A 57671-nucleotide genomic window follows, 5' to 3' on the forward strand; every position below is an offset into this window, starting at 1 on the left:
AAGATTATGTTTCAGTTTGAACTTCTCATAATCGTTAAGATTAAGATTCTGTATTTCTTTCTTATACTGTTCGCGTCTGGCTTCCGCCAATCCTTGCCATTTGCGCCATGCGTCGCCCACTAATTTGATTACGCTCTGCACACCCGATTGCTTAGCATAGTAGTATGCGTCTTCGTGTATCGCGTAAGACTTCTTTAGAGGGCTTGCTCCTTTATCCAAAAGGTACTTGCAAACCTCATAGCGGCCTTGTTCCGCCGCAGCTTGCAAAGGAGTCTGCATTGAATCTCTGTTTACTTCGTCAAGGTAAAAACCCTTGTCAAGAAAGAACTTAAGCCCTTCAAGCCGCCCGCACAGTGCCGCAGAGGCTGTTACGTATCCGCCTGCATCCGTATAGTCTTTATCTATCACATAACCGCGGGAGATCGAATCTTCATAGCAGAATTCTATAAACTCCATATCGCCGCCGTAAGGACTGCAAAAAACGCTGTCCCAGCTATAATATCTTGTCCTGCTATCATAATCGCAAAGGCTGCCCGTCCCCCTTTTGCTGTGCGGTACCCCCACCTGCGCCATTACATCGGCCGAAAAGCCCGCCATTATGCCCAACAATAAAGCCGCCGTTATTATCTTAAACCTCATATTTACTGCTCCTTTAAAAATATTCCTATAACTTAATGCTATTATAAATACACCTTGTTTTCAAGGGAATTTGGACCTATTTTTTAAGGACTTTTGGTCCTATCCATAAAAAAGCCCGCCGAAATAGGCGGGCTTTTAAATTTTGTCTTTTTACAAAGTATTAAGAAAAGAACATCTCCGCTTTAAAATTGCCAAGATTATGTTTCAGTTTGAACTTCTCATAATCGTTAAGATTAAGATTCTGTATTTCTTTCTTATACTGTTCGCGTCTGGCTTCCGCCAATCCTTGCCATTTGCGCCATGCGTCGCCCACTAATTTGATTACGCTCTGCACACCCGATTGCTTAGCATAGTAGTATGCGTCTTCGTGTATCGCGTAAGACTTCTTTAGAGGGCTTGCTCCTTTATCCAAAAGGTACTTGCAAACCTCATAGCGGCCTTGTTCCGCCGCAGCTTGCAAAGGAGTCTGCATTGAATCTCTGTTTACTTCGTCAAGGTAAAAACCCTTGTCAAGAAAGAACTTAAGCCCTTCAAGCCGCCCGCACAGTGCCGCAGAGGCTGTTACGTATCCGCCTGCATCCGTATAGTCTTTATCTATCACATAACCGCGGGAGATCGAATCTTCATAGCAGAATTCTATAAACTCCATATCGCCGCCGTAAGGACTGCAAAAAACGCTGTCCCAGCTATAATATCTTGTCCTGCTATCATAATCGCAAAGGCTGCCCGTCCCCCTTTTGCTGTGCGGTACCCCCACCTGCGCCATTACATCGGCCGAAAAGCCCGCCATTATGCCCAACAATAAAGCCGCCGTTATTATCTTAAACCTCATATTTACTGCTCCTTTAAAAATATTCCTATAACTTAATGCTATTATAAATACACCTTGTTTTCAAGGGAATTTGGACCTATTTTTTAAGGACTTTTGGTCCTATATTCCCCTAATGCCTACTTTAGCTTCCGCGATATCCTTGGTTTTGGCAAGGACTTCCTGACGGTTCGCAATACCTTCCTGTTTTAAACGAGCCATATTAGCAACTTCCTTTAAGGTGCTTGTATAGAAATTGCTCATATCGGAGGGGGTTATCGCATAATTGTTAAACAAAACGGCATTATAGCCCGCCTTTTTTAAATTATTAAGCGTATCCGGGTCGGAGACGACCAATAAAGTATCTGATTTATCGGCGGGTTTTATATCTACATACGGGCCGAATTTATCCTCCCCTTCTATCAGACTTGATATTATTTTATAGTGGAAGGTATCCTTGGAGACCGCTTTTATTTTGCCGTCTTCCTCAAGCCCGTCAACCACGGCAAGCTTAATATTAAGGTTATTCTTATTCTTTAAATCCTTTAAGTCATTTATCGCGGACTGATACAGCGTATCGCTTTGAATAAAATTGTCTTTGATATATTCCTTGCCCTCAAAAACATTTGCATTGCTGTCAAAGAACTTTTTACCAGGAGCATCCTTTGCCCCCAATACTTCCGGATATACCCAAGGGTTTTTTAGTTCTTCGCCGTTTTCGTCTTCCTTAGAGAAATTGGCTACGCCCATAGCTTTTGCCATATAGATATTTACGCTTTCGTCTTTTAGCTTTATGGTTTTATCCAATTCGGATTCTTTATTGCGTTCCCTAAAAGACCTCTGGGAATTTGAAGCCGCCTTTACCCCCACTTTTTCGTCGCCGATAATTACGCCGTTTTCTATAAGAGAAGCAAAAGTATTATTATTTTGCGTGTCGGCATTATCCGCGTCTTGAGCTTTTTTGCCTTCCACATATTTCACGCGCATACCGCCGCTAATACCGCTTTTTTTAGAGGAGATTTTTTCTTTATTGTCAACAATGCTCTTTATAAGTTTGCGCTCGTCGTAGATATCATCTTCCTCTCCGCCGCGGCCGCCAGCGCGCAGGCCGAACAGCCTGCTGCCTTCTTTGCCGTCCCTGTCATAATAACCGGGGGTATCGTCCCTGTAAAAGACATTATTGCCGCCGCTCGCCAAATAAGCCGGAAGGCCGCCGGGGCTTCTTAGAGCCTCAAAAATTTCCCAATCTTCAAGGTCAGGCGCTTGAGCACGCGCGGCGTCAAACTCCTCCTGAGATACGGTATCGGACATCAATTTTTCGTAAGGGACAAAACCGTCGGGCATAGCCACAAACTTGCGGCCCGCCGGATCGGTAACTACTTCGTAAGTTTCCCCGTCCATACGGACATATTCTTTAACCTGCGGCAGTCGCCCCGCAGGCACCGCACCGCCGCCGCTTACGCTAACGCCGGAAGAAGAACCGTCGGAAGAAGAACCGTCGGAAGAAAAAATATCGCCGCCCGCGGCAGGCAAACCCGCACCTTCTATCCGCCCTTCGGAAGATAGCTCCGCGGGACGCTTAAGCGAAGCCAGCACCTCTCCGTTATCGGAAGGCGCAGCCCCGCTTTTGTTAAACGAAGCGCGGGCGGGCCGTTTCTTAAATCCGTAAAAAGATCCTATTCTGTCTATTATCTTGGAAAGAGGGTTGGACGTCGTTTCCAACGGGATTGATACGTCGCTTCTTCTGCCTTCGCCCGAACTTTCAACAAATATAAACGGTATAGCCATAAATATTATAAAGCAAGCTATAACTATTCTGGTTGTGTTACTCTTAAAAACACGCATCTCACAGCCCTCCTCTGTTAGGTTCTTCTTTAAAAGACATTATTATCTTTTTTTAATGATATTGCAACTGTTTTTTTGCCCTTTTCCGGATAATTTCCGCTATATGCGCCCCGAGGCTTGCGCCTCCTCTTTAAACATACGCATATTATCCAAATAGGCGGAGTTGAATTCCGCCGTCTCAAACGGGACGCGGTAACTCCAATTCTCCTCGCCGACTGTACCGGGCGTGTTTATACGCTCCTTTTCCCCTATTATATCCTGTAAAGGGAAAATCACAAAGCAAGAACCGGCACCCATTACCCGCTTGAATATCGCGCGGTGCACCTCCGCCGTGAAAGGGACTCTGCCGTCCGTCTTTTGCGCCGAAATCATTTCCCATACATTAGCGCGCTGCCAATCGGGCATAATATCCCACCACTCTCTTAATGTTTCCGTATCGTGCGTAGCCGTAGTCGCAAGCGAAGCCAAAGGATACTCCCGCGGCTCGCGGAACACTTCGTTGTCTTTCTCCCACCTGATTACCTTATAGCCGGGAAGGGAAACCTCCTTCATATAAGCGCGTACATAATCGGGTATAACGCCCAAATCTTCCCCTATGGGCAATTTGCCGCCCGCCGATTGGCAGACAGCCTCCATAAAAGCCGCGCCGCGCGCTTTTTGTTTATCCTCCCCCTCCAAATCAAACTTGCCGATGTCGTCGCCGGGGCCGAATATCCACGTCCTGAAAAATCCTACAAAATGATCCAAGCGGAACATATCGTATATCTCGCAGGCGCGCGCTATCTTGCCGCGCCATAAATTGAAATCGCTTTGTTCTATCGCAGGCCAGTTATACGCGGGCAAACCCCACTTCTGCCCCCCTTCCGAAAATTGATCCTTGGGCGCACCGATTTCATAGCCGTCCAAATATTTGCTCTGATTGCTCCACACGTCGGCGCTGTCTAAATTGACGCCAAAAGGAATATCCCCAAACAAAAGCACTCCCCGCGAAGCGGCTATACGCCTGACTTCCGCCAGCTGAAGCTGAAGCTGCCACTGCAAATAACTAAAAAACATCATCTGCTTATAGTTGGATACGGAATACTCCCGCAAATAGTTTAAATCCAACTCTTTTAAACGCTTCTCCCAATGTTTCCAACTGGTCCAGCCCAAATTGTCCTTGGCGCTCCTGAATATGCAGTACGGCACAAGCCAAGACGCGTGCTTTTGATGAAATTCCAAAAATTGTTCGTAACGGGCGGTATTGGCAGATTTCTCGTTATTCCAAAAGTGCTCGTACGCCGCCCACAATACCTTATACTTGGCCGATTTGATAAACCTGTAAAAGACCTTCTTCTCGCTACGCCAGAATTTTATTTCCTCCCCGTATTGCTTAATCAAATCCTGCGCCTGCTGAGAAGCCGCCACATCGGAAACGTCATTTATACTTATATATATTGGATCTATCGCATACGCGCTTAACGCCGAATAAGGGCAGTTCTGCCCCGGTTCAGTTTCGTGTATCGGCAAAATCTGAAGTATACTAACCCCGTAACCGCTTAAATATTCTATCCATTCCTTTAAAGAACCCATATCGCCGCAGCCCCAGTCGCCAGCACTGCGCATGGAAAATAAAGGCAATAATACACCCGCCCTTTTCTGCTTAAAAAATTCGCTTTCCTTTAAATCTAAAGACATTTCCCTCTTCCCTCACTTATCGTAAAAAGGCGCGGATTGGATACCGCGCCTTAAATCTTTCAGCCCTACTTTCTGGCTATCGCCTCTATCTCTACCAAGGCCCCCTTCGGAAGAGCCGCAACCTGCACCGTACTGCGTGCAGGAGGATTATCCTTAAAGAACTCGGCATAAACTTCGTTCATATCCGCAAAACAAGATAGATCAGTCATAAAAACCGTAGTCTTCAATACATGTTTAAAATCCATCTTGCACGCTTTTAGTATCTCGCCCAAATTCTCCAATACGCGCTCGGTTTGCGCGCGTACGTCACCGCCCGCAAGCTCACCTGTTATGGGGTCAACCGGCAAACAACCCGATATAAATGCCCAGCTTCCGTTCCTGACCGCTTGTGAATAAGGCCCTATCGCCTTGGGCGCCGCATCGGACGATACTATCTTCTTTCCCATACAAATCTCCTTATATATTAAAGCTGTGTGTAGATTCCTTAAAGTTCTCTAAAATCTTATTATATAATAATATCCGCAGACTTGCCCAGAAACCATATGACGATTAAAAAATACTACCTTAATCCTTAAAGCCAATTTTTTGATATAATATATATAATGTTGGAACCAAGTTTAACAAACTGCGGTAAATTGAATAAAGTTGATTTTTTCAATTTTTGTAGACAAGCCGTTTTAATTTTGTTAAAATATATGTGTTGGGGTTAAACCCCATTATTTTTTGTTCTTTCAAACAGATTTTTAAGCGCTCGTAGCTCAGTGGTAGAGCATCCGCCTTTTAAGCGGGGGGTCGTGAGTTCGAGCCTCACCGAGCGCAAAATGGTATGTTCGCGGCAAGCGAACTTTACGCCCCCTTCGTCTATCGGTTAGGACACCAGATTTTCAATCTGGTGAGAGGAGTTCGATTCTCCTAGGGGGCGTTTTTATTTGTACTAAAATATCCTTTTCGCCACTAAAATTTGACGTAAATTTACACAAAAAAAATATAAGAAGGCCTTTCCTTTTTATTTTCCCAATTTGTCATAAAACGAAAATAAGAGACCCCGCCACAAACTGGGATTTAGTTTATGAGAGTTTTCCTTTTTTTTGTAATTAAAATTTGATTTTTCCCGAGCTCTGCTTTAGCTGGCCCTAAATAAACTGCTATGCCCTGGCAATAAAATCGTTTGCCAAGCACCGTCCAAAAAAATAAAATTTCTTAATGGCAAGCAAAAATATCAATAGTACGGCTTCAAAACTCATTTGGGCTGTTAGCATAGTTTTCTTTTTATGCTTTTGCGCCGCTTTATGCCTGCTTTATCCGCTCGGCGCGGACGAATATTCCTATTATCCTCTGCATGCCGAGGACATTTTACAGGGTTTCTTGCTCTCTTATCTTACCAACAGCCCTAGGATAGGCATTATCCCGGCAAGAATACTGCTATATCTGCCAGACGGTGCTTTCGCCCTAATAAACCCGCTTCTGCAGTTTGCCGTAAGCGGCCTCTGTTTTTATGCGGTATTCTTAAAATGGCCAGATTTTAAAAGTTTAAAAGATTACCCCGCTTTTCTGCTCATATTGATTCTAAATGTATTTGCCGTAGCCCAGCCCGACAATAATCTCTTTTGGATAGGCGGAGCCTCGAACTATGTATGGCCCTTTTTGCTGTTCCTGCCGCTTCTGATAATGATTAGGATATACTTTATGAGCGGGAAAGAAATTTTCCCGCGCTTTAAATACGCGCCTTTGTGCCTTTTTTTACTTGCTTTCATGCTCGGAATGTCGGGCGAAACCTTGGGGCCGGTTTCCCTTATCCTTGTTTTGTTAAGCGCGGCTTACGCCAAAATAACCGGGAAAGACATACCCTCTTTTATTAAAATAGCGGCCGCAGGCATAGCGGCGGGCTTGGCGGTATTTTTCAGCGCGCCGGGCCTATATTTCCGCTTGGATATGGAACAATATGACTATTTCAAACAATTGCCAATCGCGTCAAAATTTTTAAACCATATCCCCCACGCGCTTAAGGCATGCGCGGCCAATTTCTTTCTTTTCCCGATAACATTGGCGATATTGATCTGCCATTACCTTAAGCAGAAAGATTTCAAACCTTTATTATTCCCCGCCGTAATGCTTTTTTTGGCCCTGGCCGCGGCCTGCGCCTTGGCCCTTGCGCCAATTAAAAATCTGAGGCCCTTTTACCCCGCTACTTTGATGACAATAATCGCTTTCGCTTACACCCTGACTTTAACAAAAATACCCCTTAGATTCATAACTTATGTTTTTTTGATATTCGCCATTATTATAACCCCTCTTTTCGCAGCCCCGTTCGTCGCTTTGCACAAACAAGAAACTCTGCGCCAAGCAATAATTGGACAAGCCCTTAAAAGCAAGCGAAGCGAAGTATTCCTAAATTATTTTATGGTACCTAAAGGGCCTTACGATAATCTATCCATATATTTCTACGACGAACCCGTATCCGTACGCAATAAATACGGCATAACTACCCAGCCCGCAGACAAAATGCCCCGGGGGCAATCCCATATAAGGCAGTTTTAATTTTAGCTGCACTTTAGGATCAAAAATTTGACTGTTTTCTTCCATACTGATAAACTATATCTATAAAATATATTTATATTATTACCTTAAAGGGGAAAGTATTATGAATAAGAAAGGTTTTACTCTTTTGGAATTGCTGGTGGTAGTGCTGTTGGTGGGCATACTCGGCGCGATAGCTTTGCCGCAATATTTCAACGTGCTGGAAAGACAGCGCGCGATGGAAGCTATGGGAATACTCGCCGCGGTGGAAAAGGCGCAGGTGCGATACTACGCGGTCAACGACGCATACGCTACGGATTTTTCGAATCTGGATTTCGACTTGAGGACGAACAAAGATTCCTCGTCCGAAAATATTACGGGAGCCAGTTTCCAGACCGACTATTTCACATATAAGTTGGAAAGCACGAAGATTACCGCCACCAGAAGCATAGGCAACTTCACCTTGACGACAACCTACGCTTCGGGCGACGACGGCACCACGGAAACCTGTTGCACCGCTTCAGGCGACGATGAGGATATCTGTGAAGTCATCAACATAGAGGAATGCTCTTCGGGCTCCTAATATTGACACACCCCTCTTTTATAGGGCCGCAACAACGCTTGCTTTTGAATTTTGGATATTGAAGGTGTTTTATGGAATTTATATTTTCTGCCGTAGTAACGCTTATCCTGATTATGGATCCTTTCGGCAATATACCGCTGTTTATAACTTCTCTCAAAAAAGTTTCGCCGGAAAGACGGCGTTTTGTGTTGCTAAGGGAATTGGCGATAGCCACCATAATTATGGTAACTTTCCTTTTTGCGGGCGGCAAAGCGCTAGACCTGCTGGGAATAAAACAATACTCCATGGGTATATCGGGCGGTATAATACTGTTCATAATGTCGCTGAAACTCGTTTTCAACTCGCTTGAAGACGAAACGACAAAAACCAATCCCAAAGACGAAGAGCCTTTTATCGTTCCTTTGGCCATACCGCTTATAGCCGGGCCTGCCACTTTGAGTATGCTGCTCATCTTTTCGGCCACGCCGGGCGGCAACTTGTGGAAGATTCTTATCGCTCTGCTGATAGCCTCGATGATAAACTCCGCGATATTATTGCTCTCCTTTCCGATAAGCAATATGTTGGGCAAACGCGGTCTTATCGCGGTGGAAAGGCTGACTGGTATGTTATTGGTGCTGATGTCGGTCAATATGGTAATGAACGGCATAGCGGAGTTTATGAAGTCCTATAATCTATAATGAAGACCGAATTTATTTTAAGGCGAAGGATTGCCTTTTTTAATATCTTAAAATGGTTCCTGGCCTCGGTTTTTATAGGCGCGGTGGTGGGAGTATTCAACGCGATGTTCTTAAAACTGCTTTCCGCCGCGGTTGATTACACGACTTCCTTCAAATACTATTTCTTTGCGCTGCCGCTTGGTTTGCTTTTGGTAAACCACTTGGCAAAAAAAGTATATCCCAAAGATAAAGGATACAGCACCAACGACGCGATAGCCGCGATAAACGACAAACGCCCCATATCTTTAATATCGGCGGCGAAAGCGTTTTTCCTTCCCATAATAACCATCTCCGCTGGCGGATCGGCGGGCAAGGAATCGCCGTGCGCGGACGTAGGCGCGGGTGTGGCTTCTTTTTGTTCGGATTTATTTTCTTTTAATAAACAAGAGCGCCGCAAACTTATGATATGCGGCGTAAGCGCGGGCTTTGCGGGCGTATTTGGCGTACCTATATCCGGCGCACTGTTCGGGCTTGAAGTGTTAAGCGTAGGTACGGTGTTTTACGAGGTTATGTTCCCAGCTTTCATTTCGGGCATAACGGCGTTTCAGGTTACGCACCTGTTCGGGGTAGAATACATCTATCACCCGATGAACCTGCAAACTTTAAATATAGACAGCTCGCTGCTGCAAGTGTTTTTTGCCGGATTGTTCTTTGGCGTGGTGGGGCTGATATTTATCGAAGCTCTTAAAGTAACGCAGATAATATTCCGTTTTATTGCGGTCAAATTTTCCAACTTTTGGCGATGTTTTATAGCTGCTGCGCTGATAATATTGATAGCCCTGCTGACCTCGCCCGCCTACCTGGGCCTCAGCATGGAACGGGTGGAGGCGATACTTGCGGGCGATCAGGCCTTAACCTTCGGGTTTATGTATAAAATTATCACGACTTCTCTTACTTTCGCAGGCGGAGGAGTAGGCGGTTTAATTACCCCCGTACTTTTTATAGGCGCCAATGCAGGATACTTCTTTGCGCATATTTTGGGGATTGATACCGTCACTTTCGCATCGCTGGGAATGGTAAGCGTGTTGGCTGGCGTGGCCAATACGCCTTTGGCGGCGAGCGTAATGGCGATAGAGCTTTTTGGCGCGACGGTGGCACCTTACGCGGCGGTATCGTGCATAGTCAGTTTCCTGATAACGGGCAGGCGCAGCATATTTTCCAAGCAACATTTTACCTTTGACAAAAATATGGCCGAAGACGAAGAAGAACCAGCGCCCAGACAAAGCGTCAAACAGCTGGAAAAAACTTTAAAAAAGAAGAATTTTATTCTTGCCAGCGTACGACACCTTATACCGGATATGAAGAATTTTGATGTTTTGAAACAAAATGAGAAGAAACCCCGCAAGAAAAAGAAAACCGCGGAAATATCACAAAGCGATACTCCCGCCAAGAGCACCGCAGAGGAAAAGCCCCAAGAGCAGAAAACAGAGTTTAAGAAGAAATTTTCCCTTCTAAACCATTTAATGCTTTTCCCGGAAGAAGAACTTGCGGGGAAAGACGGGAACAAATCTGAAAATGACAACAACAAATAATATCGCTCGGCTATGGTTTTCTTTGCCGCGCCCAATAAGATTTATAGCGACGGGCGGATACAATACCGCGGCTTCCTATGTTATTTTTGCAGTGATTTTATTTTTATTGGGCAAAGAGCGGTATCAAGCGGCATTGTTTATATCTTATATATTATCTTCTTTCAATTCGTATTTGGCGCAGAAATTTTTGGTATTTAGAACTAAGGGCGGATACGTAAAAGAATATCTAAAAGCCATGAGCGTATGGCTTTGCGGATATTTGATAAACGCTTTGCTGCTGTATCTATTGACGGAACGTTTAAGCGTGAATATCTATTTCGCACAGCTGATAAGTTTGGCCTTGGTTACGATAATGACGTATTTTCTTTTCAAACATTATTCTTTCAGGAGGGCGGAGAGATGAAAGATTTAACTATTTTGGTTCCAATTTTCAATGAAGAAAAATCTATAGACCTTTTTTTACGTTCCACCGGGCCCGTATTGGAAGGGCTTAATTTAACTTACAAATATCTTTTCGTAGACGATGGCTCTACCGACGGCACTCTGCAAATACTCAAAACCCGCGCCAAGGATAACCCAGCCATAAACTATATAAGCCTTTCAAGGAATTTCGGCAAAGAGTCCGCACTCCTCTGCGGCATAAAAAAATCCGACACCAAAGCCATAATACCAATGGATATAGACTTACAGGATCCGCCCGATCTTATCCCCGCCTTCGTAGAGAAATGGAAAGAGGGCTACAATATGGTGCTTGGCGTAAGGATTAACCGCGACAGCGACAGCGCGGCCAAGAAATTTTTATCTTCTTGGTTTTACAAGGTGCATAATTTTTTTGCGCGCCGCCCGATACCGGAAAATACCGGCGACTTCCGCCTGCTGGATCACAATGTCGCCCAAGCCATAAAGCAGATAAACGAAAGTACTCTTTTTATGAAGGGGCTTTTCAATTGGGCGGGTTTTAAGACGGCCTCGGTTGGATATGTGCGCCCGGAGAGGGCGGCCGGCGAAACCAAATGGTCTTATTGGAAGCTCTGGAATTTCGCGCTGGACGGAATTTTTAACGCAAGCACTATGCCTTTGCGGCTGTGGACCTATTTCGGCGCGCTGGTAGCGGGGCTTTCGTTCTTATATGCGGCGTTTATAATACTTAAGGTTTTAATCTTCGGCAAAGATGTACCGGGCTATGCCTCATTGGCGGTGCTGATATTGTTCTTTGGCGGGGTGCAGCTTATGTCGATAGGAATTTTGGGCGAATATGTAGGCAGAATATTTTCGGAAGTAAAACATCGCCCCGCTTATATAATCAAAGAGGAAAAATTGAATGACTGAAACCATAAAAAATTTTAAGGCCAAACCCTTGGCAATATGGGGTTTGTTCTTTTTTACTTATGTCCTGTTTATTTTTATTCTTTCTTATCTCTACCCCTACGGCGCAGACGAATATATTTTAAGGCGCCAAACTCTTTGGGGAGCATTGGAGCAATACTTTTTTTCCTACGGGGTGGAGAACGCCCGAATAGGGCTTATAGCCAATAATATAATATTGTATTTGGGGAAATGGAGTTTTTTGATATTAAATCCGATTGTCCAAACGATATGGATACTCTCGTTTTTCGCTTTGGTGCATTTACGTTTGCCCGACTTTAAAAAATTATCCGATTTCCCCGCCGTGCTGCTTATAGCTTTGCTCTCCGTATTTGCAGTCGCCCAGCCCGATAACACTTTATTTTGGATAGGCGGCGCGTGCAATTACAGCTGGAGCGCCCTGCCGTTTTTGTGGATTTTAACTTGGCTTCGTCTGGAATATAAAGCGAAAGGCAATCTTAATTTAAGCAAAAAAGCGATTGCGGGCCTGTTTTTTATCGCGCTGGCTTTAGGTATGAGCAGCGAAAACAGCGGCCCGCTGACAATGGGGCTTATAGTATGTTTCGCGGCTGGATTCTATATGGCGGGCCTTAAACTTAAAAAACATTTTTGGCTTACAGCCTTGGGCTTGGCGCTCGGCATAGGCTTGCTTTTCGGCGCGCCTGCTATGTGGAATAGGCTGAACACGGATATTTTTGATTATTTCAATAATTCATCTTTGCGGGATAAACTGCTTTGGCATATCTCCCACATACATTTTTATATTAAAGCTATGTTCCTTATACCCGTAATTACTTTTATCGCACTGCTCATTTGCGCTTTGGATAAAGACAAGCCAGCGCGTTTCAAAAACGAAAATTATATTTTGGCCGTAATATTCTTTATATGTTCTTGGATATTGGCTTGCGTACTCTTCGCGGTGCCGTTCATAACGGGGCGATGCTTTTATACGGCGTCCGTCGCGGCTTTGATTTCTTTCGTATTCACTTTAATATACTTGCAGGAAGCCTACAAATTTCAAGCGGTAAAGTATTGCTCAATGCTGGCTTTGGCCTGCGCCATAGCTTTTACACCCGCCTTCGTTTACCCGTATATAAACTTGCACCGCCAGGATAAAGCCAGGCAAAACGATATAGCGCAAGCAAAAGGAAGAGGATCAAAAACCGTATTCCTAATGCCCTATAAATACATCAAAGGGCCAAACGACAATCTTACGATAATGTTTTATGACCCGGTATTCGGCTTTATCGGATATTCCGACTATTTGGGCCTGCGCGTACAAACAGACGAGCGGGAAGAAGCCTTATCTTTATATATGTTTTCCAATCCGAACGTGATTTAATATGAAGAAAATCAACTTTAATTATACTTGTTGGGCTTTTGCCTTTACGCTATTTGCGTTATTCATTTTTGTTTTTTCCTATCTGTACCCCTACGGCGCAGACGAATATTTTTATCAATTCCGATGCCCGGATTTAATCGGCGCGGTAAAGACTTATTTCTTTTCTTATACGCACAACAACCCCCGCATAGGGCTTTTGATAAACAATATAATAATAGCCAACGGCAAGTGGTTGTTTCTTATTTTAAACCCGCTAATGCAATTGTTTTTGGTGTTATCTATTATCAGGCTGATAAAAGGCAAGCGGGCGGAATTTTCTTCTCTTAAGGATTTTCCCCTTTTCGTGTTACTCGCGGCGGCGAGCGTATTTTTGGTCGTTCAGCCGGACAACACCTTGTTTTGGCTAGGCGGCGCGTGCAATTACAGTTGGAGCTTTCTGCCTTTCGTATGGTTCCTGATATTTTTAAGGCATATATACGAAACCGGCAAGACGCCGAACCTAAAAATTTGGCAATCAATTTTGCTGTTTATCGGCGCTTTTATTTTGGGAATGAGCAACGAAAATAACAGCATAGCCGCTTTTATCATTATTTCTTTATTTATAATTTATTGCTTTATCAAACGGATAAAAACTTGGCCGGCCCTGACGATAATTTTCCTTGGCGTTTTTATCGGGCTTGTTTTGCTTTTCGCTGCGCCGGGCTCTTATAAGAGGGCGGCCCACCCGCTGATAGCTTTTTTCCAGCAGGCGTCCATATTGGAAAAACTGACTTGGCACTATCCCAAACTGCAGGATTTGGCGGTAAGTATGTTTTTAATTCCGCCGATAACGATGGTCTTGGCGCTGCTTGAGCTTTTTTCCACAAGGCTCAAGGCTTTAAGAAACAATGATTTTCTCTATTGGGCCATATCCTTTCTTACCGCTTTGTTCTTGGCGGCGATATTAGCTGGCGCGCCTATTTTGGGCAACAGCAGAGCCTTTTATTCCGCCAGCGCGATGTGGATAGTATCCTTTGTATTTTTAATTAAATATTTTCAAGAGGCGTATAAACTCCCCTTAATACGTATATTTGCATGGGCGGCTTTTATTTTCGCGCTTATTATTACGCCGTTTTTCTCGGTGCAATACATCGCCCTGCACTCTTGGGAGAAAGCCAGAAGCGTCTATATAGAAAAGCTGCGCGCTCAAAACCCGCCCACGGCTTATATCCCTTATCTTGATTCCGTAGACGGCCCGACAAGAAATTTAAAAATATCCTACTACGATGTTCTGCTCAGCAAAGAAAAGGAAAAACTGCTCGGCCTAAACAAAATAGTCATTCCCAATAAAGACGACTCGCAATTAAACATAATATAGCGCCGCTTTCGTTTACCAGATAAGCCCACATCGCTAAGACTAAACGGGCGGATTTCTCCTTCTCCATATTTTCTAGGCGATAAAAAAGCCCCCGCTTTAAGCGGGGGCTTTTAAAATCATCTTACTTATTTAAGATATTCTTTTTCCAAGCGGTTATATTTTTCTATCACCGCTCTTACGAATTTGCGCTTATCGTTAAACGGACCGTGGAAGAAACTCCCCTTAAAACCCGCTATCACGATATTGCGAAGTTCGCGTTTGGTTATATTGATATTATCGCAAAGCAATTCCAGCTCTTTGGTGACGGAAGTATTCGATACCAATCTGTTATCGGTGCAAATGCTTACGGAAAGCCCGCTCTTTATCATTTGTTTTACAGGGTGGTCGGACACCTTTTTTATGAAGGGCAAAGTCTGCAAATTGCTTGTTATGCATACTTCCACGCCGATACGTTCGTTGGCTATATAGGAGGCCAAATCCTCAACATATTGTTTTTTGTTCTTTACGTTTTTATCCTGTATGGCATTATAATCGAACATTAAAGTGCCGTGTCCTATGCGGTTGGCGTGGCATTCGGTAATAGCCTGGAAAATACTTTCAGGCCCGTAAGCCTCGCCCGCGTGCACCGTCTTTCTGATAAAAGCCTCGTGCACATGCTGATAAGCCTGCCAATGATGTTCCGCGGGGTAGCCTGCCTCTTGCCCGGCCAAGTCAAACCCGACAATGGGCAAGCCCTCTTTTTTAAGCAGAACGGCTATTCTGGCAAGCTCAAGGCTAGCTATCGCGAAGACCTCGTCGTCCTTGGCGTGCGAAAGCACCTGGAACATATAACCGTAATAAGGCGACATATCTTTGTTGAAACTTCTCATCGCGCAAACTATTATCCCGAAGTGGAACTCCACATCCTCGCCAGATTTTACCGCTTTGGAAGCATTATGTTCCTTGGCCGCGCGCTCTAAACCCTTTACGGCCGCTCTTACGGCGTCTTCGGGCCTTAAATCTTTGGAACAATGCTGCTGCGGGGCAAAACGCACTTCTATATATCTTACGCCTTCGGCGATATTGTCCTGCGCCAACTCATAGGCTATACGCTCTATATTCTTGGCGTTCTGCATAACCGCGACGGTATAAGAAAACCCTTTAAGATATTCACCCAAATTTTTATATTTATCCTTAAATACGGCTTTCTTCAAGCCTTCTTCGGTATAGGCGGGCAGGGCCACTTTCTCTTTCTTGGCCAGTTCTATAAGCGTGCTTAAACGCAGAGATCCGTCCAAATGCAAATGCAAATCGGATTTAGGAATTTTCAGCAAAAACTCTTTGGGAAAAGCCGTCATTATTTCCACCTCCATTCCTGCCCTTTGGGCGTATCTTTAACCGCTATGCCCATGGCGGAAAGTTTATCTCTAAGTTCGTCGGAAGTCTTAAAATCTTTCTTGGCGCGCGCCGCTTTGCGCTCCTCCAGAAGTTTTTCAGCTTCTTGCGGCAAAGGTTTTTGCGCTTCGCCCTCAAGCAAAGAAAGCCCCAAAAAGCCGTCGGCATATTTTATAAATTCAAGTTTATCGCCTGCGCAGGCGCCGCCCTTGATATATTCCCAGAAAACCGCCAAAGCCTTGGAGGCGTTTAAATCGTCGTCCATAGCGTCTTTAAACGCGGCCTTCGCGGCATTAAGCGAAGTTTCGTCCTTCACGCCCGTTTCGCCCGCCTCTTTAAGGGCGGCTATCCTCTCCATAAGGCCAAGGCGGGTATTGCGCGCGAAAGTAAGCGCCTCGTAAGAAAACTCCAACTGCGTTCTATAATGCGCGCCCAAGCATAAATAGCGGTAATCCAGCGGGCTGTAACCCTTCTCCTTTAAAGTGTCCAACGTGACGAACCCGCCGCCCGATTTGGACATCTTTCCGTTCGCCATTATAAGGAACTCGCCGTGTATCCAATAACGCACATACTGCTTGCCCGTCGCGCCTTGCGCTTGGGCAATCTCGTTGGTGTGGTGTATGGCCACATGGTCAATTCCACCGCAGTGTATATCCAAAGTGTCGCCCAAATACTTCATCGCCATGGCAGAACATTCTATATGCCAGCCCGGAAAACCTACTCCCCAAGGGCTGTCCCACTGCATTTGGCGTTGTTTGTCTTTAGGGGAGAACTTCCACAAAGCGAAATCGCTGGGGTTGCGTTTTTCGTCGTTAAAATCCACCCTGGCGCCCGTCTTTAAACCCTCAATATGCGCGCGCCCGACCAAGTTGTGATATCCGGGGAACTTGGAAGTGTCATAATAAATTCCGTCGGAAGTCTTATACGTTAAGCCCTTTTCCTCCAACTTCTTTACCAAGGCTATCATCTCTTTGATATGCTCGGTAGCGCGGGCAATTACCGTAGGTCTTTTGCAATTTAGGGAGTCGAAATCCTCAAAAAATTTCTTCTCATAGAATTTGGCTATGTCCCACGCGCTTTTGCCTTCGCGCGCGGCGCCCAGTTCCATTTTGTCTTCCCCGCTGTCGGCGTCGGAAGTCAAATGTCCGACATCGGTGACGTTCATCACGTGTTTTACCGGCATATCGGCCGATAAAGTCCTGACGAGCAAATCCTCAAAAATATAGGTCCTCAAATTGCCGATATGCGCGTAATTGTATACGGTGGGCCCGCAGCAATACATAGTGGCAAATCCGCCGTTTAAAGGCGAAAATTCGTCTTTTTTCTTGCTGAGGGTATTATAAATTTTTAGCATTTTCCTTTTCCTTGGCGTACTCCAGCGGGATCTGCGTGAAGAAATAATCGCACACCGCCTTACCTTTCGCCGTGGCGAAGCTTTCGCTCAATATGCACTGCACATCGATAACCGAAAGCGGATTTACCGTTCCCGCAGGCGACATCGCATAAGTAAACCCGTCCGCTTTATAATGCGAAAATACCGTCCCGTAAGCGGAATCCAATGCTCTTTGGAATTTTTCCATATCGCTGTAATTGGCGTCGCGGCCCAAAGATATTTTCTTTGAGGCCATTACAACAACCGCCTCTCCGTAAGAGCTGTTTACGCTTTCCACCACATCTTCTTCCACCACTTCAGGCGCCGCATCGTAAGGAGAGGTTATATCTTCCTCGCTTACGGTTTCGTAAAGATATTCGTATTGCTGTTCGCGTTCTTTGCGCTGTCTTTCGTATTCGGCATAGCTGATGCCGTCGTATCTTTTGTAATTCTTTTGATTGTAACTCGTACACGCGCCCAAAAGCACCGTCGCGCAGAGTATGGAAAGTATAGTCTTGCTCATTTTTATTCTAGCTCCTTAAGTTTACCGTTACCGCCGCGTAGCAGGCGATAGCCTCGCCGCGGCCGATTTCTCCAAGGCCTTCGTGGCTCTTGGCTTTAAAACTGATATTATCCAACCCGACGGCAAAAATGCCGTCTAGGGACTTTCTTATAGCGTCGTAATGAACGCGCATTTTAGGTTCTTCGGCTACTACCGTAATATCCATATGGGCTATTTCGGCATTCTTTTCTTTAAGCACATCGATAACGCGCCGCGCTATTACTACGCTTGAAATGCCCGCTATCGATATATCCGTCGGCGGATAGAAAACCCCTATCTCGCCCGCGGCCACCGCGCCTAAAGCCGCGTCGCATACCGCATGGAGCACCACATCGCCGTCGCTGTGCCCCAAAAGCCCTTTATTATGTTTGATTTCCATGCCGCCCATTATCAATTTGCGGCCTTCCACCAATCTGTGTATGTCAAAACCAAATCCCACTTTTACTTTTGTTTGCATAATAATGCCTCTGCCATTGTCAAATCTTCGGGAGTAGTTATCTTCAAATTCTCATAGCCCGATTTTACCGCCCGTACTTTTACGCCCAGCTTCTCCACCAGCTGGGATTCGTCGGTGGCGTCTTTCAAAGAACCGTATTTTTCCATAGCCTCTTTAAGCAAAGCGCCTTTATAGCACTGCGGCGTTTGCGCCGCCCAAAGGACATTCCTGTCCAAAGTATGCTCTATAAAGCCGTCTTTTACCTGTTTTATCGTATCCTTTACCGGGACGCATAAAACCGCCGCGCCGTACTTTTCGGCCTCGGCAAGGCATTTATCGATATATTCCGCCTTCACAAGCGGCCTGGCGCCGTCGTGCACCGCTATCAAATCCGCCGCGCCTAGCGCCGCAAGACCGTTCTGTAAAGACTCTATCCTGCTTGCGCCCGCCGGCGCGTAAGATATATCAGAAAACAAGGCCGAAACCTCTTTAAAATTTTCCGGCGTGGTAACCACCACTATCTTGTTTACCAGCTTAGACGCTTTGAACGCCTCTATGCTGCGCACCAATACCGCTTTGCCGCCTATCTTCAGCATTTGCTTGGGCCTGCCCATTCGGCTGCCTTGCCCGCCCGCTAAAATAAGCGCCGCAATAGTCTTCATATCAGTTCTGCTTTATCTTGGCGAATATCATTCTGCCCGCGGAGGTTTGCAATATCGAATATACCGCCACTTCCGCGCGCTTGCCTATCCACTTTCGGCCGTCTTCCACAACTACCATGGTACCGTCGTCCAAATAGGCTATGCCCTGTTCTTTCTCTTTGCCTTCCTTCATTACGAATAAAGACATATTTTCCCCGGGCAGCACCACCGGCTTTAATGCGGTGGTCAAATCGCAAATGTTAAGTACGGGTATATTATCTATAACCGCTTCTTTGTTTACGTTAAAGTCTATGGTAACTATCTCGCCTTTAAAATATTTAGCTAAAAATACCAGCTTCTCGGGAGTAGTGTTTCCCTCAGCCACCTTGGTGGTTATCTTGACAGGTATGGTTTTTAATTCTTTAAGACGGGTTATAATATCCAAACCCCTGCGCCCTTTTGCTTTCTGCAAAGCGTCTTTGGAAGAGGCTACCGCATTTAACTTTTCCAACACAAACTGCGGTATAACTATTGTTCCGCTCAAAAAGCCCGTTTCGCATAAATCCACTATGCGCCCGTCTATCAAAGCGCTCATGTCAACTATCTTGATATGGCGCCCCTTTTTGGAGAGCCCCTCAAGCTCCGTCGCGCGTATTATGCTTAAAAAACCGCCCAATACCGTAAGAACCCCGGCGAAGACCGTATGATAATCAGTCCAAAAATCTATAATATCAGGCACATTCATTCTGTATACGCTGTAATCCATAAGCATATATAAAATAAATCCGACCAAAGCGCCGAATATTCCTATCATTATGCTCAAAAACCTCAAGCTCCTCAAGAAATATTCCGCGCATACGAGTATTACTCCGCACAGAAAACCCATAAATACACTGTGTGCGTCTTGGGATATCAACGCGTACATCAGGAACGGGCAGCCTACCAAGGCCGACACCCTAAATATCCATACCGGCATAAATTTATCTCCTTAGAGAGTTTAAATCCCCTTTACGGCCCCTCTCTATAAGCCATAAGGGTATACAGTTATATTTTACTATTTTTTAGTCCGTTTTTTCGTCTATAAAGATTAAAGCGCGGGCTTTTCCCCGCGCCATAAGATTTTGTTTAGTATTTTAGGTAAGCTGTATAAAAGATAAATCCCTTTTACTTTATATGCAGAGATAAAGAGTATAAATCCTCTATATACACAAGCCCGCTCTTGGCGGATTTTTCCCTCATAGGCGGGACAAAAATCTTCTTCATTCCCAAGCGAAGTGCTTCCTCTATCCGTCTGTCCATCATATAAGCGGGCGCGGCCTGACCCAAGATACCAACCTCGCCCATAAACACGCTTGTTCCCTCCAGCGCTTTATCGCGCGCCGAGCTTATCACCGCGGCGCATACCGCCATATCCAAAGCGGGATCGGATATTTTCGCCCCGCCCGCTAGGCTGATGTAGACGTCCCTGTTTTCCAAATTGACGTTTACGTGCTTTTCCAAAGCGGCCAAAAGCATTTGGCATCTGTTTAAATCTATCCCCGTAGCTATACGCCTGGGGAAGGGATAATGCGTCGGGCTGACCAAGGCCTGTACTTCCGTAAGTATTGGCCTTGTGCCTTCCGCCGCCACGCTGAAAGCGCGGCCAGTCATAGTTTTGGTTCTGGACGTCTGGGAAAAATAAGCGCTTGCGTCTTCCACGTCTTCCAGCCCCAAAGGGCCCATCTTGAACAAGGCCGTTTCCGAAGTTGCGCCAAATCTGTTTTTGTGCGCCCTCAACATTCTTAGAATATTATCGCGCTCCGTATCAAAATACAAAACCGTATCGACCATATGTTCAAGCACTTTCGGCCCGGCCAAAGCGCCGTCTTTGGTCACATGTCCTAAAATGAATACTATTATCCCCTTGGGTTTTGCGTATCTTAAAATTTCGCCAGCGCATTCCCTGACTTGCGCTATCGTACCTGCGGAAGAACTGAACTGCGGGTGATATATCGTTTGAATGGAATCTATTATAAGTACTTGCGGTTTGGAGGTTTTGGCCGCGTTTATGATATTTTCGATATTGGTTTCAGAAAGCAGAGTGATATTGTCGCCCTGTACTTTTAGTCGCGCAGCGCGCCCCGCTATCTGCGAGGAAGACTCCTCACCCGACACATACAATACCCCCCTTTCGCGCGAAAGGCTGCCCGCAAGCTGAAGCATTAAAGTGCTTTTGCCTATACCGGGCGCGCCAGCCAAAAGTATTATTTGCCCTTCCACCAGCCCGCCGCTGGTAAGGCGGTCAAATTCCTTTATGCCGGTAGGTATGCGGGCAAGCTCAAGGCTTTGAGCGTCTTTTAGTTTCGTCATTTCGGAAGAAAAATCCGTAAAAGACTTGCGCTCGGCCTTTGCCGATTTGCTCTCTTCCTGCACCACTTCTTCCGTCATAGTGTTCCAAGCCGAGCAATCCGGGCATTGGCCCAGCCATTTGGCCGAAGTAAATCCACATTTTTGGCAAGTGTAAACCGTTTTAAATTTCATATCAGTTCGCCAATTTGGCTATACCCAAAAGCGACGCCAGCTCCTTATCCTCAAAGGACAAGTTGCCGGTAATCTGCAAGGCTCGCGCGTCCTTTTCCATAAGTTCGTTGTATCTTATGCCTACGCCTACGTTCTTGGTTATCATCGTGCGTGCGCCTACCGCCACTTTGGGCTTGTCGAAAAGTTTATTGTTTATTACGCGGTTGCGTCCGAAATCGGTACCCTCACCGTATACGCTGAAGGTCTTTAAAGGCAAAGCCTCCGCCTTGTAGAAAGGCCTTAAGGAAAGCACGCCGCCGCCCGCGCCACGTATCAAACCGACTTGCAAGTCCGCCCATTTATTGTAAAGGCCCAGACGCGCGTCTATCTGATTGGGTTTGCCCCTGAAATCTTTATCGTTCTTGGGCGCGTTATCCCTGTTGCCCATATCCGATATGCCAAATCTGTAATACGAAAAACCGTTGGCCGGGACAAATTTTATTGCCAAGTCCGATTCCGTTAAATTGCCGTCGGGCTGATAACGCGCGTCATATTCCCAGAATATCCTAAACTGCGCCATTTGCCCGATAAATTTCTTGGCGTCTTCGCTCACCTGCCTGACATTGGCCAAGGTGCTTTGTACGTCCTCTTTCATCTGTTTATCTTCCACCAAAGCGGTAAAAAGCCCGTCGCCCGAATCCAGCTTGTCCATCAGCTGCTTGGAGGCCTTCGTCAATTCGCTTACGTCCTGCATAGAAGACGACAAATACGGCCTTAAAGAAAAAACTAACTCGTTTAAGTTGCCGGAAAGCATTCTCAAATTTTCCAAAGTGGCGCTTAAATCGCTGGCAAATTTCCCGTTATCGGCTATGCTGGCGGCCAAATTGTTTATAGTAGACATCGTATCGGCCACCATATCAGTCACCGAAGGCAGGCTTAACCCGTTGACGCTGTCGCCCGCTTCCAGTATACCGCTTGCCGCAGTGCCTTGATCTATTTGCAAATAATTGGTGCCGATCAGACTCGTCGCCGCTATGGCAAAGCGCGAATCTTTATATATTATCACGCCTTCGTTTATCCGTACTACCGCCAAGACCCGAGCGCCGTCTATCTTAAGTTCCTTTACTCTGCCCACTTCCACACCGTTTAGCCTAACCACGGACTTAGCGGGCAAACCCGATACATTCTTAAAGTATACGTTGATGTCGAAACCTTTCGATATCGTAAAATTGCCAAGCATAAATATGGAAAAGCCCAACAGCGCCAATCCGAAAAATGTAAACAGGCCTACTTTTGTTTCCGATGTCATATATCCATTATACCTTTTATACTAGTTTATTACCCTTAATTCCTTATCTGCATTTGTATCGGCCCTTTGCTGCTGCCTTCTATAAATTGCTTTACATAAGGATTTTTCGTTTTCTTAAATTCTTTTACGCCCGCGGCAAGCTCCACATGCCCCTCATAGAGCATGGCCATAGTGTCGGATATTTCAAAGGCTGATTTCATATCGTGCGTTATTACTATCGAGGTTACCCCTAATTTCTTCTTTAAATCCAAAATGAGCTCGCTTATTATCTCCGACATTATGGGGTCAAGGCCGCTGGTCGGCTCGTCATACAAAATCACTTTCGGTTCCGTCGCCAAAACGCGCGCCAAAGAAACCCTCTTCTTCATTCCGCCGGAAAGTTCCGACGGCTTTAAATGCTCTATATCTTTCAGCCCGACCAAAGCCAGCTTCTCTTTGGCGATTTTGGCGTATTCCGATTTGGGGGTATCGGTAAGATATTTCAGCCCGAAGGTAACGTTCTCGCCCACAGTCAAAGAGTCAAACAAAGCGCCCTCTTGAAACAAATACCCGAAGTTCCGCCTCACTTTCGCTAAAGCCATCTCGCTCTTTATGTGGGTAATGTCTTCGCCGTTTACCACGATAGAGCCGCTTTCCGGTTCCAACAGGCGGATTATACACTTTATTAAAGTGCTTTTGCCCGTGCCGCTGCCCCCGATTATCGTGGTAACTTCACCCTCTTTTATATTCAGGTTCACGCCCCTAAGTATATGTTTGTCGCCAAAACTTTTGCGAAGTTCTTTTATCTCTATCATTTATATACCCAAAGAATTTAATATCGCCGTAAGGAAATAATCCAGCACCAATATCAGCACCATACTCGTTACCACGGCCTTAGTGGTCGACTTGCCGACCCCTTCCGCGCCGCCCCTGGTGTAGAGGCCTCTGTAACAGCATACAACGCCTATCATAAAAGCGAAAAATATCGATTTTATAAAACCGTGCATTAAATCGTCCACGCCGATAAATGTCGTTATATCCTCAACATAAGTGTTTGAGGGCACCCCCAAACTGTATACGCTGACCAAAAAACCGCCGAACATTCCCGTAACATTGGCAAATAAAGTAAGTATAGGTATCGCTAAAGTGAAGGCTATAAGGCGCGGTATTACAAGATACCTTATCGGATCGGTACCCAAGGTGTGCAAAGCGTCTATCTGCTCGGTCACGCGCATGGTGCCTATCTCCGCCGTTACCGCCGCGCCCGCGCGCCCCGCCACGACAAAAGCCGTCAATACCGGGCCAAGCTCTCTTACCAAAGAAAACCCCACCAAAGTACCTATATATATAGGTTCGCTTAATATGCTTTGCATAGTCGTGCCCGCCTGCAAGGCCAATACCATTCCGGTAAAAAGACTGGTAAGCGTAGCCACTACCATAGACTCCACCCCTATCTTTACCGTCTGCTGCATAGTTTGATTAAATTCCAAAGGCGATTTTACAAACCAAAACAAGCACGAATACACCATGCCGGAAGCCTGGCCGATTTGCGTCAATCCCCTTATTATTAACCTGCCCAAACTCTTGAACATTACTCCTCTGCCTTGCGCGGAACCCTTGCCGTAAGGCCCGTCAAAATTTCATAATCTATCGTACCGGCCAAAGCCGCCACTTCGCTCGCCCTGATTTCCGCACCGCTCTGGCGCCCTATAAATACCGCTTCGCTTCCGACGGGTATATCACCAAGTTCGGTAATGTCGGCCATCAGCATATCCATCGTGATATTGCCTATCAGCGGACATCTGCGCCCTTCTATCAATACTTCGCCTTTGTTGGAAAGAACCCTATGGTAACCGTCGCCGTAGCCCAAAGGGATCGTCGCTATTTTTGAGGGCCGCGCACATTTGAAAGTGCGTCCGTAACTTATACATGCGCCTTCCCGTACGTCCTTTATAAAAACTATCTTGGATTTAAGCGATAATACCGGTTTATATCCCTCTTCCAGGCCATAGGCCAAATGCCCTAATCTTACCATATCAAAGCAGGCCTCTTTATAGTTTAAAAAACCGCTGCTGGCCGATATGTGCGCCAGTCCAGTTTCAAGGCCCTCGGCGGAAGCCTGCGCCAATAAATCCTTAAAATAGCCCAGCTGCATTTGAGTGTATTGCTCGTTCTCGTCGGCGCTGGAAAAATGGCTGAATACTCCCTCCACTTTTACATACTCGCTCTTATTTAATATCCTGAGTATCTCCAAAGCCGCGGGGCGGCGGCTGCCTATTCTGCCCATGCCCGTTTCCTGCTTTACGTGGCATTTGGCTTTTATCTTTAACTTTTCGGCAAGTTCCGTTATATACTTTGCCGCCCTTACGCTCGCAACCGTCAGGGATAACCCGTATCTTAAACCGTATTCAAAACAATCAAACGGAAAAATGCTGCCAAGAACCAATATCGGCAGAATTATCCCGTTTTTCCTTAGCTCTATGCCTTCCTCTATGGAGGCAACCCCTAAAGCATCGCAGAGTTTCCCCTCTTGAGCATAAGAAGCTATCAACCTTGACCCATGCCCGTAAGCGTTAGCCTTTACAAGCAGCAATATCTTGCAATCGCCCCGCCCGCGCGCGGAAAGTTCCGCCCGCGCTTTGAGCAAATTATCCGCCAAAGCCTTCAAATTTATTCCGGCATAAGTGGGGCGCAGAAGCGGCATTTCGCTCATACGGGGGCAACCTCCGCGGGAATATCTACGCTTTCGGGGGCGGGATTGGCAAACAAGGTGTATTCGCTGTACCAATTAAGTTTCACATCTCCCACAGGCCCGTTGCGCTGTTTGGCTATTATTAAAGTGGCGTCCGTCTTAAGGGTGGGATCATCGCGTTTGTAATAGCCTTCCCTGTGTATCAAAGCCACTACGTCCGCGTCTTGCTCTATGGAGCCAGACTCCCTTAAATCCGAAAGCTGTGGGCGATTGTCCGCACGGGACTTATCCTCCGTCTTTCTGTTCAGCTGCGACAATGCCAATACCGGTACATTTAAATTGCGGGCAAGCTCTTTTAACATCCTAGATATTTCCGATACTTCCTGCTGGCGAGATTCCACCTTCTTGCCGCTGCCTCTTATCAAGCCCATATAGTCTATCATTATAAGGCCCAGCTCCTTGCCTTGCTTGTTCAGCTCGCTTGCAAGACGCCTTGCCCTTACCCTTATATCCGTAATCGTCAATGCGGGGGTATCGTCTATATAAAGAGGGGCCTTGCCTATCTTTTGAATTTCTTTGGCCAGTTCTTTCCAACGCTCTTTTTTGAACATACCCGTACTGACTTGATGCAAATCCGCCTGAGCCGCAGAACACACCATTCTTTGATATATTGAATAGCGGTTCATCTCCAAAGAGAATATTGCCACAGGGAAATTGGCTTCAACCGCCGCGTGATAAGCTATATTCAAAGCCATAGCCGTCTTGCCCTGCGAAGGACGCGCCGCCAGTATTATCAAATCGGATTTCCTTAGGCCACCCGTCTTTAAATCAAACTTGGTAAAACCAGTCGGAACGCCTTTTATAGGGTTTTTGTCCACTATCAGCTTCTCTATCATCTGCATTACTTCGCCGGACATATCCTTTGACGATACAAACCCTTTTAGCTCCCTCTTTTGGTTCAGTTGGAAAAGTTTCGCCTGTGCCTCGTCTATCAAAGAAGTCGGTTCGTCCTGATTCTTATAACATTCTTCCACCGTCGCGGTTGATATGTTGATCAGCTCCCGCACCAATGCCGCATCATAGACCATTTTGGCATAATGCTCAACATGTGCCGCGGTAGACACCTTGCCCATTAATTCCGAAAGATACCGCTCCCCGCCGATCTCGGCTAAAAAACCTTCCTTCTTAAGCTCCTCGGTAAGAGTAACAAGATCAACCGCCTGGCCGCGCTCGGATAAAGCCGCCATCGCTTTATAAATCTTTTGATGGGCGCTCTTGTAAAAATGTTCCGCCTTTAATATGTTAAAAGCCCTTTCCAATGCCTCTTGCTCTATCATCATAGAGCCTAAAACGGCCATCTCCGCGTCCAATGCCTGGGGCGGAAGTTTATCGTTAGGTGCCATAAATTTTACTCCTTAATATATTATTATCATTCTAGCAATTTAAGATATATTCTTAAAGGCGTTTGAGATCCGCGCCAAAATACCGCCAACAATAAAACAACCGCCATAAACGCCGCGGCCGCCTGCTTGACAGGTATTTAACTCTCACAGAAGATACCTTATACAAATAATCCTCTCCACGAGATAAAAAAATCCCCCCGCCCGGAACCCGGACGGGGGGGATTTTAAAAAACTGCTTATTTGGCGTTCTTTTCGTCTTCCACCGCTTCTATCTTTACGGTAATGGTAGCATATACCGTAGGTTTGAAGTAGATGGATACTTCGGTATCGCCAATTTTCTTGATCGGGCTGAAAATATCGATATTGTTCTTCGATACTTTATGACCGAGTTCGGCCAAACTCTTCTGTACGTCCGCTTTAGTTACGGAACCGAATACCACGCCCTCTATATTTACCGTCCTGGTATAATTGAGCGTAATGCCGTTAAGTTTGGCGGCCTCTTCCTTGGCTTTGGCAAGTTCGGCTTCAATCTTTTTCTGTCTTCTTTCGGCGCCTAGCTCCCAATTCTTTATAGCGGCCGGGGTGGCCAATTCCACCAATTTCTTGGGCAGAAGGAAATTCCTGGCATATCCGGGTTTAACGTCTACGATTTCGCCCACCGTACCAAGATGTTTTACGTCTTCTCTTAAAATAACTTTCATTTCAAAACTCCTGTAAAAAATTTATTTTTTCGGTAAGCAATAAGCCAAGAAAGCCAAGTTTCTGTCCCTCTTGACGGCTTGAGTTACCTGGCGCTGATGCTTAGCGCAGGTGCCCGTTATCCTTCTGGATAAGATTTTACCGCTGTCCATAGTGAAGCTCTTTACCAACTGAATATTCTTGTAATCAATATGATCTATCTTCTCAGCACAGAATTTGCAAACTTTTCTTCTGGATTCAAAGCGTTTTCTGGGTACAAAAGTCCTTTGCGGGCGCGCTTCGGCCGCCGCGGGAGCTTTCGCTTCAGTATTTTCTGTTTTTACTATTTTTTCTTCTGACATATTTTATCTTTCCTCTAAATTTCCGCCTCTCAAGGCTTAAAGTTTAAAACGGCACATCATCTTCCGCCACTTCGGAAGCGTCCTGCGCTTGGGCCATATCCGAATCCTCGTGGTTAAAAGCGTCCGCACTCTGCAGTATCTGCACGCGCCGCCCCGTCACGCGGAGTATCTTCCTGTTTTGGCCGCTCTTATCGACAAACTCGCTCATAGTAAGACGCCCCTCCACCAATACGGGTACGCCCTTCTTGAGCCTGTCCTTAGCGCGCTCGGCCGCATCGCCGAAAACCGTTACCGGCACATAGGTTACCTCGTCTTTCCATTCGCCCGAAGCATTATCCATATACCTGCGGTTTACCGCAATGTCAAAGCCGCATATCGCTTGGCCGCGCTGAGTCATCCTGTTATCGGGATCGCGCGTCAAACGCCCGGTAAGAAATACCAGGTTCATTTCCGGTAAGCGGATCTGCCCTGCCATAAACTAAGCGGCCGCCGGCGTCTTTACCTGCTTCGCCGGTTTGATTTTGTGTTCTACAGCGCTCATTACCATCGTCCTTAACACGTTCTGGTTAAGACGCATGGAATCGGTCCACTTCTTTACAAAGTCGCCCTGCGCTTTGAACTTCAGGTAAAGATAAAAACCTTCGCGGTTCTTAGCTATATCGTGGGAGAATCTTCTCCGACCCAGCTTCTCCTCGGACACAACTTCCCCGCCCGAAGAGGAGATAAACGCCTTCGCCTTTTCTACGAAAGCTGCAACTTCACCATCGGTGAGCTGCGGTTTTAATATTGTTACTGTTTCGTAAGTTTTCATATTCCTGTTTTTTGATAAATAAAGACTCACGGGGTACTCTTTACCCCGCTTTCACCTAGATATTTTTTGGCTTTTCACCTTGCGCCACGGAATATCTTATCCACAAATATTATACTATCATTCAGCCCGTTTTGGCAAGTCTTTTCTTAAATGCTCGCCGGATACCCGCACAACAGACTGCTTGGCTTTACCTTTCGCGCCGCAAAACACCCGCCGGGAAAATACCGTTTATTTGATTTCAAATATTTTCGCGGGGCTCGTCGCCCCTTTTATCAAATGCAGTTTTTTTGCTTCTAGCCCCAAATGGGAGGCTAATATCGTCCTCACCGCGTCATTGGCAAGGCCGCGCTCCGCCGGCGCTTTTACCCATATTTCAAAAGCGTCTTGGCTCTTTTGTTTTAAATCGTTCTTCTTTTCCCCCGCGTGGACTTTTACCTTTATATACACATTATTTACCTTGGCAGCTATTGCTTTTTGCTTTGCGCGCACCATTGCGCCCAGGGGAGCTTCCCCCCTTTGCTCTTTAGGGCTTCGTAGCAGTCGGAATGGATCTTCACCTTACATTGTCCATAAGGATACCTGTAAAATACTTTATCGCCCTGAGTTACCTTTTGGCGGGGCGCGGAAAGTATTTTAACCCTGCGCATATTGTTAAAATCGGTGTTTAAAAGCGGTTGTTTGCAGACCGGGCAATATCCGTACTCTGCCTCTTTGCTCAGAAGGTCTTTTAACTTCTGTTTGTATTCCGCCTCTCTGGCGGCGGCCTCAGCGCGGCGTTTGGCTTCTTCCGCCTCTTGCTGAGCATTCTGCGCCGCAGCGGCTGACGCGTAACGCTCGCGCCGCTCCTGCTTTATCCTGCTTATATGATCCGGACGAGGCGAAGAATAACCGCTCCTCGCATAAGAAAGCTGGGCTTGATATTCCGCATCGCTTATTTTGCTGGCGAAACATTCTTCATACATTATATTCTTCCAACATAATGACGCCCAACCCTCAGTTCTGCGCTTTGAAGATACGTCCTTAGAATAAAAATCGACCAAATTTATAATGCCTTCCGCGTCGTCACACGACAAAGCCTGTATCTCCCCGTTCTTGTCGCGCCCGCCCATTACGGAATTTATGGCCGTAAGCGGCATTATATGCGACAATCCGTACTCTTTGCTTTGGTTTATATCGTCAAGCATATACTGATCGCCAAGGCCCAGCGTGTGGCCGATTTCGTGCCTTATGGTAGGCTCCAACAGTATGCTTCTCGCTTTAGATGATTGCTCCGAAGATGGCAAATCTTCATATTTATAATAGAAGATATCTATCCATCTGTCATCTATATAATCTGGATGGAAAAAGAGTTTCATAAAATTTCTATCACCCTGCCAGGCCGAACCTTTATGCCCTTGCAAATAACTGCGCAGCTCGTCATTCGTTTCCAATATTACCCTTAAATCCATTGCGGAATTATCATGCGGGAAAGCCTCGCACGTTTTAGCGTCGCGCCCGCCGTTTATGTATACCACGCGCGGATCATTGAGATAGGGCTTTAAATCTTCAAACTCTTCGGCACGGCCCGATTGCTCAATATATTTTCTGGCATTATCTACATATTTCCTTAAAGCTAAAGTAATTTCCGAAGAAACTTGCTTGTAATATCTGTCGCGCTTTTCGCCGGCAGGAATATAATTGCGCGTTATTTTGCGGTTTGAACGGTCAAAAGAAGTTTCTACAAAATCGATACAAACGCGTATGGGTTTATTATTTACGATATTATAAGTCAACAACGGAGCGTTTTCCCCTTCGGCGACTGCCGTAAGGAATACCCAGGCCGAACAAGGCAAGGAGAATACAACCATAAAAATAAAAAGTAAAAATTTCCTAATCATATTCACTCTCCAATACTCGTATATACATAATAATTTAATAAATAAAGCTCTTCTTTACAAGGAACTTAAGACCTATGTTGTGCGGACCTTATGTCCTATCCGCGGATATGTGCCGCCAATATACAAGCAGCCTAGTATTAAATCCGCACGTCTCCATATCGTTCCCCAAACGCAAAAACGCCCCGCAAAAAAGCGGAGCGTTTTGCCTGTAAAAACAGAAGCTATTTTATCAATGTTTCGGCCGTCATTTCCTTGGGTATCGCTACGCCAAGCACCTGAAGGACCGTAGGCGCTATATCGGCAAGCTTGCCGCCTTCTTTAAGCTCAATGCCTTTGCCCTCTTTGGAAACATAAATAAACTCCACGGGATTGGTGGTATGCGCCGTCTTGGGCATATTGATTTTGTCGTCCCACATTTCTTCCGCGTTGCCGTGGTCGGCCGTAATAAGCACCGTATAGCCCGCCTTTAACGCCGCTTCGGTAACTTCGCCGGAGCATTTGTCCACCACTTCCGTCGCTTTTACCGCCGCCTCATAACTCCCGGTATGCCCCACCATATCGCAGTTGGCGAAATTGATAACCACAAAATCATATTTGTTCTTGCCGATTTCCTCTACCGCTCTGTCGGCTACGCGCTGAGCGTCCATCTCGGGATGTTCGGCGAATGTGGCAGGGTCAAAAGAGCCTTTTATCTCTATTCTGTCTTCGCCGGCAAAAGGTTTTATCAGCTTGCCGTTGAAAAACGAGGTAACGTGCTTAAACTTCTGCGTTTCCGCTATTCTAAGCTGCGTCAAACCCGCCGCGCTGATAACCTCGCCAAGCAAATTGTTCATTCCGCCGCCTTCAGTCATCGGCGACAAGGCATTATACTTAAAACTGTCATAATATTTCGTGAGCCCGCAGTAAGTTATTTTGGGGCGGCGATTCCTTACGCCGCTGTAATCATCTTCCACAAAGGCGCGGGTAAGCTGTATCGCCCTATCCTGGCGGAAGTTGAAAAATATTATACCGTCGCCGTCATTCACGCCTTTATAATCGCCTATAACGGTAGGCGGGATATATTCGTCCACCATCTCGCCGCCGTCGGGTGTCTTATCGTTTTTATAGGAATTTTCTATCGCTTCCTGCGCGCTGGCGCAATGGCGGCCCTTGGCGTCCACTATCAAATCGTAAGCCTCGGAAGTAAGATCCCAAGTTTCGTTCCTGTCCATAGCATAGTAGCGCCCCATTATCGTGGCCACCTTGCCTACGCCGTACTCGCTCATTTTGCCTTCCAACATCTTCAAATATCCCAAAGCGCTGTGCGGCGGAGTATCGCGCCCGTCGGCAAAAAAGTGTACCCATACCGTCTTTATCCCCTTTTCCGCCGCGTGCTTGATTATCGCGTATAAATGGTCCTGATGGGCGTGGACGCCTTCGTCCTGTACAAGCCCCATAAGGTGCAGCGCGGATGAATTGTTTACGCAGTTATCGATTACCGCTTTGAAAGCCGGCGCTTTGTATATTGAGCCGTCTTCAAAAGCGTCTTTTAGCCTCTTTAACTCCTGCACGACTATCCTGCCAGCGCCCATATTCAAATGCCCAACTTCAGAAGAACCCATATAACCCGCCGGCAAACCGACAAGCTCGCCGGAGGCCTCTATCAAAGTGTGCGGATATTCTTTTAAATATCTGTCTATATTAGGGGTTTGGGCGCCTTTTACCGCATTATGCTCCTTGCTCGCCCTTACGCCCCAGCCGTCTCTTATCAATAAAACAACTTTGCTCATAATTTATATCTCCTGTTTATTAAATCCTATCACTTTCCTGCTCTGCAGGGCAACAAGATCTCCCAAAGTGCTTGCGCCCATTTCCTTAAATTTGGCCACAAAATAATAAAATATTTTCTCCGTCATTATCGTATCGGCCATAGCCCTGTGCCAGCCCTCGCTGGAAAACCCAAGTTCCTGCGCTATTATGCCCAAACGATTTCTGGAAAAACTACCGTGCGCCCTGGCGAATTTAAGTGTATCCAATATAGTCACCTGCGGCATACTAAGGCCCAAAAGTTCAAATTCCTTCCTCAGAAAAGAAACGTCAAAATCCGCATTGTGGCATATAAGAACATTACCCTGCAGGAAATCTATCATATTAAACGCTATATCGCCGAATTTAGGCGAGTCTTTTACCATCTCGTTGGTAATGCCGTGTATCGCCGTAACTTCCGGCGATATGTATATCTGCGGGTTTAACAATGTGCAATATGCGCCGGCGCGCTCCCCGCCTTGGCTGCCGAGCATAGCCACTTCGCAAATACGTCCGCCGTTTGCAGGGTCAAGACCCGTAGTTTCCGTATCCAAACATATAAATTTTACTTCTTCTATTTTCCTATCTAACATATCCCGTGAAATATCCCCTTGCATATCAATCCGAAAACCAGCGTCAGCGCGCAGCCTATATAAAAGTAAAATTTATCGTCCCTAAAAATACCGTGCTTTATCAAAAACGCCATCGCCGCCGCCGCCACAGCTACACCGAACCAGCCGGGTATTATTATCAGCAAAAACAGCACAACCCTTAAAAGCATATTATGGAAACGCTGGTCAAAAAGGCTTTTTGCGTCTATCGGCTTATCTATAGTCAAAGACAAGTTTATCAGCAACTCAGAGATAACATAACCCGCAATCAAACTCCCGTTAACCACAAACAGCAAATCCGGCCCGTATATATAGTGCAGGAAATCGCCGTCGAAAGGAATTACCGGCATTATTATAAACAATACACTAAGAAGTATGAACTGCCGCCCCGCAAACAGAAACAAAGCCTTTCGACCTCGTTCGTTTTTGCGCTCAAAAAAAGCATAAACGAAATACGCCAAGCCCGCCAACCCCAATGAGAACAACCCGCCAAGCTCTATGCCCGAAAAATCTATCCACGGCAATGCCAGATATTTATAGCAGCACAAACTTAAAACCGCGAAATATACAAATCCGCGCCAAAGGCAATATTTAACGCTCCTGCCGCAAAAACCGTCCTTACCCTTAAAAACGAAATCCGCAAGCAAATGCCCTAACAAAAGATACCAAAAAACCGTCATTTAACCTCCAAGGCGGGCAAAGTAAATATTATTTCGCTGCCTTTACCTTCTTCGGAATAAGCCTCTATTTCACCGCCGTGCGCCAAAACGGTCTGGCGGACTATGCTCAAGCCCAGTCCGTAGCCCTTTTCGCTCCTGTCCGCGCGATGGTACTTTTCAAATATTTTTGGCAGTTCTTCTTTACTTATCCCACAGCCGCTGTCTTTTACCTTAAATTGATGATATGCAGTGCTGCCCTCTCCAGATATATAAGCGTAGCTTATGTCAATTCCGCCGCGTTCGGTAAATTTAAGAGAGTTGGAAATTAAATTGGAAAACACCCTCTCCAACAAGCCCTTGTCGCCATTTATCATTAAATCCGACGGCACCGCGGATTTTATGTATATCCCTTTTGAATCCGCCATAGACTTCAGCGAGGTTATCACCGAGTTTAAAGACTCCGCTATATTAAAATCCTCTTTATTCAGCGTCAAAAGCCCGCGCTCAAAGCGAGATATATCCAAAATGTTTTCAACCAAAGAGCTCAGCATGCTAGAAGAGCTATCCATCGCGTCCAGCATTTTACGCTTTTTATCCTCGTCCAAATTACCTTCCTTCAATATCATTATATAAGCCTGCAAGCCCATTATCGGCGCGCGCAAATCGTGCGCTACGGCATTGAAAATATCGTTCTTCATCGAGCGGATTTCATGCTCGGCCGTTATATCGCGGAAGATTATTATAGAAACAGCTTCCTCATTGGCCGGGCGAAAGAGTTCGTTTACAATTTCGAAATAAGTCTTTTTACCCTCACTCTCGTAGGCAAATACCGTTCCGCTCTTTATACCCGTCAGTTCTTTTAATCCGGGGCGCGCCATGGTGCCGTAAAGAGTGCACTCCAAATCGCCGCACAAAGCGTCGCTTTCCAATATTTTGTTTGCCGTAGCGTTGGCAAACAAGAGCCGCCCCTGCAAAGTACACATTATCAGGCCGTCGCGCATAAGACCGGCAAGCATATCTATCTTTTTCTTCTCGTCTAGAAGTTTATCCAGCTGAACAGCTTGATAAACACTTAGGCGCGAAGCCATCTCGTTAAAGGTATTTATAAGAATTTCAAATTCGCCCCAACTCTCGGAGGTATCCAAAGAAACGTCGAACTTGCCCGAAGATATTTCCTGGGCACCTTCCGTAAGCCTCTCGATCGGCTCGCTTATCTCTTTGGAAAAGTTATATGCCGCAAAGTAGGAAAGTGTCGTCGTCGCCAATATAAAAAACGCTATTATCCAGCTTGTAAGCGTGATTGTGTAAAAAGCCTCTTTGCCGTATTGCAAGGCCAAGACGTAGACACCAGGTAATATCGTCTGCGCGTAAGCGCCTACAAACTTATCGCCCTGCTCGGATCTTACGGATTTTATAAGGCCGTTATCTTTATTTAGAACTTCTGATAAAGCGCCGCCGCTTATCTTGGGAGCGGGCAAAATATTAAAATTCAAAAAGCCTTCTTCGGAAGCCAAATAAAGCCCGCCCGTCACTCCCAAACGCTGCATTCCAACCGAGTACCAAACGCCGCTCAAATCCAAAACGGCGAAAATATAGTTGCCGTTTGACAAAGGATAAATAATCTCAATTAAAGGTCTGTCCAAAGTATAATCCACATAACTTATGGATATATCCTTGTCGTTAATGGAGCCGAAAGAAGGATCTTGAGATATGTCTATGCTGCCCAAAATGCGGGAAGCGTCATTGGCCTCGCTTCTGAAAAGTTCTTTGCCGTCTTTGCCCAAAAGCGCGGCAAAGATTATTTCCGGATTGGACTTTACGCTGTCATTTAATATATTCTCAAATGCCGCGCTTTGCCCTTCGTAGGAAGATGCCGCCTGCCCCAAAAAATCCAAGCGCGCGGCACTCTCGCCTATATTGCGCTTAATGTAGGAAGCCGATATATCGGCCAAATTAAAATAATTTTCAAGTATTGCCGTCTTGCTGTGGTCTTGATAATAAAACAAGAATACGCCCGTCACAAACAACGGCGTTATTATTACCGATATAAACAGCTTGAACAATCTTGAAAACAGTGTCATTTGCGTTTTGCTTTAGTCTTTATTTTGTCTATTACTTTCTTGCTTTTCGATTCGTTCTTTATCTTTTCCACGGATTCTTCGCTTATTAAATATTCCACCCGCTTTTTGACGGTATCGGCTTTATTCTTCTCGCGCTCGGCCAGTTTTTGCTTTAATATCTTTATCTGCTCCTCCTGCCTTTTTATGCGCTGTTTTTGTTTGTCGATGCGTTCCTGCTCGCGGGCAAGTTCCTTTTTTTCTATCTCTTTCTTTACGGCCTGCTTTTGCGCGGGCTGGGCGGAATCGTATTTAAGTATAAGGCTTTTGGTGCTTTCCTCTTCCTGCAGCACATCGCTTTCAGTCTGCTTCAAAGAATATTTCGCAGCCGCCTCGCTAAGTGCGGCCTTGCCTTGCGCGAAGGCAAAAGTTCCGCTTAAAGTTAAAGCCAGAATAAGAAAATATCTCATAACGCCTCTACTCGTCTTTTATGCCCGCCTCTTTAAAGCCCTCGGCCCTGAGTTTGCAGGCATCACACTTGCCGCAAGGCTTCTTGCCGCCTTTATAGCAACTCCACGTCATAGCAAACGGGACCTTTAATTTCTTGCCCAGCTTGGCTATTTGCGCCTTGCTCAGCTTCAAAAGCGGAGTAACTATTTTTATTTTGCCGTCTTGTACGCCTTTTCTAGTGCCCTCTTTTACAGCTTTGGCCAAAGGCTCGTAAAACTCCGGCCGGCAATCTGGATAGCCGGAATAATCTATGGCATTTGGGCCGGCTATTATCGCCTCGGCGTCTATCGAATCGGCCAAGCTGGCCGCTATCGCCACAAAAACCAGATTGCGCGCGGGAACATAAGTCGACGGTATTCTGTTTTTGTCTTTTATCACGTCCAAAGATTCGTCGGGAAGCTCTTCTTTGCCGACAAGCGACGTCGCCTGCGCCAGCCACGGGAAATCCAATTTAATTTCCGTAAGTTCCACACCCAACTTTTTGCATATCGCCCGCGCGCTTAAAGCCTCGCGGCTGTGCTTTTGCCCGTATTTCACGTTAAGAGCGTAACATTTGTAACCTTTATCCAAAGCCCAATACAGACATGTCGTGCTGTCCAGCCCGCCGGAAAACAATACTACCGCTTTCTTTTCTTTCTTGCTTGCGCTCTTCTTAATTGTTGGCATTTCTCAGTTTCTCCAATTCCGCGTATTCTTGTATTTTCGCTTTGTCGGCTTCCGTCACCGCACTGGCGTATTTGACGAAATACGCCGCCAAAGTTATCGGATGGCCGTCCTGCGCCGCGGCGTCATCGTAAAATTGATTTAATATTATCGCGTTGGCGCCTTTGGCCGCCGCCGCTTTCTTTATCTTTACTATCTCGCTTTTTATTATCTCGTCATTATCGGGCAGCGCCTTAATGCGGTACATACCTATCGGCGCCCAAGGCTCCTTTATATCCTTTAAATACGTAAATACCGGCATCTTTGACGCATCTGTTATCTGCACGGAAAGCCCGTCGGGCCCCATGGGTATATAATCGGTATTCGTCACGACGCTCGCACAGCCCGTTATTACACATGCCGCAAAAAGCGTCAAAATCATTTTTTTCATTTTCGTTTTCCCTCCTTGGCCGCCAGCTGTCCGCACGCGGCGGATATATCCGAGCCCAAACTCTTTCTTATGCTGACGTTTATGTTCATAGCTTTAAGAGCCGCGGCAAATTTCTTGACGCTGCTTTCCTGCGTCGCCACCGCTTTGCCCACCGCCTCGTTACACGCTATTAAATTGACATGCAGCAGATAATTGTCTTTAATCGAATTTATCCACTTGCCCAGCTTGCGCACATGCGCGGGCGAATTGTTCTCGCCCTCTATCACGGTGTATTCTATAAATACTTCCCGCCCGGTGCGCGCTATATACTCCTCCAGTTTCTCCTTAAGAGTATCCAAATCGTATTTGCGGTTTATCGGCATTAGACGAGTACGCTCCTCGTTGTCGGCATTATGCAAAGATAAAGCCAAATTAACCTGCGGCAAATCCTGCGCCAAATTATAAAATTTGTCAGCTATGCCGGAAGTCGATACCGATATGTGCCGCTGCCCTATGTTAAGATAGTCCATACACGATAAATTCTCTATCGCTTTAACCACATTGACATAATTGAGCAAAGGCTCGCCCATGCCCATAAAAACTATATTGGAAACGCGCTCGCCCAAATTATTCTTCCTTAAAAATTGATACCAAAATAATACCTGGTCGCTTATTTCCTCGTCTGTAAGATGGCGTTTAAAACCCAGCTTGCCCGTCGCGCAAAACGCACAGCCCAGCGGGCAGCCCGCCTGGGAAGATACGCATACGCTCCAAGTCTTGCCCGGCTTCATCAATACGCTTTCTATCTTATTGCCGTCGTTAAGTTTGAATAAAGCTTTATATACGATATCCCGTTTGGAATGTTCAACTTTGACGACGTCAAAACTAAGCAGTTTAACTTCCTTCTTTAATGCTTGGCGCAAATCCGCGGGGAGGTTCGTCGCCTCGTCCCAGTCCGATATCCCCTTCTCGTAAACCGCCTGCCTTATCTGAGCTATGCGATACAAAGGCACACCCTTAGTCTTTACAAATTCTTTAACTTTCTCAAATATCATAAAACAGTTTCTTCCTTTGGCTGGTATTCCTTTTTTACGGTTTTCTTCTTGGCAAAGGCCGGAACAGTCAAAGCGTATATAAGATAGGTTTTTAACAATTCCAAGCTGAACATCGCCGAGATTATTACCATATTGATAAAGTATATCCAGCCGTAATCCAGCTTTATTATTCCCTCGCCGAACAACATTCTAAAAACATTGGCGAAAGGCAAAGCCGTAAAATCTTCATAAACGTAAAAACAAAAAAACGCCTGCAATGCCGATACTATCCAAGCGTTCCTTTCCCTTAAGAGTATCAACACTATTTGCGCGAAATATATCACGCTCATAGCCAAAAACACTCTGGTCGCTATGGTGGAGTAGTCAAAACCTTGAAAGGACAACGCCAGCATATTCCTCAAAAGCCCGGCAATGCAAAAAAACAATATCAAATACAATATGGGATCTATCGCCCCGAAATAAGCGGCCGCTCTTTTACCTCTCGATGCTGTAAGCGTCATTTTCGTTCTTCCTGTCAAAGGCAGTCTTTATGAGAATATCCAACACGTCGTCATATTTCTTCCCGCTAGCTTCCCATAACTGCGGGAACAGGCTGGTAGCAGACATGCCCGGCAAAGTGTTTATCTCCGAAAAATAAAACTGCCCGTCAAGGCCCAAAAGGAAATCTATTCTGGCAAAGCCCTTACCCCGCAACACCTTAAATATCGTAGCGGACGCTTTGCGCATCTCGTCTTGCATAGCTTCGGGTATATCGGCGGGAACATTCATATCGCAGCCGTGCGGATCTTCGTATTTGGCTTTATAATCGAAAAACGCGCTGCTGACAGTTTTCAGCTCTCCACAAAGAGATGTATGTATTTCCTTTCCGTCGCCTATCACCGAGCAAAACACTTCCCGCGCTTTGTCTATGCCCTTCTCCACTAAAATATTGCCTTCATATTTAAAAGCCTTCTCTATCGCCGAGGGCAAAGCTTTCCCGTCGTCTACGCGCGTTACCCCTACGGAAGAGCCTAAACTCATCGGCTTGACAAATACCGGGTAACCCAAAGCCTTTACTGCCGCCTCAAGATGAGCCATATCGTATTTGCCCGTCTTTTCCAATTTGATGTAAGGTGCTATCTTAATGCCGTAAAACGAGGCCAATAACTTGCACAGCTCCTTATCCATACCCAAAGCGCCGGTAAGCACGCCGCACCCTACATAAGGAGCGCCCAATATTTCAAACAGCCCCTGTATAGTGCCGTCTTCGCCCATAGCGCCGTGTAAAACAGGGAAAAATACATCTATCTTATAGGTTTTGCCGTCAGCGCCGTATAGATTATAATCTTCATTTACGACGGGCGATACGGGCTTGTCACCCCCCTGAAGATAGCCGCATTTCTCTTGAGCATACCACTTGCCCTCGCGCGAGATGTATATTTTTACCAGCTTATATTTCTTTTCCAACAACTCGCACACATATCCCGCGGAATGCACGGAGACTTCATGCTCCGTGCTCTTTCCGCCGTATATTACTCCAATAGTTATGTCTTTCATCTTGAAATCTCGATTTACTCCTTAAAAAGCGACCATTTTATTCTGTAAAACACGCTCTTGGTCTTCTTAAGGAAATCGGAATAGGCCTCGCTGCCTCTGTAAGTGGGCGGCAGTCTGCTTGCCGGTTTCCTGCTTATCCCGCCATGCGCTTTAATTGAGTGATCCGTCACTTCCATTTCCTCATAAGGCCCGCCGTTTTGCATGCTGGCAAGAGCTTTGCCGGGTTGATTTATCGTAGTAGCTTTAACTTGTTCTATATCGGGATTGGTGGCCGTGGGCATACTGTCTGCATTTTCATCCTTAAAGTTCACGTCACTATCGCCGAATATCATACTCAAGTCCATCTCATTGCCTTCCACTTCCACCACTTCCAATTCCTGCACAGGCTCGCCAAAAGCAGCTATGGCGTCAGCGGAGCCGTCCTGATAGGCCATATCGCGCTCGGTCGTCGAAGGCAAAACGCTGGGATTTATAACCGATGTTTTAGTCTTAATGGAAGGCGCGGCGGTATCTTCCGCCTCGGCGGACAGTTTTACGCTTTCCTTACCCGCGGCGGGTTGCTGCGGGGCGGGCGGCTGAGGCATGGAAGGTCTCGTCTTAAGCTGGGTGCGCTCCGCCTTTAATTTGTTCAAAGTAAGCTCCGTTTTCGCGGCGTCTTCCTTGGCCAAATTAAGGGAAGTAACCAGGCTCTTATTTTCCTTTTCCATCTCGTTAATTTTGCTCGCCAAGGCCTTCTCTTTCCTTAAAGTTACCTCCGCGTTCTGTTTCAATTCGCGGTTCTCCGCCGTTAAAATGACTATTTCCTTCTTCAATTTCTCTATAACGGCGTCGTTGTCGCTTATCTTCGCTTTAAGAGTATTGAGCGCTTCCGCCGTCTCTTTCTCTTTGGCGGTGAGGCGTTCAATCTCTTTCAGGGCATTGTCAAGCTGTTCCTTAAGCCCCGCTTTCTCTTTGTTTATCTTGGCTATTTGTGCGCTCAAAGCCGCAGCTTTAGCCTTGGCCAAAGTAGAGGCGCGGGCTTCCTTCTGCTTGTAAGCGGCAAGTTCATTTTCCAAACTTTGAGCTTTCTCGGAAAGCACGTCATAACTGCTTTGCAGTTTTAACTTTTCCTCTTCCGCACTCTTTAGGCGGCTGTTGTCTGTCTTTAATTCCTCAAGCTCTTTTACCTGCCTCGCGCATAAAGCGGAAGCGTCTTTAAGTTCGCTTTCAAGCTTCTCAACTTTCGCCTCATATTCCTTGCGGACCGATACTATCCCGTTCTCAAAATCCAATGTGCTGAACTTGCTTTCCGCTTCCGAAAGCTGTTGCTTTAACATCAATATTTCTTTGGCTTGATCGGCAGATTTGCGCAAAGCCTCCAGCTTCTCGCCCTGCGCCTTTTTCACTTCCGCATCCAAAGCCGCATTTACCGCCTTTAGCTGGGAAGTATGCACCTGAAGTTGCTTCACAGCGGATTGGCCTTCTTTTATTTGCGCCTCGCTTTGGGCCAGAGCCTCGCTCAAGCGTTTTATTTCCGCCTCTTTGCCGGCAAGGTCTTCTTTTACTTTCGCGTTTTCCTTGCGCAGGCTCAATATTTCATCTTCAAGCTTGGCAATCATTTCCCGGCTTTGCGTATACTGCTCTTTTAACTGCTCTACCAATACCGTATCCTGCAAAAATCTGCTTTCAGCTTTAGCCAACTTAGACTTTAAACTGATTATCTCGTCGGTTTGCTCCACTATCTTGCTGGCCTTTAAGTCCGATCCGGAAAGTTTTATGTTAAGATTGGATTTTTCCTGCTCAAGTATTACTATTTGGCTTTTTAAGGAATTTACAGTTTCCGTCTCTTGATTTAACCGCTCCTGAGCCGATTTCAGTTTTTCTTCATAATCGGCGGACTCTTTGCTGCGGGCCTCTTTTAACGCCGTCACTTCTTCTTCATAGCGTTTTTGGAATTCGTCCAAGGCTTTCGTCTTTTCTTCCAGCTGTTTCAATATCTCGTATTTCTCGTTGCCGGCTTTTTTCAATTCTTCGTCTATCAAAGCCTTTTGGCTGTTGGCGGCCGCCACCTCGCCTTTGAGCATATTGATTATATTCTCGTTCTCTTTTACGGCAGATTCAGCTTTGGCCAAAGCCGAATTTATTTCCGTTATTTGCCTTACGTATTCATCATTTTTGCTTAAAGACTCTTCCAACTCGCTGATGCGCTTGGCGTTTGCTCGCTCCGCTTCCTCATAGCGGGCTTTAGCCTCTTCGCTTAAGCGGCGGGTTTCTTCCAACTCGGCCTTCAGCTTATCTATTTCCGCGCCAAGCTGTGACATCTGCTGTTCGCTTTGCGAGGCATTGTTCCTTAATGCTTCTATTTCGCCGTTTAGTTTTATCGCATTTTCTTCGCGCGCGGAGATATCCCTCTTCAAATTCTCTATCTCGGAAGCGGCCTCTCTGGCGGCTATGCCTGCGGCTTCATCTCTGGCGGCAAGATCCTTTTTCAAGGCCTCTACCTGCGCCAAAAGAGTTTGCTTTTCATCGTTACGGGAGGTAATGTCGCGCATTAAGGACTCTATTTCCTTGCCAAGACGCAATTTTTCTTCGTTGCCTGCGGCGATACCCGCTTTCAGGCCGTCCAACTCCCCGCGCAGTTTGCGGGTTTCTTCATCACGTCCGCCCAAGGCCAAGCGCAAGGAATCTATCTCCGTCAAAAGGCTATGCTTCTCTTCCCTAAGAGTGGAACTCTCTTTGTTTAAAGAGCTTACCGCACCCTCGTGTTCGCGTTTAAGGTTTTCTATCTCTATAGTCAGATTGGAAACCGCCGCCTTCTGCTCCGCATCCAAAGCCAATATCTTGGTTTTGTAATTGGATAATTCTTTGGAGTAATTTTCCTCTTTGTTCTTAAGTTCGCGCTCGAAAGCTTCCTTCTCCCGCAGAAGCTGTTCCTTCTTTGACTCTAGTTCGGCTATCTTAGCGCCATACTCTTCATTGGTCTTGCGGGCAGACTCCTCTTTGGACTGAAGTTCCTTTATTCTTGCCTCATAATCAGCGCCCGCTTTTTTATACCCCTCTTCCCGTGCGCTGAGCTCGCTTATGCGGCTTTCATAACCGGCATTGTCGCGCCGTAAGGCGGCTTCTTTCTCTTTAAGAGCATTGTATTCCGCCAAATCCTGCTCGTGACGGGCGGTCATTCTCTCCAGTTCGCTCTTTAAGGAAGATTCCAAAGAAGAATGTTCCGCTTTTAGATTTTCTATATCTTTGATATAGCGTTCATTGGCGGCAAGGGCTTCGTCTTTAGCAGATAAAATCCTGCGGATTTCTTCGTTAAGAGAGGCTTTTTCCGTCTCCAAGGAAGACAGCGTTTCCTTTAAGGACTGGTATTGGTTCTGCTCGCGGGTTAGTTTCTCGCCCGCGGAGGCAAGTTCCTGCTTCAAAGATTCTATTTCCCGCTCGTGCCCTTCTTTTATAAAGTCTATTTCCCTGGCCAAATCCGCAGATTTTCCCTCCAATCCGCGTTTTTGGTCATCTAAATTTTTAACGTCGTTTCTTAAAGATTCTATCTGCAGCTTTAAGGTATTGACGAAGGTTTCTTCCTGGCGGTATTTATCTTCCGCGCGGCGAAGTTCCAAAGTAATGCTTTGCGCTTCCTGCGCTTTTTGGTTCTTTAAGAGTTCGATTTCCCGCATCTGCTCGGCTTTAAGCGCGGCGATATCGCGCTCGTGCTGGGCGCGGGCCGCTTCCAGTTGGCGAATATTGTCTTCCGTCCTTAAGGAAAGAGCCGCGTTCTCCCCGTGCATTTGCTGGAGTTTCGTTTCCAAAGATAAAATCTGCTCTCTAAGGCCGCCCGCCTCTTTGGCGCTGGCATTCAAAAGATCCTGAGACTGCTGTATGCTCCTTTTAAGTTTATCTATCTCGATTATCTGTTGGGAGGCCTCCCTCTTAGCCGCCTCTCGCTCGGCCCTGGTGGAATATACCTCCTGATCCAAAGCCGCTTTCGCCGATTCAAGGCCGGTAAGCTGTTCCCTCAAAAAGGAGTTCTGTATCTCTTCCTGCTTAAACTTCTCTTCCGTCTTGCTAAGTGCCAGACGAAGCGACATTATCTCTTTTGCCTGCTCCGAAGACTTCCTTATCGAGGAAAGTTTCTCTTCCCTTACTTTGCGGATTTCCTCGTCTAATGCCAGCTTCTCCTGATTTAAAATCGACAAATGCTGTTCCATTCTCGACAGCTTGAAATCGCCGTGGCGAGCCTTTTCCTCAACTTTATTGAGCTGCACCCTTAAAGAAAGCAGTTCCTTGGTTTGCTCGGCCGATTTTCTTAAAGATTCCAATTTCTCGTTTTTGGCTCTCTTAACTTCGCTGTTTAAAGCCAAGTTTATAGATTTTAGGCGGTTTGTCTTTTCTCTCAGGCGGTTAATAAGGGTTTGGTCCTGGTTGATCAGGTTCTCTTCGTACTGGAGCCTGGCGTTTACTATATTGTCGATACTGCCTCTTAAAACGGAAATATCGTTTAATACGCTTGTCCTGTTGGCGCTGGAAATTGCTTTTAGGCTGCCTTTAAGCGTTTCAATCGTGGCGGACATATTTTTGTAAAATTCGTCACCCGGCTTAAAAGAGTTTTTGTCTTCCAAATCTATGCCTTCTATTTCGCTCTGAAGGCCGTTATAATAGGCCTTTTCTTTATTTACGTCGACAAAGCTCGATTCCAACTCGGAGATTTTTTGCTCCAAATGTTTCAAAGACTGCCCGCTCTCAAAAGAGGAATTGGCGTAAGAGGGGGCGTCAAACTCATCTTGATAGGAATAGTCTTCGTTAGAGTTCGTTTCATTATAACGATAAGAAGGTTCTTGCGCACCGTAATCGGGCTTGTATTCGGATTGCGAAAGCTCCGTATAGTTTGGGGATGGCTCTTCCCGCTTTTCTTGCCCGCTCTCCTGCGGAGAGGCAAGCGGCTCCTGCGAAGATTGCGCCTCGCCCGAGGCCTGCGCCGAAGGGATAGCGTTCTCTTTAACAAAAGAATCTATATCAAAACTGTCGGAAAAGGGGAAAGGTTCTTCTCTACCGCTTGAAGCCAAGGCCTCGTTTTTATTTGCGTCGTCTTGCAAAGACTGCAGAAACTCGTTAAATTCCTGATTGTTCTTATCGTTGTTATCTAAAGACATATTTCCTCTTAAATGTTATATATAAATATATAATACGCCATATAAAATTTAAGCAGAAATAAGCCCTACTGTCAAGAAATTATTACACGGTAATACCGTCAAGCGGCGCGGTATTCTAAGACGGCCGCCAAATAGAAGCTGCCACCCGCTATTACATTACCGCGGAAACCGCTGGGGTTGAAAGAATAAATATCCCTTAAAACCGATACTTTCACACTTTTATTAAAGCAATTAAGCAAATTTTCCGTTTTCATATTGCGTTCCTCGTTCGGGCAGACAAGAACTATATTAGCAAATGCCTTTTCCGCTATGGCGCAAAGTTTCTTATAATCGTGGCCTTGGGAACAGGCTAAAATCAGGGTATTATCCGGTTTATAAAAGCGGCTGTTTTTGTAAGTTTTTATAAACTCTTTAAAAGCCGCGGGATTATGGGCGCCGTCTTTGATCAAGTACTTGCCTCTTTTGATTTTTATAACTTCAAAACGGCAAGGCATGGCAAAACCAGCCAAAGCTGATTTAGACTTTTCAACTCTTACACCCAAAAGGCCGGCCGCTTTAATAGCCAATGCGATATTCCCGCTCTGTGCCGCGCCCATAATTTTGGTGAGGTAGGTTTCCCCCTCAAAATCAAAAGAGCTTTCAAGTTTTTTAAAATTCTGTCTAAGGTTTTTTACTCGCCCCGTTTTGATGAGTTTCGCCCCAGCCTTTTCAACCGCTTTCGCGATTTCCGAACGAGCTTCCTTGCCCATTGGGCCGCATAGCACGAAAGAATTTTTCTTTATTATCCCGCTTTTCTGAACGGCAATCTCTTTTAGACTGCCGCCCAGCATTGAACAATGGTCCAAATCGACGGAAGTTATAAGGCAAATATCGGCATCGACTATATTGGTGCTGTCCAAAAGACCGCCGATGCCGCATTCCAATACGGCAATATCTATTTTTTTAGATTTGAAATGAAAAAGAGCCGCAAGGGTGAGAGTTTCAAAAAAATTAAGTTCACCCGCCTGTTTTTTTTTCACGAAAGAAACCGCCTTGGCAAAATCCGGCTCGCTTATTAAAACCTCGTTTATTTTTATTCTTTCAAGCGGGGTTTTGATATGCGGGGAAGTAAAAACGCCGCTCTTAAAACCCGCCTCTTTTAAAATGGTGCCCAGCGCGCAGGCGGCAGTCCCTTTCCCATTTGTCCCGGCTATATGGACAACTTTAAAACCAAGCGGAAAAAGCCCCATATTCTCCGCCGTTTTTTTTACCAAAGCCAAACTGCTCTTTTTATGGTTTTGTCTGCCGAACAGAAATTTTACGGTTTGTTCAAAATTCATAATACCGCCGAGCAAATATATCTAAATTATATAAACTTTCTTTTCTGTATTTTTGAAGTTTCTTAAAAGGAAAACCCCGCCGCATAAGCGGCGGGGCGGTTAGTTTAGAGAGGCTTTGCTCTCAAGGAAAACCGTTACCACAAACATGCTGTAGGAGCTAACTGCATAAAGTCTTTCCAACATTCAAACCCGAAGTAATTATCCGCAGGCCTATAATTGGCCCCCGCCGCACAACAATAGCAGCTACACCTTTTAGTCGACCAAACCCTTACCTGGTTGCTTGAACCTGACCCCATCATACAGTTTCGCCTATCATTGTCATTGGTACATTGGCAAGTATATGCCGTACCCTTCCAATTGCACACGCCCTTTTGCGGAATATCGCAAAGCTTCCAATCGGTAGATATCGCCCCCGGCGTACAATAACTGCAAATACCCCAGCTGCCGGTCTTCCACTTCAAAGTAGAGGTATCACAGGTTACAGTTCTGCTCCAAGTGCCGCTGCCGTCTTCCCCGCAGCTGCCCGTAGTGGCGGGTTTCGTGGCGGGATCGCAGGTTTTAGGGCAATCCTCGTCCCAGCCGGACCAGCTTCCGTTGGAGCAGCAACTCCGTTTGGAAGTTCCACAAGGGCCGCTGGGCTTATATTGCACAACACCAACATCTGAGCATATTTCGGCAAACGCAAGAGAAACGAAAGAAACAAAAAACATAAACAAAAATGCTTTTAAACTAAGTTTTATTTTTTGCATAAAATTTTCCTCTCTTTTTAAAATATCCAAATCTGGCGAAAATATAAAAAAAGGCTAATACTCTCTCATGCCCGACTTGGAATTATGGAAAATTTATCAAAAAAAAAAACAGTCAAGTTGTTTTTGATTTCGGAGAAAACTCAGACGTACGGCCTTGCCTTTCCCGCAAAAGAATACTATCCGCTCCGCGCGCACTGTTTTAACGGCGGCGGTATTTTAAACCTTCCAAAGCAAAGCAGCGGAAACTCGGCGCAAGTCAAAAAAACCACGCTTGTACAATTCCGCAAAAACAAAAATCCATACGCAAAAAACGTATGGATTTTAAATTGTATTTCGCGCATTAAATGCCGATGCGCAAAATGTAATATCACTGCGTTACGGGATTTACCCTTTTTATTTTTGCGCCCAGTTTGGTTAAGTTATCCTCAAAATGTTCATAGCCTCTGTCTATGTGATAGATACGTTCGACCTCGCTTACGCCCTTCGCGCACAATCCCGCCAAAACCAAAGCCGCGCCGCCCCTTAAATCGGAAGACATCACCACCGCGGGGCTGAAGTTCTTAACTCCCGTAATCTTGGCGGTGTTGCGTTCTATCGTTATATTCGCGCCCATGCGGACAAGTTCCGGCGCGTGCATAAAGCGGTTTTCAAAAATATCTTCGCTTATCTCGCTCTGCCCGCCGCAAAGGCACATCAAAGTCATAAACGGGGCCTGCAAATCCGTAGCAAAACCCGGGAAAGGGGCCGTCTTGATATTGACGGGTTTTATCTTCTTGCATTTCGGTTTTATTCGTATCCAATCCTCGCCGACCTGCAAGTCAAACCCGGCCTCTTTAAGATAATCCAAAAGTATTTCGTTGTCCTCGGGTATGCAGTCCTTAACTGTAACATCGCCGCGCGTTACCGCGCCCGCTATGATATACGTACCAGTCTGTATCCTATCGGCCGCGACGGTATGTTCCATACCGCCAAGTTCGCTTTTGCCCTCTATTATTATGCGTCCTTTGGCATCTTGCGTTATCTCCGCGCCCATGGATTTGAGCGCTTTAATCAAATCGGAAACTTCAGGCTCGCGCGCAACGTTCTCCAACACCGTGCGGCCTTTTACCAGACAGGCGCACATCATCAAATTCTGCGTCGCGCCTACGCTGGGGAAACTTAAAATTATCTTAGCGGGGTTTAGCTTCCTGGTCTTTAATATCACGTTGCCGTTCTGCACCAAAACCTTCGCGCCCATCTTCTCAAAACCCTTCAAATGAATGTCTACGGGCCGCACTCCTATCGCGCAGCCGCCGGGCAAAGGTATAACCGCTTTTTTAAACCTAGCCAAAAGCGGCCCCGCCACCCAAAAACTTGCCCGCATCTGCTTTACCAAATCGTAAGGCACTTCCGTCTTTAACTTGCGCCCCGCTTTTACCGTTAAAGTACCAGCGTCATATTCCACTTTCTTGCCAAGTTCCTGCAAGATTTTTATAGTGGTTCTTATGTCCCTAAGGTCGGGAACGCGGTTGATTATGCAAGGCTCGTCGGTAAGCAAGGTGGCCATAAGTATAGGCAAGGCTGCGTTCTTGCTGCCCCCTATTTCCACCGTACCTTTAAGTTTTCTACCGCCGTGTATTATAAATTTGTCCATTTTAAGCTCCAGTTCGGCTCAGCGCTTCTTTCGCGCGAATATAAACCTTTCTATGCCGGCAAAATCTTTGGCGCTGAAAGGGGTTTCCCACTCTTCGCCTTTAAAGAATTTTAACACTTTTTCGCTTTGTGCGCACCCTATTTCCAAAGCCAAAAGCCCGCCCGCTTTCAAATGGGCGCAGGCATTGGCGACTATCTTCCTTATAATATCCAAGCCGTCGGGCCCGCCGTCCAAGGCAAGGCGCGGCTCGTTGCGGACTTCCGGCGATAAGGTTTCTATTATGTCGGTAGGAATATAAGGCGGATTGGATATGATAAAATCAAATTCGCCTTCTATATTTTCGAACAAATCGCTTTGTATAAACTTCACCCGTTTGACCAAATTCATATTAGAGGCGTTCTTGCGGGCCACTTCCAAGGCTTGCGCGGATATATCGCCCCCTATAACTTCCGCCGCGGGAAACATAAAAGCCAAACTTATAGCTATACAGCCCGATCCGCTGCACAGATCGAGTATCCTCGAAGGCTGTACGCCGGGTAGATTTTTTATCGCTTCCTCCACCAGTTCTTCCGTCTCGGGACGCGGTATCAGCACCGTAGGGCCGACGCTGAACAGCCGCCCCATAAACTCAGCCTCTCCTATAATATGCGCCAAAGGCTTGCCGGAAAGTTTCTCCTCCACTATTTTGTTGAAGAGGTTTTCTTCCTTCTCGTAAATAACGTTCTGCCTGTACGCCCTTATATAAGTGCGGCTCTTGTTCAAAACAAACGCCGCTATAAGTTCGGCATGTGCCAAAGGCTCGTCTATGCCCTTTTCGTCAAGGCGTTCCTTAGCGCCGTCCACCATTTGCTGTATCGTTATCATAGTTATATCGACATCGCCTTCAGCTTCTCTTCGGTACGAAGTTTTCGCAAATGGTCGAGTATCTCCTCAATATTGCCTTCCATGATTTCGGTAATGTTGTGAAAATTCTCGTTAAGGCGGTGGTCCGTAACCCTGCTCTGCGGGAAATTGTAAGTCCTTATCTTCTCCGAACGGTCCCCTGTACCGACTTGGGCTTTTCTGGCGTCGTAAATCTCTTTGTTCTGTTTGGCCTCTTCCATTTGGTAAAGTTTAGACTTCAACATTCTCATCGCCTTTTCGCGGTTGGCGCCCTGCGTGCGCTCCTCGCGGCAGCTTACCACCACTCCCGTGGGTTTGTGGATCAGTCTAACGGCGGTTTCCACTTTGTTTACGTTTTGGCCCCCCGCCCCGCCCGCGCGGCAGGTTTCCATTTCTATATCCGCGGGATTGATTTGTATATCAATATCTTCGGCCTCCGGCATTATGGCGACCGTTACCGTAGAGGTATGCACCCTGCCCGAAGTTTCCGTATCCGGTACGCGCTGTACCCTGTGTGTTCCCGCTTCGTCGCGAAGCCAAGAATAAGCACCCTCGCCCTTAATAAACATACTTACATATTTGCAGCCTTTAAGACCGGTAGGCGTATATTCCAAAAGTTCAGTCTTCCAGCCCCTGTTCTGCGCGAAATGCTGATATACCCTCAAAAGCTCCGCCGCGAATATCGCACTCTCGTCGCCGCCCGCGCCGGGGCGTATTTCCAAATAAATATTTTTTGAGTCGTTGGGATCGGGCGGAATGATAAGCACCCTAAGTTCTTTTAACAGCTGATCGGGCTTTCCTTCAAGTTCCGCCAGTTCCTCCGCAGCCAAGGCCGCCATTTCCTTATCGCCGCCGTCTTCTATCATCTCGCGGTCGGCCTTTATGGCGTCTTCCACCTTTTTAAGTTCTTCAGCCTTTTCTATTATCGGCTTTAAAAAGGCGTGGCGTTTGGTTTTTTCCTTAAAATGTTCAGGCGTAATATTGCCCGCGGAAAGCTCCGCTTCTATCTGCTCAAATTCTTCCTTAAATTTACTTATGTCCATACGTCCTCTTTTTTTCCGCTATAAAAAGCAGCCCCACCTTTTCAGAGGGGCTGCTTCTACCGTCATTTAAAGCTATTTCGCTTCTTTTTTGTCCGCTTTCTTTTCCGTTTTGGCGGTTTTCTTGGCCGCTTTTACCGGGGTTGTGCTTAAAGCAATTTTCTTTACCGTGCCTCTTTTCGTCTTTACTTCCGTTTTCGGCTTTCTTACTACCATTTTGCCTTGAGTGGAAGCAAATTTCTTGTTAAATTTCTCTACGCGGCCTTCGGTATCAAGCATCTTCTGCTTGCCAGTGAAAAACGGATGGCACGCCGAGCAGATGTCCAATTTGACGGCTTTCATCGTGGAGCGAGTCTTGAATTTCGCGCCGCATGCGCAGACTACTTCCACTACTTCGTATTTAGGGTGAATATTTTCTTTCATTTCAAATTACCTCAAAAAATTATTTCCTTTATATTATACTATAATTTATGCGATTTTTTCTATTTCCCGCCTAAGCCCAAAGCCGCCTTTTTGTGGCTTTGGGCTTGGCTTGATTTCAATAGCGCTCTTTAAAAACTGCTGACTTCCATTTGCTTTAAAAAGTCTTTGTTAGATTTAGTCGCGGATAACTTTTCCAAAAGCAGAGTCATCGCGTCTACCGAGCTTAACGGGGAAAGGATCTTCCTCATTATCCAAGATTTGTTTAATTCCTCCTCCGTCAAAAGCAAATCTTCCTTCCTAGTAGAAGAACGGTTGATGTCTATCGCGGGGAAAATGCGCCTGTCGGCCAGTTTGCGGTCAAGGCAGATTTCGCAGTTGCCCGTACCTTTAAACTCCTCAAAGATAATCTCGTCCATTCTGCTGCCCGTTTCCACCAAAGCCGTGGCTATTATCGTAAGTGAACCGCCTTCCTCTATATTGCGCGCCGCGCCAAAAAACCTTTTGGGGCGCTGAAGCGAAGTCGCCTCCAATCCACCCGTCAATACGCGCCCGCTGGCTGGCGTAACCGTATTGTAAGCGCGCGCCAAACGGGTGATGGAATCGAGCAATATAACTACGTCCTTGCCGTTCTCCACGCCGCGCTTGGCCTTTTCCAAAACCATTTCCGCCACTTGCACGTGCCTTTCGGCGGGCTCGTCAAAGGTGGAGGCTATAACCTCCCCGTTGACGCTGCGGCTCATATCCGTTACCTCTTCCGGGCGTTCGTCTATCAGCAATACCAAAAGTTCAATGTCTTTGTGATTCGTCGTAAGAGAATTGGCTATGCTCTTAAGCATTACCGTTTTGCCCGTCTTGGGCGCGGCGACTATCAAAGCCCTCTGTCCTTTGCCTATCGGCGCCATTAAATCTATTACCCTTTGCGTCAAATCTTTCTTGTCCACTTCCAAAGTGAAGCGGCTGTCGGGGTGGAGCGGAGTAAGGTTCTCAAACAAAGGCCTTCTGTATACTTTGTCGGCGTCGATGTCGTTTACTTTCTGCACCTGCAACATGGCAAAAAACCTTTCATTGTCTTTGGGCGGACGTATTAAACCTTCTATCTTATCGCCTTTCCTCAAACCCAGGCGTTTTATCTGCGAAGGCGATACGTAAATGTCTTCGCCGCCCGCCAGATAGTTATTCTCCTCCGACCTTAAAAAACCGAAACCGTCGGGCAGAATTTCCAGCACCCCGCCGCCGTATACCGACCCGTTTTGCTTGGCCTGCACCGCTATTATCTTGCCGATTAACTGCTGTTTCCTTAAACCCGAAATATCTTCCACATTGTAATTTAAAGCCAATTTGGTAAGTTCCGCCACGCTGAGCTTGGCAAGCGCTCTGGCGTCCATCGGCTTAGCGCCGTTGGCCTTGGGCTGATAATTGTTATTCTGTTCCTGCGAAGCACGGGAAAACCCGTTCCTGCCGCCGTTCTTGTCGCCAGCGGCCGCAGAGGCGGGCGCCGAAGCCTTTTCGGAGGCGGGTTTTTCCGCCGCCCCGCTCGCCGCAGCGCTTTGGCCTTGCGTACGCGCGGAACTTTTACGAAGCGCTGTTTTCTCTTTCAAAGTTTCTTTACCGTCTTTAACTTCTTTAGTTTCCATAATTACCTCATTGGTTTCCTTTTATAATATTGAAAATTCTTACCGTCTTTTCCTTTAATGTCTTTCTGTCGCCGTTATTGCATATCACAATATCGGCTTTATCGGCTTTTAGCTCCAAGCCGTACTGCTTTAAATCCCTGCGTTTAAAGTCTTCCCTCTCAAAGCCTTTGGCCAGAGCCCTAGCCAAGCGGACTTTATCATCAGCCCATACGCATATCGTCAAATCAAATCCACCTTCAAGGCCGGCCTCAAACAAAAGCGGCAAATCAAAAACGATTATCGCCTTATCCGTGTTTTTTATAATCTCTTGCGCTTGTGAAATTATCATCGGGTGGAGCAAATTCTCCAGCCATTTGCGCTTGGCGTCGTCCTTAAATATCAATGACGCGATTTTGGCTCTGTCGGCCGTATTGAAAGTTTCGGCTATGCGGTCTTTTAAAATCTCAAAATACTTTCTGCCAAGATTATCGGCGCATATAGTTTCCGCGCCAAGCTCGCCAAAAATTTCTAAAACCGTACTCTTGCCAGAAGATATGCCACCCGTCAATCCTATAACCTTTTTGCCTTTAATTCTAAAGTCCATTATATTACCTTGCCCATTTCGTTCCAGTTACGCCCCGCTTTGGCCTGCGCGAGCAAAGGAACTTTCAGCTTTACGGCATTTTCCATTTTTCCCTTCACCCACTGAGCCGTTTGGCGGATTTGGCCTTCGGGCACTTCGAAAATAAGCTCGTCGTGCACTTGCAGGAGCAAAAGCGACTGCCCGAGTTCAGGCGAAGAAAAGATGTCTATCATCGCTTTTTTGATTATATCCGATGATCCCCCCTGCACCACCGTGTTTACCGCCGCGCGGTTGGCAAAACTGCTCAGTCTGGCGGAACCCGCCTCAAATTCCGGTATGTATCTGATATGGCCGAACAAAGTTTTTACATAGCCCGCTTTACGGGCTTTTTCTGCGGTTTCGTTTATCCACGCTTTAACCGTGGAATATCTTTTGAAATAAGCGTCTATATAGTCTTTAGCCTCGCTCATCGATATGCCCAAACTCTGCGAAAGAGCCAAAGGCCCCTGCCCGTATACTATCCCGAAGTTTATCGCCTTAGCGCTGGAGCGCATTTCTTTGGTTACGTCTTCAGGCTTGACGTTGAATACCTCCGCCGCGGTCTGCCTGTGTATGTCGGCAGCGTTCTTAAAGGCGTTTATCAAAGCCGCGTCGCCCGATTCGTGCGCCAAAACCCGCAAATCAATTTGGGAATAATCCACCGACAGCAGAACTCTCCCCTCTCCCGCAATAAACGCCTGCCTTATCAGTTTGCCCTTTTCACTGCGGACGGGAATATTTTGCAAATTCGGGCTGAAGCTCGAAAGCCGCCCCGTAACCGTACCCGTTTGATTGAAATTGGTATGCACCCTGTGCGTCTGCGGGCCGGCTAAATTCAAAAGAGAATCGACATAAGTACTCTTGAGTTTCGCACTTTCGCGGTATTTTAAGATATGCTCCGCTATGGGGTGTATATTCTTTAAAGACTGTAAAGTTTCTTCGTCGGTGGAATAGCCAGTCTTGGTCTTTCTGGACGAAGGAAGCCCCAGCCTCTCGAACAAAAGCGAGCCCAACTGCTTGGGCGAGTTTATGTTGACATCATAACCCGCCATTTGATTTATTTCCTTTTGCTCGGACAGCATTTCCTTATTGAGAAGTATCGCCAATGTCTTCAGCCAAGACGTATTTACCATTATCCCGTTGTTTTCCATATTCAACAACACGCTCATCATTGGGATTTCCATATCGCGATACACTTCCATAGCGGTCTTTTCTTTCAAAAGAGTTTCCAATTTGTCTTTCAAAAGCCAAATATTATCGGCGTAAAAAGACATTCTTTCCTTTAAGCCGGCACCCAAGGAAAGCATTTTCCCCAAATTTACCGTCAAAGCGCCCAAAAGGCTGAATTCGCCCGAAGGATCCAGACAATACTTGGCCAAGGCGCCGTCAAAACAGTTTATAAATTTACCCGCTTTAGGCTCATAGCCCAAAACCCTAAAAGCATATTTGATGTCGTGGCCTATTTTTAAGATGGAATCGTCGTCAAAAATATCAAACAGGGCGCGTTCCATTTTATCGTCCAGAGCGCAATCCTCCAAAAACGCCGCGCTGCCCCGCCCGGAAGACAATAGCAAGGCGTCTTCCTCAACGTAAACGAACAACTCTTTACTTATTGAGCCGCGCTTTAGTACTTCCTCAAAAGATATAAACGCGCTTTGCGCTTCGCGCACTTCGCCTTTGGCCTTTATGTCGGCGGAAGGCTTTATTTCCCCTTCATCGCCGAAATCGAACAATTCCCCCTGCACCGGCTCGCTTTTGGCGGGCGAGTCTTCTTTTTTAAAGGAATCCAAAAACGTAAATAAATTTTTAAATTCAAAACGATTGGCAAAAAGCTCCAACTCTTGTTTAAACGGTTCTTTAACCTTAAAATCATCAAAAGAGAGCCCCAAAGGCAAATCCGTTTTCAAAGCCGCCAGCTTTTCGGAAAGAAGCACCTGCTCTTCGGCGTCCAAAAGTTTCTTTATGACGCCGGGCTTTATTTGAGCGTCGCCGTTTTTTGCCGCGGCGTATATATCCTTTATATGCCCGAACTTTTTAATAAGCTCCGCCGCGGTTTTGGGGCCTATGCCCTGCGCGCCGGGAATATTGTCGGAACTGTCGCCCACTATCGAAAGATAATCCAGCATATATCCGCAAGGCACGTCAAATTTGGCCAGGCAGCCTTCCTCCCCTTTATATCCGTCTTTGGCCACTCCCGACCATATCTTTACGCCTTTGCCGACGGCCTGATATATGTCTTTATCGGAGGTTACTATTACAGCCTCCTCGCCTTTGCCTGCGGCCAAAGCGGCCAAAGTCGCCATTAAATCATCAGCTTCCGCGCCCTGCATAGCAACAGTTTTCAATCCCATGGCAGAAACCAGATCCCGCGCGATTTTAAGCTGGCTTACAAGTTCCTCGTCAGGCTTGGGACGGTTGGCTTTATATGCCCCGTAGAGTTCGTGGCGGAAAGTGGGGCCCTTGGAATCAAAACATACCGCCGCATGGGAAGGCTTTTTCTCCTTCAGGAATTTTATCAACCAATTTACAAAACCGTATAAAGCGCCCGCTTCTTCGCCCTTGGATGTCCTTAATTTGGGCAAAGCGTGATAATTCCTGTGAAGGAAACCGTGCGCGTCTATAATAAAAAATTCTTTGGAAAATGGCATAATACCGTTATTTTACAGCTTAATTTACAATCTGTTCGGCGTCAAGCGCCTTAAACGGATAGGGAACTCCCAAATTGTAGGATTTTATCTTTGCCCGCCAGAAAAGGCGGGCAAAGACCGTCGGTAAGATTTATATTATAAATTTTTACAAAAGAGCATCAAGATGTTTCTTCAACTCTTCTTTGCTCTGAAGGCCTACCATCTGCCCTTTCAATTCCCCGTCTTTAAACAAGAGAATAGTGGGAATGGAAGCTATGCGGTACTGTGCGCTTTTCTCAGCCGCGTCGTCCGTATTGACTTTGCAAATCTTGGCTTTGCCTTCATACTCGGCCGCAATTTCCTCTATCACGGGGCCCAGCATTCTGCACGGCCCGCACCACGGCGCCCAAAAATCCACCAGCGCCACGCCTTTATACTCTAAAACTTCTTTATCGAAATTAGCGTCGTTAAGATGTATTTCGCTCATGATAAACACCCCTGTAACTGAATCTTTTCCTCCCTATGTTAAGGATATATCATTACTTAAATGTTGTCAATAACTTATAAAAAAGTATAATACCCTAAACGGCGCGCCGCGCTTTGACGTTTTATTCCGGCGTCGATTTTTAATTTTTTTACGGAACGGATTGTCTATGGATAGTAAAGATCAAATAATAGCGATAATCTTCGGAAATAAAAAATTTTTCTTTAAAGCCTCTTTGATTTCCATTAGGGACGCCTCCACTCAGAGCACCTCCGAATTGGAAGAAATACCCGATGGCAAAGTAAAAGAGTATTACGCCGATTTGTGTATGGAAAAAACATATAAGGACGGGAAACTAAAGAATTCGCTCACACTTACCGGCAGAACGGAAAGATCTTCCACCAGAAGCCTCTTTACCAGCCTAAGCGGGAAAGATCAATCCGTCACCCCCGCTCAGGAAGGAAAAACTTTTATTAGGAATATACATCAGAGGATATTCTTCATAAACGGCAAACAGACCGCATTGCAGGAACTCAACGAAGCCGGGGAGATCATCAGCAGCCAAGGGGAAGCCTTCAGCGGCGAGGCTAAAGAGTTCTATCCCAACGGAAGCGTCAAGATGGAAGCCTATTTCAAAAACGGGATACCCCAGGGCACCGTAAGAACTTACGACAAACAAGGCCGGCTGATAGCAGAAGAAGAGTATAAAAACGGCGTTAAGGAAGGCAAAGCCAAACGCTTTAATTTTACCCACAATATCCCTACGGAAGAGGAAATGTTTTATAAAGGAGGGATACTCAACGGGACGAGAAAACTCTTCAGCCCATCCGGCAAATTGTTGATGTCGGAAGAGTATAAAAACGGCAAAAGGGACGGCAAAATCGAACTATTCAACAGTGAAGGCATAATAGAGGTACAAGCGTTTTACAAAGGCGGCAAAAAACACGGGAAAAGAACTTTCTATTACGAAACGGGCGAGCCTATGCATGAGGAGAACTTCAATAACGGTCTGCTTGAGGGCGAGCGAAAAACTTTCGCAAAAAACGGTTCTTTGCTGATAGTGGAAAATTACAAAAACAATCTGCTCAGCGGAAAGAAAATATTCTACTCGGAAAACGGCCAACCCAATAAAATAGAAATATATGAAGAAGGCAAACTCCTCGGGGAGGGAAACAAATGAGCAGTGAAATATCGGTATTTGCGCCGGCGAAAATAAATTTATTTCTTGAAGTCACCGGCAAAAGAGAAAACGGCTATCACGACTTGGCTACCCTTTTTGCAAAGCTGGCCATAGGCGACGATATAAAAATATCCGCCCAAAAAGCCGATAAAACCGAAATAAATTTAAAAATCAAAGGGCCGTTCGGCGCCAATTTAAAAGGAGACAAAAGCAATTTGGCCTATAAAGCGGCGAATGCTTTTTTTGAATATTTCGGCATAAAAGCGCACTGCGATATCCGCTTGGAAAAAAATATGCCGCTTGGTTCGGGAT

The 57671-nt window shown here is 46.2% G+C and carries 53 protein-coding genes, 2 tRNA genes and 1 pseudogene (1 of these 56 running past the window's edge); 12 read left to right on the top strand and 44 right to left on the bottom strand.

Annotation, left to right across the window (positions count from 1 at the left end):
- The 5 genes from ACQY3M_RS06020 to ACQY3M_RS06040 form a co-directional block, all read right to left on the bottom strand.
- On the bottom strand, positions 1-639 hold a 639-nt coding region (locus tag ACQY3M_RS06020; protein WP_428066755.1), incomplete at its 3' end, for an ankyrin repeat domain-containing protein.
- Between the two features lie 160 nt (positions 640-799).
- On the bottom strand, positions 800-1471 hold the full coding sequence (locus ACQY3M_RS06025; protein ID WP_428066757.1) for an ankyrin repeat domain-containing protein: 672 nt from the start codon (positions 1469-1471) through the stop codon (positions 800-802).
- A gap of 99 nt (positions 1472-1570) precedes the next feature.
- The gene (locus ACQY3M_RS06030) at positions 1571-3292 is read right to left on the bottom strand and encodes a hypothetical protein (protein WP_428066759.1); all 1722 of its coding nucleotides are present in this window, start codon (positions 3290-3292) and stop codon (positions 1571-1573) included.
- Positions 3293-3391: 99 nt separating this feature from the next.
- On the bottom strand, positions 3392-4969 hold the full coding sequence (gene malQ, locus ACQY3M_RS06035) for a 4-alpha-glucanotransferase (protein ID WP_428066761.1): 1578 nt from the start codon (positions 4967-4969) through the stop codon (positions 3392-3394).
- A 65-nt stretch (positions 4970-5034) separates the two neighbouring features.
- Positions 5035-5415 carry a RidA family protein gene (locus ACQY3M_RS06040; RefSeq protein ID WP_428066763.1) on the bottom strand — a complete coding sequence of 127 codons (381 nt, stop codon included), beginning with the start codon at positions 5413-5415 and terminating at the stop codon, positions 5035-5037.
- Positions 5416-5716: 301 nt separating this feature from the next.
- On the opposite strand from ACQY3M_RS06040, the gene ACQY3M_RS06045 reads away from it, so the two are divergent.
- From ACQY3M_RS06045 to ACQY3M_RS06090, 10 genes are all read left to right on the top strand, one after another.
- Positions 5717-5788 (top strand) — tRNA-Lys (locus tag ACQY3M_RS06045).
- Between the two features lie 31 nt (positions 5789-5819).
- Positions 5820-5891 (top strand) — tRNA-Glu (locus ACQY3M_RS06050).
- A 281-nt stretch (positions 5892-6172) separates the two neighbouring features.
- Entirely contained in the window at positions 6173-7507 is a 1335-nt protein-coding gene (locus ACQY3M_RS06055; protein WP_428066765.1) for a DUF6056 family protein, read from the top strand.
- 103 nt (positions 7508-7610) lie between these two features.
- On the top strand, positions 7611-8069 hold the full coding sequence (locus ACQY3M_RS06060; protein ID WP_428066767.1) for a type IV pilin protein: 459 nt from the start codon (positions 7611-7613) through the stop codon (positions 8067-8069).
- 71 nt (positions 8070-8140) lie between these two features.
- Complete coding sequence (locus tag ACQY3M_RS06065) at positions 8141-8746, top strand: MarC family protein (RefSeq protein WP_428066769.1); 606 nt, start codon at positions 8141-8143, stop codon at positions 8744-8746.
- Complete coding sequence (locus tag ACQY3M_RS06070; RefSeq protein ID WP_428066771.1) at positions 8746-10317, top strand: chloride channel protein; 1572 nt, start codon at positions 8746-8748, stop codon at positions 10315-10317. Before ACQY3M_RS06065 ends, ACQY3M_RS06070 begins: the two co-directional genes overlap by 1 nt.
- A complete protein-coding gene (locus ACQY3M_RS06075; RefSeq protein WP_428066772.1) occupies positions 10301-10720 on the top strand; it encodes a GtrA family protein in 420 nt (139 codons plus the stop codon). Before ACQY3M_RS06070 ends, ACQY3M_RS06075 begins: the two co-directional genes overlap by 17 nt.
- Positions 10717-11646, top strand: a complete 930-nt coding sequence (locus ACQY3M_RS06080; RefSeq protein ID WP_428066774.1) for a glycosyltransferase family 2 protein — start codon at positions 10717-10719, stop codon at positions 11644-11646. The genes ACQY3M_RS06075 and ACQY3M_RS06080 overlap by 4 nt, the downstream gene beginning before the upstream one ends.
- Complete coding sequence (locus tag ACQY3M_RS06085; RefSeq protein ID WP_428066775.1) at positions 11639-13024, top strand: DUF6056 family protein; 1386 nt, start codon at positions 11639-11641, stop codon at positions 13022-13024. The genes ACQY3M_RS06080 and ACQY3M_RS06085 overlap by 8 nt, the downstream gene beginning before the upstream one ends.
- 1 nt (position 13025) lies before the next feature.
- Positions 13026-14381, top strand: coding sequence for a DUF6056 family protein (locus ACQY3M_RS06090; protein ID WP_428066777.1), 1356 nt, complete (start codon positions 13026-13028; stop codon positions 14379-14381).
- 125 nt (positions 14382-14506) lie between these two features.
- Here ACQY3M_RS06090 and ACQY3M_RS06095 read toward each other — a convergent pair whose 3' ends face one another.
- From ACQY3M_RS06095 to trxA, 39 genes and pseudogenes are all read right to left on the bottom strand, one after another.
- The gene (locus tag ACQY3M_RS06095; RefSeq protein ID WP_428066779.1) at positions 14507-15718 is read right to left on the bottom strand and encodes an adenosine deaminase family protein; all 1212 of its coding nucleotides are present in this window, start codon (positions 15716-15718) and stop codon (positions 14507-14509) included.
- Positions 15718-17109, bottom strand: coding sequence for a cysteine--tRNA ligase (cysS, locus tag ACQY3M_RS06100; protein WP_428066780.1), 1392 nt, complete (start codon positions 17107-17109; stop codon positions 15718-15720). The genes ACQY3M_RS06095 and cysS overlap by 1 nt, the downstream gene beginning before the upstream one ends.
- The gene (locus ACQY3M_RS06105) at positions 17093-17650 is read right to left on the bottom strand and encodes a hypothetical protein (RefSeq protein WP_428066782.1); all 558 of its coding nucleotides are present in this window, start codon (positions 17648-17650) and stop codon (positions 17093-17095) included. The genes cysS and ACQY3M_RS06105 overlap by 17 nt, the downstream gene beginning before the upstream one ends.
- 7 nt (positions 17651-17657) lie before the next feature.
- Complete coding sequence (ispF, locus tag ACQY3M_RS06110) at positions 17658-18146, bottom strand: 2-C-methyl-D-erythritol 2,4-cyclodiphosphate synthase (protein WP_428066783.1); 489 nt, start codon at positions 18144-18146, stop codon at positions 17658-17660.
- The gene (ispD, locus tag ACQY3M_RS06115) at positions 18131-18787 is read right to left on the bottom strand and encodes a 2-C-methyl-D-erythritol 4-phosphate cytidylyltransferase (protein ID WP_428066785.1); all 657 of its coding nucleotides are present in this window, start codon (positions 18785-18787) and stop codon (positions 18131-18133) included. Before ispD ends, ispF begins: the two co-directional genes overlap by 16 nt.
- Before the next feature lies 1 nt (position 18788).
- Entirely contained in the window at positions 18789-19742 is a 954-nt protein-coding gene (locus ACQY3M_RS06120; protein ID WP_428066787.1) for a PIN/TRAM domain-containing protein, read from the bottom strand.
- Between the two features lie 188 nt (positions 19743-19930).
- A complete protein-coding gene (gene radA / locus ACQY3M_RS06125) occupies positions 19931-21286 on the bottom strand; it encodes a DNA repair protein RadA (RefSeq protein ID WP_428066789.1) in 1356 nt (451 codons plus the stop codon).
- Position 21287: 1 nt separating this feature from the next.
- Positions 21288-22574: an MlaD family protein gene (locus ACQY3M_RS06130; RefSeq protein ID WP_428066791.1), complete on the bottom strand. Its 1287-nt coding sequence runs from the start codon at positions 22572-22574 to the stop codon at positions 21288-21290.
- Positions 22575-22609: 35 nt separating this feature from the next.
- Positions 22610-23368, bottom strand: coding sequence for an ABC transporter ATP-binding protein (locus ACQY3M_RS06135; protein ID WP_428066793.1), 759 nt, complete (start codon positions 23366-23368; stop codon positions 22610-22612).
- A complete protein-coding gene (locus tag ACQY3M_RS06140) occupies positions 23369-24145 on the bottom strand; it encodes an MlaE family ABC transporter permease (protein ID WP_428066795.1) in 777 nt (258 codons plus the stop codon).
- Positions 24145-25266: an alanine racemase gene (gene alr / locus ACQY3M_RS06145; protein ID WP_428066796.1), complete on the bottom strand. Its 1122-nt coding sequence runs from the start codon at positions 25264-25266 to the stop codon at positions 24145-24147. The genes ACQY3M_RS06140 and alr overlap by 1 nt, the downstream gene beginning before the upstream one ends.
- On the bottom strand, positions 25263-26648 hold the full coding sequence (gene dnaB, locus ACQY3M_RS06150; RefSeq protein WP_428066797.1) for a replicative DNA helicase: 1386 nt from the start codon (positions 26646-26648) through the stop codon (positions 25263-25265). Before dnaB ends, alr begins: the two co-directional genes overlap by 4 nt.
- Positions 26649-26884: 236 nt before the next feature.
- On the bottom strand, positions 26885-27349 hold the full coding sequence (gene rplI, locus ACQY3M_RS06155; protein WP_428066798.1) for a 50S ribosomal protein L9: 465 nt from the start codon (positions 27347-27349) through the stop codon (positions 26885-26887).
- Between the two features lie 21 nt (positions 27350-27370).
- A complete protein-coding gene (rpsR, locus tag ACQY3M_RS06160; protein WP_428048239.1) occupies positions 27371-27688 on the bottom strand; it encodes a 30S ribosomal protein S18 in 318 nt (105 codons plus the stop codon).
- 43 nt (positions 27689-27731) lie between these two features.
- A complete protein-coding gene (locus ACQY3M_RS06165; RefSeq protein ID WP_428066800.1) occupies positions 27732-28163 on the bottom strand; it encodes a single-stranded DNA-binding protein in 432 nt (143 codons plus the stop codon).
- Between the two features lie 3 nt (positions 28164-28166).
- Positions 28167-28499, bottom strand: a complete 333-nt coding sequence (gene rpsF, locus ACQY3M_RS06170; protein WP_428066802.1) for a 30S ribosomal protein S6 — start codon at positions 28497-28499, stop codon at positions 28167-28169.
- A gap of 228 nt (positions 28500-28727) precedes the next feature.
- The gene (locus ACQY3M_RS06175; protein WP_428066804.1) at positions 28728-28991 is read right to left on the bottom strand and encodes a DUF167 domain-containing protein; all 264 of its coding nucleotides are present in this window, start codon (positions 28989-28991) and stop codon (positions 28728-28730) included.
- Positions 28964-30376 carry a hypothetical protein gene (locus ACQY3M_RS06180; RefSeq protein ID WP_428066806.1) on the bottom strand — a complete coding sequence of 471 codons (1413 nt, stop codon included), beginning with the start codon at positions 30374-30376 and terminating at the stop codon, positions 28964-28966. Before ACQY3M_RS06180 ends, ACQY3M_RS06175 begins: the two co-directional genes overlap by 28 nt.
- 221 nt (positions 30377-30597) lie before the next feature.
- The gene (gpmI, locus tag ACQY3M_RS06185; protein ID WP_428066807.1) at positions 30598-32145 is read right to left on the bottom strand and encodes a 2,3-bisphosphoglycerate-independent phosphoglycerate mutase; all 1548 of its coding nucleotides are present in this window, start codon (positions 32143-32145) and stop codon (positions 30598-30600) included.
- 3 nt (positions 32146-32148) lie between these two features.
- Positions 32149-32754, bottom strand: a complete 606-nt coding sequence (locus tag ACQY3M_RS06190; RefSeq protein WP_428066808.1) for a 3'-5' exonuclease — start codon at positions 32752-32754, stop codon at positions 32149-32151.
- Entirely contained in the window at positions 32748-33452 is a 705-nt protein-coding gene (locus tag ACQY3M_RS06195) for a hypothetical protein (protein WP_428066810.1), read from the bottom strand. Before ACQY3M_RS06195 ends, ACQY3M_RS06190 begins: the two co-directional genes overlap by 7 nt.
- Positions 33449-35512, bottom strand: coding sequence for a sensor histidine kinase (locus ACQY3M_RS06200; RefSeq protein ID WP_428066811.1), 2064 nt, complete (start codon positions 35510-35512; stop codon positions 33449-33451). The genes ACQY3M_RS06195 and ACQY3M_RS06200 overlap by 4 nt, the downstream gene beginning before the upstream one ends.
- A complete protein-coding gene (locus ACQY3M_RS06205; protein WP_428066813.1) occupies positions 35509-35958 on the bottom strand; it encodes a hypothetical protein in 450 nt (149 codons plus the stop codon). Before ACQY3M_RS06205 ends, ACQY3M_RS06200 begins: the two co-directional genes overlap by 4 nt.
- A gap of 7 nt (positions 35959-35965) precedes the next feature.
- Entirely contained in the window at positions 35966-36664 is a 699-nt protein-coding gene (gene queC / locus ACQY3M_RS06210) for a 7-cyano-7-deazaguanine synthase QueC (RefSeq protein ID WP_428066814.1), read from the bottom strand.
- Positions 36651-37091, bottom strand: a complete 441-nt coding sequence (locus ACQY3M_RS06215) for a hypothetical protein (protein WP_428066816.1) — start codon at positions 37089-37091, stop codon at positions 36651-36653. The genes queC and ACQY3M_RS06215 overlap by 14 nt, the downstream gene beginning before the upstream one ends.
- Positions 37088-38125 (bottom strand): 23S rRNA (adenine(2503)-C(2))-methyltransferase RlmN, encoded by a 1038-nt coding sequence (gene rlmN, locus ACQY3M_RS06220; RefSeq protein ID WP_428066818.1) that lies wholly within the window; start codon positions 38123-38125, stop codon positions 37088-37090. Before rlmN ends, ACQY3M_RS06215 begins: the two co-directional genes overlap by 4 nt.
- Positions 38122-38625: a hypothetical protein gene (locus tag ACQY3M_RS06225; RefSeq protein WP_428066820.1), complete on the bottom strand. Its 504-nt coding sequence runs from the start codon at positions 38623-38625 to the stop codon at positions 38122-38124. The genes rlmN and ACQY3M_RS06225 overlap by 4 nt, the downstream gene beginning before the upstream one ends.
- Positions 38600-39661, bottom strand: coding sequence for a D-alanine--D-alanine ligase family protein (locus ACQY3M_RS06230; RefSeq protein WP_428066821.1), 1062 nt, complete (start codon positions 39659-39661; stop codon positions 38600-38602). Before ACQY3M_RS06230 ends, ACQY3M_RS06225 begins: the two co-directional genes overlap by 26 nt.
- 14 nt (positions 39662-39675) lie before the next feature.
- A complete protein-coding gene (locus ACQY3M_RS06235; RefSeq protein WP_428066823.1) occupies positions 39676-44787 on the bottom strand; it encodes a hypothetical protein in 5112 nt (1703 codons plus the stop codon).
- Between the two features lie 98 nt (positions 44788-44885).
- Complete coding sequence (locus ACQY3M_RS06240; protein WP_428066825.1) at positions 44886-46106, bottom strand: bifunctional folylpolyglutamate synthase/dihydrofolate synthase; 1221 nt, start codon at positions 46104-46106, stop codon at positions 44886-44888.
- A 134-nt stretch (positions 46107-46240) separates the two neighbouring features.
- A complete protein-coding gene (locus ACQY3M_RS06245; protein ID WP_428066826.1) occupies positions 46241-46855 on the bottom strand; it encodes a hypothetical protein in 615 nt (204 codons plus the stop codon).
- Positions 46856-47222: 367 nt separating this feature from the next.
- Complete coding sequence (gene murA / locus ACQY3M_RS06250) at positions 47223-48488, bottom strand: UDP-N-acetylglucosamine 1-carboxyvinyltransferase (protein WP_428066828.1); 1266 nt, start codon at positions 48486-48488, stop codon at positions 47223-47225.
- Between the two features lie 18 nt (positions 48489-48506).
- The gene (gene prmC / locus ACQY3M_RS06255; RefSeq protein ID WP_428066830.1) at positions 48507-49352 is read right to left on the bottom strand and encodes a peptide chain release factor N(5)-glutamine methyltransferase; all 846 of its coding nucleotides are present in this window, start codon (positions 49350-49352) and stop codon (positions 48507-48509) included.
- 2 nt (positions 49353-49354) lie between these two features.
- The gene (gene prfA / locus ACQY3M_RS06260) at positions 49355-50413 is read right to left on the bottom strand and encodes a peptide chain release factor 1 (protein ID WP_428066831.1); all 1059 of its coding nucleotides are present in this window, start codon (positions 50411-50413) and stop codon (positions 49355-49357) included.
- Between the two features lie 213 nt (positions 50414-50626).
- Positions 50627-50833, bottom strand: a pseudogene (gene rpmE / locus ACQY3M_RS06265) (50S ribosomal protein L31); the annotation flags it as partial.
- Positions 50834-50961: 128 nt separating this feature from the next.
- Positions 50962-52467: a transcription termination factor Rho gene (rho, locus tag ACQY3M_RS06270; RefSeq protein ID WP_428066833.1), complete on the bottom strand. Its 1506-nt coding sequence runs from the start codon at positions 52465-52467 to the stop codon at positions 50962-50964.
- 7 nt (positions 52468-52474) lie between these two features.
- Entirely contained in the window at positions 52475-53050 is a 576-nt protein-coding gene (coaE, locus tag ACQY3M_RS06275; protein WP_428066835.1) for a dephospho-CoA kinase, read from the bottom strand.
- Complete coding sequence (gene polA / locus ACQY3M_RS06280; RefSeq protein ID WP_428066837.1) at positions 53050-55716, bottom strand: DNA polymerase I; 2667 nt, start codon at positions 55714-55716, stop codon at positions 53050-53052. Before polA ends, coaE begins: the two co-directional genes overlap by 1 nt.
- Positions 55717-55861: 145 nt before the next feature.
- Positions 55862-56182: a thioredoxin gene (gene trxA / locus ACQY3M_RS06285; protein ID WP_428066838.1), complete on the bottom strand. Its 321-nt coding sequence runs from the start codon at positions 56180-56182 to the stop codon at positions 55862-55864.
- A gap of 166 nt (positions 56183-56348) precedes the next feature.
- On the opposite strand from trxA, the gene ACQY3M_RS06290 reads away from it, so the two are divergent.
- Positions 56349-57359, top strand: coding sequence for a toxin-antitoxin system YwqK family antitoxin (locus tag ACQY3M_RS06290; protein WP_428066839.1), 1011 nt, complete (start codon positions 56349-56351; stop codon positions 57357-57359).
- Positions 57356-57671: the 5' end (the start) of a 4-(cytidine 5'-diphospho)-2-C-methyl-D-erythritol kinase gene (gene ispE, locus ACQY3M_RS06295; RefSeq protein WP_428066841.1), read on the top strand. Its footprint extends 599 nt past the window's final position; 316 of the gene's 915 nt are visible here — the first part of the coding sequence; its start codon is at positions 57356-57358; the stop codon falls past the right edge of the window. Before ACQY3M_RS06290 ends, ispE begins: the two co-directional genes overlap by 4 nt.

Origin of the sequence: Candidatus Proelusimicrobium volucris (genome assembly GCF_959605025.1) — a bacterium.
GTDB lineage: Bacteria > Elusimicrobiota > Elusimicrobia > Elusimicrobiales > Elusimicrobiaceae > Proelusimicrobium > Proelusimicrobium volucris.

Coding starts and splice junctions, on each gene's coding strand:
- ACQY3M_RS06025 (WP_428066757.1), bottom strand. CDS start 1,471: ATGAGGTTTAAGATAATAACGGCGGCTTTATTGTTGGGCATAATGGCG.
- ACQY3M_RS06030 (WP_428066759.1), bottom strand. CDS start 3,292: ATGCGTGTTTTTAAGAGTAACACAACCAGAATAGTTATAGCTTGCTTT.
- malQ (WP_428066761.1), bottom strand. CDS start 4,969: ATGTCTTTAGATTTAAAGGAAAGCGAATTTTTTAAGCAGAAAAGGGCG.
- ACQY3M_RS06040 (WP_428066763.1), bottom strand. CDS start 5,415: ATGGGAAAGAAGATAGTATCGTCCGATGCGGCGCCCAAGGCGATAGGG.
- ACQY3M_RS06055 (WP_428066765.1), top strand. CDS start 6,173: ATGGCAAGCAAAAATATCAATAGTACGGCTTCAAAACTCATTTGGGCT.
- ACQY3M_RS06060 (WP_428066767.1), top strand. CDS start 7,611: ATGAATAAGAAAGGTTTTACTCTTTTGGAATTGCTGGTGGTAGTGCTG.
- ACQY3M_RS06065 (WP_428066769.1), top strand. CDS start 8,141: ATGGAATTTATATTTTCTGCCGTAGTAACGCTTATCCTGATTATGGAT.
- ACQY3M_RS06070 (WP_428066771.1), top strand. CDS start 8,746: ATGAAGACCGAATTTATTTTAAGGCGAAGGATTGCCTTTTTTAATATC.
- ACQY3M_RS06075 (WP_428066772.1), top strand. CDS start 10,301: ATGACAACAACAAATAATATCGCTCGGCTATGGTTTTCTTTGCCGCGC.
- ACQY3M_RS06080 (WP_428066774.1), top strand. CDS start 10,717: ATGAAAGATTTAACTATTTTGGTTCCAATTTTCAATGAAGAAAAATCT.
- ACQY3M_RS06085 (WP_428066775.1), top strand. CDS start 11,639: ATGACTGAAACCATAAAAAATTTTAAGGCCAAACCCTTGGCAATATGG.
- ACQY3M_RS06090 (WP_428066777.1), top strand. CDS start 13,026: ATGAAGAAAATCAACTTTAATTATACTTGTTGGGCTTTTGCCTTTACG.
- ACQY3M_RS06095 (WP_428066779.1), bottom strand. CDS start 15,718: ATGACGGCTTTTCCCAAAGAGTTTTTGCTGAAAATTCCTAAATCCGAT.
- cysS (WP_428066780.1), bottom strand. CDS start 17,109: ATGCTAAAAATTTATAATACCCTCAGCAAGAAAAAAGACGAATTTTCG.
- ACQY3M_RS06105 (WP_428066782.1), bottom strand. CDS start 17,650: ATGAGCAAGACTATACTTTCCATACTCTGCGCGACGGTGCTTTTGGGC.
- ispF (WP_428066783.1), bottom strand. CDS start 18,146: ATGCAAACAAAAGTAAAAGTGGGATTTGGTTTTGACATACACAGATTG.
- ispD (WP_428066785.1), bottom strand. CDS start 18,787: ATGAAGACTATTGCGGCGCTTATTTTAGCGGGCGGGCAAGGCAGCCGA.
- ACQY3M_RS06120 (WP_428066787.1), bottom strand. CDS start 19,742: ATGCCGGTATGGATATTTAGGGTGTCGGCCTTGGTAGGCTGCCCGTTC.
- radA (WP_428066789.1), bottom strand. CDS start 21,286: ATGAAATTTAAAACGGTTTACACTTGCCAAAAATGTGGATTTACTTCG.
- ACQY3M_RS06130 (WP_428066791.1), bottom strand. CDS start 22,574: ATGACATCGGAAACAAAAGTAGGCCTGTTTACATTTTTCGGATTGGCG.
- ACQY3M_RS06135 (WP_428066793.1), bottom strand. CDS start 23,368: ATGATAGAGATAAAAGAACTTCGCAAAAGTTTTGGCGACAAACATATA.
- ACQY3M_RS06140 (WP_428066795.1), bottom strand. CDS start 24,145: ATGTTCAAGAGTTTGGGCAGGTTAATAATAAGGGGATTGACGCAAATC.
- alr (WP_428066796.1), bottom strand. CDS start 25,266: ATGAGCGAAATGCCGCTTCTGCGCCCCACTTATGCCGGAATAAATTTG.
- dnaB (WP_428066797.1), bottom strand. CDS start 26,648: ATGGCACCTAACGATAAACTTCCGCCCCAGGCATTGGACGCGGAGATG.
- rplI (WP_428066798.1), bottom strand. CDS start 27,349: ATGAAAGTTATTTTAAGAGAAGACGTAAAACATCTTGGTACGGTGGGC.
- rpsR (WP_428048239.1), bottom strand. CDS start 27,688: ATGTCAGAAGAAAAAATAGTAAAAACAGAAAATACTGAAGCGAAAGCT.
- ACQY3M_RS06165 (WP_428066800.1), bottom strand. CDS start 28,163: ATGGCAGGGCAGATCCGCTTACCGGAAATGAACCTGGTATTTCTTACC.
- rpsF (WP_428066802.1), bottom strand. CDS start 28,499: ATGAAAACTTACGAAACAGTAACAATATTAAAACCGCAGCTCACCGAT.
- ACQY3M_RS06175 (WP_428066804.1), bottom strand. CDS start 28,991: ATGGTGCGCGCAAAGCAAAAAGCAATAGCTGCCAAGGTAAATAATGTG.
- ACQY3M_RS06180 (WP_428066806.1), bottom strand. CDS start 30,376: ATGATTAGGAAATTTTTACTTTTTATTTTTATGGTTGTATTCTCCTTG.
- gpmI (WP_428066807.1), bottom strand. CDS start 32,145: ATGAGCAAAGTTGTTTTATTGATAAGAGACGGCTGGGGCGTAAGGGCG.
- ACQY3M_RS06190 (WP_428066808.1), bottom strand. CDS start 32,754: ATGTTAGATAGGAAAATAGAAGAAGTAAAATTTATATGTTTGGATACG.
- ACQY3M_RS06195 (WP_428066810.1), bottom strand. CDS start 33,452: ATGACGGTTTTTTGGTATCTTTTGTTAGGGCATTTGCTTGCGGATTTC.
- ACQY3M_RS06200 (WP_428066811.1), bottom strand. CDS start 35,512: ATGACACTGTTTTCAAGATTGTTCAAGCTGTTTATATCGGTAATAATA.
- ACQY3M_RS06205 (WP_428066813.1), bottom strand. CDS start 35,958: ATGAGATATTTTCTTATTCTGGCTTTAACTTTAAGCGGAACTTTTGCC.
- queC (WP_428066814.1), bottom strand. CDS start 36,664: ATGCCAACAATTAAGAAGAGCGCAAGCAAGAAAGAAAAGAAAGCGGTA.
- ACQY3M_RS06215 (WP_428066816.1), bottom strand. CDS start 37,091: ATGAAAAAAATGATTTTGACGCTTTTTGCGGCATGTGTAATAACGGGC.
- rlmN (WP_428066818.1), bottom strand. CDS start 38,125: ATGATATTTGAGAAAGTTAAAGAATTTGTAAAGACTAAGGGTGTGCCT.
- ACQY3M_RS06225 (WP_428066820.1), bottom strand. CDS start 38,625: ATGACGCTTACAGCATCGAGAGGTAAAAGAGCGGCCGCTTATTTCGGG.
- ACQY3M_RS06230 (WP_428066821.1), bottom strand. CDS start 39,661: ATGAAAGACATAACTATTGGAGTAATATACGGCGGAAAGAGCACGGAG.
- ACQY3M_RS06235 (WP_428066823.1), bottom strand. CDS start 44,787: ATGTCTTTAGATAACAACGATAAGAACAATCAGGAATTTAACGAGTTT.
- ACQY3M_RS06240 (WP_428066825.1), bottom strand. CDS start 46,106: ATGAATTTTGAACAAACCGTAAAATTTCTGTTCGGCAGACAAAACCAT.
- ACQY3M_RS06245 (WP_428066826.1), bottom strand. CDS start 46,855: ATGCAAAAAATAAAACTTAGTTTAAAAGCATTTTTGTTTATGTTTTTT.
- murA (WP_428066828.1), bottom strand. CDS start 48,488: ATGGACAAATTTATAATACACGGCGGTAGAAAACTTAAAGGTACGGTG.
- prmC (WP_428066830.1), bottom strand. CDS start 49,352: ATGATAACGATACAGCAAATGGTGGACGGCGCTAAGGAACGCCTTGAC.
- prfA (WP_428066831.1), bottom strand. CDS start 50,413: ATGGACATAAGTAAATTTAAGGAAGAATTTGAGCAGATAGAAGCGGAG.
- rho (WP_428066833.1), bottom strand. CDS start 52,467: ATGGAAACTAAAGAAGTTAAAGACGGTAAAGAAACTTTGAAAGAGAAA.
- coaE (WP_428066835.1), bottom strand. CDS start 53,050: ATGGACTTTAGAATTAAAGGCAAAAAGGTTATAGGATTGACGGGTGGC.
- polA (WP_428066837.1), bottom strand. CDS start 55,716: ATGCCATTTTCCAAAGAATTTTTTATTATAGACGCGCACGGTTTCCTT.
- trxA (WP_428066838.1), bottom strand. CDS start 56,182: ATGAGCGAAATACATCTTAACGACGCTAATTTCGATAAAGAAGTTTTA.
- ACQY3M_RS06290 (WP_428066839.1), top strand. CDS start 56,349: ATGGATAGTAAAGATCAAATAATAGCGATAATCTTCGGAAATAAAAAA.